This window comes from Microbacterium sp. CCNWLW41 (assembly GCF_037083505.1).
Genome location: NZ_JBAOJP010000006.1, coordinates 56,635 through 112,208, shown reverse-complemented (window position 1 = coordinate 112,208; position 55,574 = coordinate 56,635). Strand labels below are relative to the sequence as shown.

General features: G+C 70.1%; 52 protein-coding genes, 1 tRNA gene and 1 other RNA gene (2 of these 54 only partly in view). 16 read left to right on the top strand and 38 right to left on the bottom strand.

What is annotated here, in order from left to right; all coding sequences use genetic code 11:
* Nucleotides 1-1,135: the 5' portion of an alpha,alpha-trehalose-phosphate synthase (UDP-forming) gene (locus tag V6R91_RS21005; protein ID WP_336396869.1), read on the bottom strand. It extends 311 nt beyond the left edge of the window; only the first 1,135 of its 1,446 coding nucleotides appear in the window; its start codon is at nucleotides 1,133-1,135; the stop codon falls past the left edge of the window.
* A 137-nt stretch (nucleotides 1,136-1,272) separates the two neighbouring features.
* Between V6R91_RS21005 and V6R91_RS21000 the strand changes: the two genes are divergently transcribed.
* Nucleotides 1,273-1,536 carry a hypothetical protein gene (locus V6R91_RS21000; RefSeq protein ID WP_336396868.1) on the top strand — a complete coding sequence of 88 codons (264 nt, stop codon included), beginning with the start codon at nucleotides 1,273-1,275 and terminating at the stop codon, nucleotides 1,534-1,536.
* A 5-nt stretch (nucleotides 1,537-1,541) separates the two neighbouring features.
* Here V6R91_RS21000 and V6R91_RS20995 read toward each other — a convergent pair whose 3' ends face one another.
* Genes V6R91_RS20995 through V6R91_RS20985 form a run of 3 tightly spaced genes read right to left on the bottom strand, consistent with a single transcriptional unit; the run spans nucleotide 1,542 to nucleotide 4,178 of the window.
* The gene (locus V6R91_RS20995) at nucleotides 1,542-2,726 is read right to left on the bottom strand and encodes an acetyl-CoA C-acetyltransferase (protein ID WP_336396867.1); all 1,185 of its coding nucleotides are present in this window, start codon (nucleotides 2,724-2,726) and stop codon (nucleotides 1,542-1,544) included.
* Nucleotides 2,723-3,376: a 3-oxoacid CoA-transferase subunit B gene (locus tag V6R91_RS20990; RefSeq protein WP_336396866.1), complete on the bottom strand. Its 654-nt coding sequence runs from the start codon at nucleotides 3,374-3,376 to the stop codon at nucleotides 2,723-2,725. Before V6R91_RS20990 ends, V6R91_RS20995 begins: the two co-directional genes overlap by 4 nt.
* Nucleotide 3,377: 1 nt before the next feature.
* Nucleotides 3,378-4,178, bottom strand: a complete 801-nt coding sequence (locus V6R91_RS20985; RefSeq protein WP_336396865.1) for a CoA transferase subunit A — start codon at nucleotides 4,176-4,178, stop codon at nucleotides 3,378-3,380.
* A gap of 112 nt (nucleotides 4,179-4,290) precedes the next feature.
* Between V6R91_RS20985 and V6R91_RS20980 the strand changes: the two genes are divergently transcribed.
* Nucleotides 4,291-5,070, top strand: a complete 780-nt coding sequence (locus V6R91_RS20980; protein WP_336396864.1) for an IclR family transcriptional regulator — start codon at nucleotides 4,291-4,293, stop codon at nucleotides 5,068-5,070.
* Nucleotides 5,071-5,075: 5 nt separating this feature from the next.
* Here V6R91_RS20980 and V6R91_RS20975 read toward each other — a convergent pair whose 3' ends face one another.
* From V6R91_RS20975 to V6R91_RS20930, 10 genes are all read right to left on the bottom strand, one after another.
* Entirely contained in the window at nucleotides 5,076-6,044 is a 969-nt protein-coding gene (locus tag V6R91_RS20975) for an alpha/beta fold hydrolase (protein ID WP_336396863.1), read from the bottom strand.
* Nucleotides 6,041-6,793 carry a 3-hydroxybutyrate dehydrogenase gene (locus V6R91_RS20970; protein WP_336396862.1) on the bottom strand — a complete coding sequence of 251 codons (753 nt, stop codon included), beginning with the start codon at nucleotides 6,791-6,793 and terminating at the stop codon, nucleotides 6,041-6,043. Before V6R91_RS20970 ends, V6R91_RS20975 begins: the two co-directional genes overlap by 4 nt.
* Nucleotides 6,793-7,476 carry a TetR/AcrR family transcriptional regulator gene (locus tag V6R91_RS20965; RefSeq protein ID WP_336396861.1) on the bottom strand — a complete coding sequence of 228 codons (684 nt, stop codon included), beginning with the start codon at nucleotides 7,474-7,476 and terminating at the stop codon, nucleotides 6,793-6,795. The genes V6R91_RS20970 and V6R91_RS20965 overlap by 1 nt, the downstream gene beginning before the upstream one ends.
* A complete protein-coding gene (locus tag V6R91_RS20960; protein WP_336396860.1) occupies nucleotides 7,473-9,086 on the bottom strand; it encodes a class I adenylate-forming enzyme family protein in 1,614 nt (537 codons plus the stop codon). The genes V6R91_RS20965 and V6R91_RS20960 overlap by 4 nt, the downstream gene beginning before the upstream one ends.
* Entirely contained in the window at nucleotides 9,083-10,168 is a 1,086-nt protein-coding gene (locus tag V6R91_RS20955) for a branched-chain amino acid ABC transporter permease (protein ID WP_336397127.1), read from the bottom strand. Before V6R91_RS20955 ends, V6R91_RS20960 begins: the two co-directional genes overlap by 4 nt.
* A 62-nt stretch (nucleotides 10,169-10,230) precedes the next feature.
* Nucleotides 10,231-11,106 (bottom strand): branched-chain amino acid ABC transporter permease, encoded by an 876-nt coding sequence (locus tag V6R91_RS20950; protein WP_336396859.1) that lies wholly within the window; start codon nucleotides 11,104-11,106, stop codon nucleotides 10,231-10,233.
* Nucleotides 11,103-11,816, bottom strand: coding sequence for an ABC transporter ATP-binding protein (locus V6R91_RS20945; protein ID WP_336396858.1), 714 nt, complete (start codon nucleotides 11,814-11,816; stop codon nucleotides 11,103-11,105). Before V6R91_RS20945 ends, V6R91_RS20950 begins: the two co-directional genes overlap by 4 nt.
* Nucleotides 11,813-12,628 carry an ABC transporter ATP-binding protein gene (locus V6R91_RS20940; protein ID WP_336396857.1) on the bottom strand — a complete coding sequence of 272 codons (816 nt, stop codon included), beginning with the start codon at nucleotides 12,626-12,628 and terminating at the stop codon, nucleotides 11,813-11,815. Before V6R91_RS20940 ends, V6R91_RS20945 begins: the two co-directional genes overlap by 4 nt.
* 19 nt (nucleotides 12,629-12,647) lie before the next feature.
* Nucleotides 12,648-13,850, bottom strand: a complete 1,203-nt coding sequence (locus tag V6R91_RS20935) for a substrate-binding domain-containing protein (RefSeq protein WP_336396856.1) — start codon at nucleotides 13,848-13,850, stop codon at nucleotides 12,648-12,650.
* Between the two features lie 162 nt (nucleotides 13,851-14,012).
* Nucleotides 14,013-14,088: transfer RNA gene (locus V6R91_RS20930), tRNA-Lys, on the bottom strand.
* A gap of 95 nt (nucleotides 14,089-14,183) precedes the next feature.
* Between V6R91_RS20930 and V6R91_RS20925 the strand changes: the two genes are divergently transcribed.
* A complete protein-coding gene (locus V6R91_RS20925) occupies nucleotides 14,184-15,011 on the top strand; it encodes an inositol monophosphatase family protein (RefSeq protein ID WP_336396855.1) in 828 nt (275 codons plus the stop codon).
* A gap of 38 nt (nucleotides 15,012-15,049) precedes the next feature.
* On the top strand, nucleotides 15,050-15,631 hold the full coding sequence (locus V6R91_RS20920) for a hypothetical protein (RefSeq protein WP_336396854.1): 582 nt from the start codon (nucleotides 15,050-15,052) through the stop codon (nucleotides 15,629-15,631).
* A gap of 129 nt (nucleotides 15,632-15,760) precedes the next feature.
* Here the strand turns inward: V6R91_RS20920 and V6R91_RS20915 are convergent, their stop codons facing one another.
* From V6R91_RS20915 to V6R91_RS20905, 3 genes are all read right to left on the bottom strand, one after another.
* A complete protein-coding gene (locus V6R91_RS20915; RefSeq protein WP_336396853.1) occupies nucleotides 15,761-21,610 on the bottom strand; it encodes a cell wall-binding repeat-containing protein in 5,850 nt (1,949 codons plus the stop codon).
* A 100-nt stretch (nucleotides 21,611-21,710) separates the two neighbouring features.
* Nucleotides 21,711-23,339: an MMPL family transporter gene (locus tag V6R91_RS20910; RefSeq protein ID WP_336396852.1), complete on the bottom strand. Its 1,629-nt coding sequence runs from the start codon at nucleotides 23,337-23,339 to the stop codon at nucleotides 21,711-21,713.
* Nucleotides 23,258-23,980 (bottom strand): MMPL family transporter, encoded by a 723-nt coding sequence (locus V6R91_RS20905; protein WP_336396851.1) that lies wholly within the window; start codon nucleotides 23,978-23,980, stop codon nucleotides 23,258-23,260. Before V6R91_RS20905 ends, V6R91_RS20910 begins: the two co-directional genes overlap by 82 nt.
* A 106-nt stretch (nucleotides 23,981-24,086) precedes the next feature.
* Here V6R91_RS20905 and V6R91_RS20900 point away from each other — a divergent pair, with 106 nt between their 5' ends.
* From V6R91_RS20900 to V6R91_RS20890, 3 genes are all read left to right on the top strand, one after another.
* Nucleotides 24,087-24,626 carry a YaeQ family protein gene (locus V6R91_RS20900; protein WP_336396850.1) on the top strand — a complete coding sequence of 180 codons (540 nt, stop codon included), beginning with the start codon at nucleotides 24,087-24,089 and terminating at the stop codon, nucleotides 24,624-24,626.
* Between the two features lie 8 nt (nucleotides 24,627-24,634).
* Entirely contained in the window at nucleotides 24,635-24,853 is a 219-nt protein-coding gene (locus V6R91_RS20895) for a putative acetyltransferase (RefSeq protein ID WP_336396849.1), read from the top strand.
* 79 nt (nucleotides 24,854-24,932) lie between these two features.
* Nucleotides 24,933-25,778: a helix-turn-helix transcriptional regulator gene (locus V6R91_RS20890; RefSeq protein ID WP_336396848.1), complete on the top strand. Its 846-nt coding sequence runs from the start codon at nucleotides 24,933-24,935 to the stop codon at nucleotides 25,776-25,778.
* A gap of 39 nt (nucleotides 25,779-25,817) precedes the next feature.
* Here the strand turns inward: V6R91_RS20890 and V6R91_RS20885 are convergent, their stop codons facing one another.
* Together V6R91_RS20885 and V6R91_RS20880 are read right to left on the bottom strand one after the other, a co-directional pair.
* Nucleotides 25,818-26,243 (bottom strand): DoxX family protein, encoded by a 426-nt coding sequence (locus tag V6R91_RS20885; RefSeq protein WP_442928160.1) that lies wholly within the window; start codon nucleotides 26,241-26,243, stop codon nucleotides 25,818-25,820.
* 48 nt (nucleotides 26,244-26,291) lie between these two features.
* A complete protein-coding gene (locus V6R91_RS20880) occupies nucleotides 26,292-27,467 on the bottom strand; it encodes a polysaccharide pyruvyl transferase family protein (protein ID WP_336396847.1) in 1,176 nt (391 codons plus the stop codon).
* A 154-nt stretch (nucleotides 27,468-27,621) separates the two neighbouring features.
* Here V6R91_RS20880 and V6R91_RS20875 point away from each other — a divergent pair, with 154 nt between their 5' ends.
* A complete protein-coding gene (locus V6R91_RS20875; RefSeq protein ID WP_336396846.1) occupies nucleotides 27,622-29,778 on the top strand; it encodes a glycosyltransferase in 2,157 nt (718 codons plus the stop codon).
* Complete coding sequence (locus V6R91_RS20870) at nucleotides 29,775-31,142, top strand: glycosyltransferase (RefSeq protein WP_336396845.1); 1,368 nt, start codon at nucleotides 29,775-29,777, stop codon at nucleotides 31,140-31,142. Before V6R91_RS20875 ends, V6R91_RS20870 begins: the two co-directional genes overlap by 4 nt.
* Here V6R91_RS20870 and V6R91_RS20865 read toward each other — a convergent pair.
* The 7 genes from V6R91_RS20865 to V6R91_RS20835 all read right to left on the bottom strand — a co-directional run bounded on the left by V6R91_RS20865 (nucleotide 31,046) and on the right by V6R91_RS20835 (nucleotide 37,201).
* The gene (locus V6R91_RS20865; RefSeq protein ID WP_336396844.1) at nucleotides 31,046-31,756 is read right to left on the bottom strand and encodes a hypothetical protein; all 711 of its coding nucleotides are present in this window, start codon (nucleotides 31,754-31,756) and stop codon (nucleotides 31,046-31,048) included. The two genes, V6R91_RS20870 and V6R91_RS20865, sit on opposite strands and share 97 nt — an antisense overlap.
* Before the next feature lie 70 nt (nucleotides 31,757-31,826).
* The gene (locus V6R91_RS20860; RefSeq protein WP_336396843.1) at nucleotides 31,827-32,720 is read right to left on the bottom strand and encodes an aldo/keto reductase; all 894 of its coding nucleotides are present in this window, start codon (nucleotides 32,718-32,720) and stop codon (nucleotides 31,827-31,829) included.
* 121 nt (nucleotides 32,721-32,841) lie between these two features.
* Entirely contained in the window at nucleotides 32,842-33,321 is a 480-nt protein-coding gene (locus V6R91_RS20855) for an SRPBCC family protein (protein ID WP_336396842.1), read from the bottom strand.
* Nucleotides 33,322-33,326: 5 nt separating this feature from the next.
* A complete protein-coding gene (locus V6R91_RS20850) occupies nucleotides 33,327-34,061 on the bottom strand; it encodes a hemerythrin domain-containing protein (protein ID WP_336396841.1) in 735 nt (244 codons plus the stop codon).
* Between the two features lie 550 nt (nucleotides 34,062-34,611).
* Complete coding sequence (locus tag V6R91_RS20845; RefSeq protein ID WP_336396840.1) at nucleotides 34,612-35,196, bottom strand: hypothetical protein; 585 nt, start codon at nucleotides 35,194-35,196, stop codon at nucleotides 34,612-34,614.
* A gap of 2 nt (nucleotides 35,197-35,198) precedes the next feature.
* Nucleotides 35,199-35,771 carry a helix-turn-helix domain-containing protein gene (locus V6R91_RS20840; RefSeq protein WP_336396839.1) on the bottom strand — a complete coding sequence of 191 codons (573 nt, stop codon included), beginning with the start codon at nucleotides 35,769-35,771 and terminating at the stop codon, nucleotides 35,199-35,201.
* Between the two features lie 947 nt (nucleotides 35,772-36,718).
* Nucleotides 36,719-37,201 (bottom strand): hypothetical protein, encoded by a 483-nt coding sequence (locus V6R91_RS20835; protein ID WP_336396838.1) that lies wholly within the window; start codon nucleotides 37,199-37,201, stop codon nucleotides 36,719-36,721.
* 1,253 nt (nucleotides 37,202-38,454) lie between these two features.
* Here V6R91_RS20835 and V6R91_RS20830 point away from each other — a divergent pair.
* Together V6R91_RS20830 and V6R91_RS20825 are read left to right on the top strand one after the other, a co-directional pair.
* Nucleotides 38,455-38,856: a hypothetical protein gene (locus tag V6R91_RS20830; RefSeq protein ID WP_336396837.1), complete on the top strand. Its 402-nt coding sequence runs from the start codon at nucleotides 38,455-38,457 to the stop codon at nucleotides 38,854-38,856.
* A 14-nt stretch (nucleotides 38,857-38,870) separates the two neighbouring features.
* Nucleotides 38,871-39,461 carry a tyrosine-type recombinase/integrase gene (locus V6R91_RS20825; RefSeq protein ID WP_336396836.1) on the top strand — a complete coding sequence of 197 codons (591 nt, stop codon included), beginning with the start codon at nucleotides 38,871-38,873 and terminating at the stop codon, nucleotides 39,459-39,461.
* A 130-nt stretch (nucleotides 39,462-39,591) separates the two neighbouring features.
* On the opposite strand, the gene ssrA is transcribed toward V6R91_RS20825, so the two are convergent.
* The 7 genes from ssrA to V6R91_RS20790 all read right to left on the bottom strand — a co-directional run bounded on the left by ssrA (nucleotide 39,592) and on the right by V6R91_RS20790 (nucleotide 45,293).
* Nucleotides 39,592-39,962, bottom strand: a transfer-messenger RNA (tmRNA) gene (gene ssrA, locus V6R91_RS20820).
* 204 nt (nucleotides 39,963-40,166) lie between these two features.
* A complete protein-coding gene (locus V6R91_RS20815) occupies nucleotides 40,167-41,654 on the bottom strand; it encodes a phytoene desaturase family protein (protein WP_336396835.1) in 1,488 nt (495 codons plus the stop codon).
* Nucleotides 41,651-42,325, bottom strand: a complete 675-nt coding sequence (locus V6R91_RS36390) for an SRPBCC family protein (RefSeq protein ID WP_442928159.1) — start codon at nucleotides 42,323-42,325, stop codon at nucleotides 41,651-41,653. The genes V6R91_RS20815 and V6R91_RS36390 overlap by 4 nt, the downstream gene beginning before the upstream one ends.
* 141 nt (nucleotides 42,326-42,466) lie before the next feature.
* On the bottom strand, nucleotides 42,467-43,237 hold the full coding sequence (locus V6R91_RS20805) for an anti-sigma factor (protein WP_336396834.1): 771 nt from the start codon (nucleotides 43,235-43,237) through the stop codon (nucleotides 42,467-42,469).
* The gene (locus tag V6R91_RS20800; RefSeq protein WP_336396833.1) at nucleotides 43,224-43,775 is read right to left on the bottom strand and encodes an RNA polymerase sigma factor; all 552 of its coding nucleotides are present in this window, start codon (nucleotides 43,773-43,775) and stop codon (nucleotides 43,224-43,226) included. Before V6R91_RS20800 ends, V6R91_RS20805 begins: the two co-directional genes overlap by 14 nt.
* 43 nt (nucleotides 43,776-43,818) lie before the next feature.
* The gene (locus V6R91_RS20795; RefSeq protein ID WP_336396832.1) at nucleotides 43,819-44,457 is read right to left on the bottom strand and encodes a class F sortase; all 639 of its coding nucleotides are present in this window, start codon (nucleotides 44,455-44,457) and stop codon (nucleotides 43,819-43,821) included.
* 11 nt (nucleotides 44,458-44,468) lie between these two features.
* Nucleotides 44,469-45,293 carry a DUF4397 domain-containing protein gene (locus V6R91_RS20790; protein WP_336396831.1) on the bottom strand — a complete coding sequence of 275 codons (825 nt, stop codon included), beginning with the start codon at nucleotides 45,291-45,293 and terminating at the stop codon, nucleotides 44,469-44,471.
* 130 nt (nucleotides 45,294-45,423) lie between these two features.
* Between V6R91_RS20790 and V6R91_RS20785 the strand changes: the two genes are divergently transcribed.
* Nucleotides 45,424-46,101: an SIMPL domain-containing protein gene (locus V6R91_RS20785; RefSeq protein ID WP_336396830.1), complete on the top strand. Its 678-nt coding sequence runs from the start codon at nucleotides 45,424-45,426 to the stop codon at nucleotides 46,099-46,101.
* Between the two features lie 9 nt (nucleotides 46,102-46,110).
* Here V6R91_RS20785 and smpB read toward each other — a convergent pair whose 3' ends face one another.
* The 3 genes from smpB to ftsE all read right to left on the bottom strand — a co-directional run bounded on the left by smpB (nucleotide 46,111) and on the right by ftsE (nucleotide 48,771).
* Complete coding sequence (smpB, locus tag V6R91_RS20780; protein ID WP_336396829.1) at nucleotides 46,111-46,587, bottom strand: SsrA-binding protein SmpB; 477 nt, start codon at nucleotides 46,585-46,587, stop codon at nucleotides 46,111-46,113.
* Nucleotides 46,588-46,717: 130 nt separating this feature from the next.
* Nucleotides 46,718-47,635: a permease-like cell division protein FtsX gene (gene ftsX, locus V6R91_RS20775; protein WP_336396828.1), complete on the bottom strand. Its 918-nt coding sequence runs from the start codon at nucleotides 47,633-47,635 to the stop codon at nucleotides 46,718-46,720.
* Nucleotides 47,632-48,771 carry a cell division ATP-binding protein FtsE gene (gene ftsE / locus V6R91_RS20770; protein WP_336396827.1) on the bottom strand — a complete coding sequence of 380 codons (1,140 nt, stop codon included), beginning with the start codon at nucleotides 48,769-48,771 and terminating at the stop codon, nucleotides 47,632-47,634. Before ftsE ends, ftsX begins: the two co-directional genes overlap by 4 nt.
* 153 nt (nucleotides 48,772-48,924) lie before the next feature.
* Between ftsE and V6R91_RS20765 the strand changes: the two genes are divergently transcribed.
* Nucleotides 48,925-50,271: an HNH endonuclease signature motif containing protein gene (locus V6R91_RS20765; protein ID WP_336396826.1), complete on the top strand. Its 1,347-nt coding sequence runs from the start codon at nucleotides 48,925-48,927 to the stop codon at nucleotides 50,269-50,271.
* Nucleotides 50,272-50,333: 62 nt separating this feature from the next.
* Here the strand turns inward: V6R91_RS20765 and prfB are convergent, their stop codons facing one another.
* Nucleotides 50,334-51,446, bottom strand: coding sequence for a peptide chain release factor 2 (gene prfB, locus V6R91_RS20760; RefSeq protein WP_336396825.1), 1,113 nt, complete (start codon nucleotides 51,444-51,446; stop codon nucleotides 50,334-50,336).
* A 25-nt stretch (nucleotides 51,447-51,471) separates the two neighbouring features.
* Here prfB and V6R91_RS20755 point away from each other — a divergent pair, with 25 nt between their 5' ends.
* Nucleotides 51,472-52,791, top strand: coding sequence for an MFS transporter (locus tag V6R91_RS20755; protein WP_336396824.1), 1,320 nt, complete (start codon nucleotides 51,472-51,474; stop codon nucleotides 52,789-52,791).
* Nucleotides 52,788-53,120 (top strand): hypothetical protein, encoded by a 333-nt coding sequence (locus V6R91_RS20750; RefSeq protein WP_336396823.1) that lies wholly within the window; start codon nucleotides 52,788-52,790, stop codon nucleotides 53,118-53,120. The genes V6R91_RS20755 and V6R91_RS20750 overlap by 4 nt, the downstream gene beginning before the upstream one ends.
* An 80-nt stretch (nucleotides 53,121-53,200) precedes the next feature.
* Here V6R91_RS20750 and V6R91_RS20745 read toward each other — a convergent pair whose 3' ends face one another.
* The gene (locus V6R91_RS20745; RefSeq protein WP_336396822.1) at nucleotides 53,201-55,147 is read right to left on the bottom strand and encodes a hemagglutinin; all 1,947 of its coding nucleotides are present in this window, start codon (nucleotides 55,145-55,147) and stop codon (nucleotides 53,201-53,203) included.
* Nucleotides 55,148-55,317: 170 nt separating this feature from the next.
* Between V6R91_RS20745 and V6R91_RS20740 the strand changes: the two genes are divergently transcribed.
* On the top strand, nucleotides 55,318-55,574 hold the 5' portion of the coding sequence (locus tag V6R91_RS20740) for a response regulator transcription factor (protein WP_336396821.1). It continues 349 nt past the right edge of the window; the window shows 257 of its 606 coding nt (coding positions 1-257); the start codon lies at nucleotides 55,318-55,320; the stop codon falls past the right edge of the window.

Here is a 55,574-nt window from a genome sequence, read left to right as displayed (position 1 = left end):
CCCGCAGCGCCGTGACGAGCATGACGTCGGCGGCCAGGAACAGCGCGACCATCTCTTCGCGCGGGTAGGCCTGGTGCAGGTAGCGGATCGCGGTGTGCCCCATCGTGTCGTGGTCGCCGTTGATGCGGCCCACGGTGAGCTCGATCTCGTCCCGCAGCTGCATGTACGCCTCGACGCGCTCGCGGCTGGGGCTCGCGACCTGCACCAGCGTGACGTCCTCGACCGAGATGCGGCCGTCCTCGAGCAGCTCGCCGAACGCCTTCATGCGGTGGCGGATGCCCTTGGTGTAGTCCAGGCGGTCGACCCCGAGCAGGATCTTCTTCGGGTTCCCGAGGCTCTCCCGGATCTCCCGCGCACGCGCCCGCACGTCCTCGCGACGCGCGAGCTCGATGTAGGACGAGGCGTCGATCGAGATGGGGAAGGCCTTGGCCAGCGCCCGCCGGGTCGTGCCATCGGGGTTCGGGACGCTGATGCCGGTGGCCTTGGTGTCGTAGCGCAGCTGACGGCGGACGGCCCGGGCGAAGTTGCCCGCGTCGGCCACCCGCTGGAAGCCGATGACGTCGGCGCCGAGGAGGCCCTCGAGCACCTGCCGCCGCCACGGGAGCTGCGAGTAGAGGCCGTATGCCGGGAAGGGAATGTGGTGGAAGTACCCGATCGTGAGGTCGGGGCGCATGTCGCGGAGCATCTGGGGCACGAGCTGCAGCTGATAGTCCTGCACCCATACGGTCGCACCCTCGGCCGCGACCGCCGCCGTGGCCTCGGCGAAGCGGCGGTTGACCCGCACGTAGGCGTCCCACCACACGCGCCGGTAGCGCGGCTCCGCGATGACGTCGTGGTAGAGCGGCCAGAAGGTGTCGTTCGACATGCCCTCGTAGTACTTCTCGACCTCGTCGGAGCTGAGGGCGACGGGGACGAGATAGGTGCCCTCGAACTCGAACGGCTCGACGTCGATGTCGGGCTGGCCCGGCCAGCCCACCCACGCGCCGTCCGACCGCCGCATCACCGGCTCGAGTGCCGTCACCAGCCCGCCGGGTGAGCGACGCCACCCCTGCTCGCCCGCGGCGTCGACGACCCGGTCGACGGGGAGGCGGTTGGCGACGACGACGAGGTCGGCGCTGTGTGCGGGCTCTGTCACGCGGGCTCCTGACGGTTTCGTGGACTCGGCACGCCCAGGCTAACAGCGCCGTTCCGCCCGGCCTGCGCCCCTTGACGCACCGAGCGCGCACATGTCAAGGGGCGCAGGGTGCGCGCACCCCGCGCTAACGTGGCCCCATGCGCAAGTACCTCTTCGGCACCGGGCTCCTCACCGCCGTCACGGGCGGTTTGACGCTGCTGAGGGGACTCCGCGAGAAGGAGCCCTTCACGTGGCGCCAGGTGCTCGCCTGGATCAGCTGGGGCATCTCGCTCGCCCTCGCGATCGGCGCCATCGTCGACCTGCGCCGTGCCGCACACGGCGAGGCGGTCGCCAAGGACTCCCCCATCCATGGGAACGAGCGCAAGATCCGCAAGGACCGCCTCAAGCGCCTCGCGGACTGACCCGCTCAGCGTGTGAGGATCAGCGCGTCGCCCTGACCGCCCCCGCCGCACAGCGCGACCGCGGCCGTCCCGCCGCCGCGGCGGACGAGCTCGTGCACCGCGTGGACGACCAGCCGGTTGCCGGAGGCCCCGATGGGATGCCCGATCGCGATGCCGCCGCCGTGCGGGTTGACGACGTCGTCCGACAGTCCGAGCTCCGCCTGCGATCGCGCCACGACGGCCCCGAACGCCTCGTTGATCTCCACGATGTCGAGGTCGGATGCCGCGATCCCCTGCTTCTCGAGCGCCTTCTCGATCGCGCGTGCGGGCTGCGAGTGCAGCGAGTTGTCGGGACCGGCGACCTGCCCGGAGGCGCCGACGACCGCGAGGACGGGCCAGCCGTTCTCGTCGGCGTGCGAGCGCCGGGTGAGCACCACCGCCGAGGCGCCGTCGGAGATCTGCGACGAGTTGCCGGCCGTGATCGAGCCGCCCTCGGCGAAGGCGGCACGCAGGCGCGAGAGGGTCTCGATCGTCGTCTCGGGTCGCACGCCCTCGTCCTTCGTCACGACCACCGGGTCGCCCTTGCGCTGCGGGATCTCCACCGGCACGATCTCGGCGTCGAACACTCCGTCGGCCTGGGCGGCCGCGGCGCGCTGGTGCGAGCGCGCGGCGACGGCATCCTGCGCTTCCCGCGTGACCTCGAGCCGGCCGTTGTGCCGCTCCGTCGACGCGCCCATGCTCTCGCGGTCGTATGCGTCGGTCAGCCCGTCGTGCGCCATGTGGTCGAGCACTTCGATCGAACCGTACGCCCACCCGTCGCGCGAGCCCATCAGGAGGTGCGGCGCACGGGTCATGGACTCCATGCCGGCGGCGACCACGACCGTCGCGTCCCCCACGGCGATCATTCGGGCGCCGTCGATGACGGCGGTGAGCCCGGAGAGGCACACCTTGTTGACCGAGCCCGAGTGCACGTCCCACCCGATGCCGGCCCCCACGGCCGCCTGCCGCGCAGGGTTCTGGCCGCTGCCGGCGGCGAGCACCTGCCCGACGAGCACCGCGTCGACGGCGTCGGCGGGGATGCCGCTCTTGTCGAGGGCGCCCTTGATCGCTGCGCTGCCGAGCTGCACCGCGGTCAGCGGCGCGAGCTGGCCCTTCAGCCGCCCCTGCGGCGTGCGCGCGGCGGCGACGATGACGATGTCTTCACGGGTCATGAGATCACTTCCAGCTGTTCGGAGACGGTGAGTCGGGGCTCTGTCGCGGCGATGACCTCCTCGACGGTGACACCCGGCGCGGTCTCGACGAGCACGAGGCCGGCATCGGTCACATCGATGACGGCGAGGTCGGTGATGATGCGGTCCACGACGCCGCGGCCGGTGAGGGGCAGCGTGCACTCGTCCACGATCTTGGCCGAGCCGTCCTTGGCGACGTGCTCCATGAGCACGATGACCTTCGCGGCTCCGTGCACGAGGTCCATCGCGCCGCCCGGGCCCTTGACCATCTTGCCGGGGATCATCCAGTTCGCGAGGTCACCCGTCGCCGAGACCTGCATGGCGCCGAGGATGGCGGCGTCGATCTTGCCGCCGCGGATCATGCCGAAGCTCGTCGCGGAGTCGAAGAACGCGGCGCCCGGAAGGGTCGTGACGGTCTCCTTGCCGGCGTTGATGAGGTCGGGATCGACGTCCTCCTCCGTCGGGTACGGGCCGACGCCGAGGATGCCGTTCTCGGACTGCAGCACGACCGTCACGCCGTCGGGCACGAAGTTCGGCACGAGCGTCGGCAGGCCGATGCCGAGGTTGACGTAGGCCCCGTCGGCGAGCTCCGCAGCCGCGCGCGCGGCCATCTCATTGCGGCTGAGCGCCATGTCAGGCTCCTTCCGGCATCTCGCGCGCGGCGGCCCGGGCGACCGAGACCGTTCGTCGTTCGATGCGCTTCTCGATGTCGGCTCCGACCTCCACGATGCGGTGCACGTAGATGCCGGGCAGGTGGATGGCGTCGGGATCCAGCTCGCCCGGTTCGACGAGCTCTTCGACCTGAGCGATGCACACGCGCCCGGCCATCGCGGCGAGCGGGTTGAAGTTGCGCGCCGCCTTGTTGAAGACGAGGTTGCCGTGGCGGTCGCCCTTGAGCGCGTGGACGAGCGCGAAGTCGGTGACGATCGCCTCTTCCAGCACATAGTCGCGCGCGGCGCCCGAGACGTCGAAGCTGCGCACGTCCTTGACCGGGGATGCGACGGCGATCGAGCCGTCGACGGCGTAGCGGCGCGGCAGCCCGCCCTCGGCGACCTGCGTGCCCACGCCGGTCTGCGTGTAGAACGCCGCGATCCCTGAGCCTCCCGCCCGGAGCTTCTCGGCGAGGGTGCCCTGGGGCGTGAGCTCGAGCTCGAGCTCACCGGAGAGGAACTGCCGCTCGAACTCCTTGTTCTCGCCGACGTACGACGAGGTCATCTTGCGGATGCGCTTGGCGTTCAGCAGGATGCCGAGCCCCCAGTCGTCGACGCCGCAGTTGTTGCTGACGATGCTGAGGTCGCTCGTCCCCTGCGCCAGCAGCGCCTCGATGAGGGCGATCGGGTTGCCGGAGAGCCCGAAGCCTCCGACCGCGAGAGAGGCGCCGTCGGGGATGTCGGCGACGGCCTCGGCCGCCGAGCCCCAGGTCTTGTCGATCATGCTGCTCCTTCGCATCGCTCGTGCCCTCGATCCTGCCGCGCCCGACCCCGGCGCGCGAGGCGTCGCTTGCCATGTGGCCGATACGGCGCGTAGCGTCCATATCGTGGACAGCATGCCCAAGCGCTCCGTCCCGGGGGCGCAGTCGATCGCCCGCGCGGCGCAACTCCTGCGCCTGGTGACCGCAGGGGGCGCCGAGGGCATGGCGGTCGCCGAGCTCGCACGACGCGCGGAGCTGACCCGGCCCACCGCGCATCGCCTGCTGACCGCGCTGCGGCACGAAGGGCTCGTCGACCAGGACGAGCGCACCGGACGCTGGATGCCGGGACCGGAGCTGTTCCTGATGGGCACCGTGGCGGCATCCCGCTACGACATCACCGCCATCGCGCGCGACATCGTACGATCCCTTGCCGTTCGCACCGAGGAGAGCGCGTTCCTCTCGGTGCGACGCGGCGATGAGACCGTGTGCCTCCTCCGGGAGGAGGGCAGCTTCCCGATCCGCTCGTTCGTGCTGTCGGAGGGCGTGCGCTTCCCGCTCGGGGTGGCCTCCGCCGGGCTGGCGATCCTGTCCTTCCTGCCGCCCCACGATGTGGACGCCTACTTCGAGCGACACCCCGAGCTGCCGGAGCAGTGGGGCGCGGCGCACGGCGAGCGACGGCTTCGGACCAGGCTGCGCGAGACGCAGGAGCGCGGCTACGCGGTCAACCCCGGCCTCATCGTCGAGGGCTCGTACGGCATCGGCGCGGCTGTCTTCACGCGCGAGGGCCACCCGCAGTGGGCGTTGAGCCTGACGGGCGTGCAGTTCCGCTTCGGGGCCGACCGGCTTCCGGAGCTGGGCCGCACGCTCTTGGCTCACGCCCATCAGCTGACGACCCGCATCGCCGCCTCCCGCTGACGGCGTCACACCAGCGCGGCGAGCTCCTCCCGCACGGCGGCGGCCACGACGTCGGCCCCGGCCGGCGACATCACGATCGTGTAGTGGTTGAACCCCGCCACCCGCTCGTGCGCGACGCCCGGGTACGACGCGAGCAGGCGCTCCAGGTGCTCGGGGGCGTAGAGGCCCGGCGGCTCGTTCTGCAGGCCGAGCGGCACCGTGATCAAGCGCGTCGGATGCCGCAGCCCGGCCAGCGCCGCGGGCAGCGCGGCGCCGGTGTTCATGTCGACGGTGTCATCCGCGGTGGTCGCGTAGCTCGTCGCCGGCCGGTACGCGCCGGCTCCGTCCTCGACGAGGTCGTAGGCCAGGTAGCGCTCGAGCTCGGGCGTCCAGTCCTCGCCGAACGCCGGATGCCGCCGCCAGAACTCCAGGTACTCCCCCGGCCCGGCGAACCTCATCGACAGCCGCGCCGCCGTCGGGCCGAGGATGCCGGCGACCAGCTGGTCGGCGCTGAGGCCCTGCGGCACGTCCAGCGGCAGTCCGCCGTCGACGAGCACGACGCGCGAGACGCGCTCGGGGTGCCGGTGGGCGAAGACCACCGAGACGAACCCGCCCATCGAGTGTCCGACGACCACTGTCCGCGAGATCCCGAGGGCGTCGAGCAGCGACGCGAGGTCCGCCGCGTGCGCGGCCATCCCGGCAGAGCCCGCGAGCCCGTTGCTGCGACCGCGGCCGCGGAGGTCGGGGGCGACGACGCGCACGCCCGGCAGCCGCTCCACGACGAACGGCCAGGCCAGGTGCGACGCGGTGACGCCGTGCACGAGAAGCACCGTCTGCACCCCGGCCGCGTCGTGCGCCGGCGTGTCGATCGGCTCCCACACGCCGGCGTGCAGCAGTCCGCCGTCCACGGGGACGTCGACCTCACGGTATTCGTGTGCGGCCACGGGCGCCGCCGCCGGGACGGCGCCGCCGCCGGGGATCCTGTCGTGGTTCATCGAGCCGTCCATCCGCCGTCCATCGTGTACGAGGCGCCGGTGACCATCCCCGCCCGGTCGGACGCGAGCCATCCGGCCAGTGAGGCGACCTCGTCCGCCTCGACGAGGCGCTTGATGGCGCTCTCGGTGAGCATGATCTTCTCGACCACCTCTTCGGCCGGGATCCCGTGCACCTTCGCCTGATCCGCGATCTGCTTCTCCACCAGCGGGGTGCGCACGTATGCCGGGTTGATGCAGTTGCTCGTCACACCGTGCGGGGCGCCCTCGAGGGCGGTGACCTTCGACAGTCCCTCCAGGCCGTGCTTGGCTGCGACATAGGCCGACTTGAACGGGCTCGCGCGCAGGCCGTGGGCGCTGGAGATGTTGATGACCCGTCCCCACCCGCGCTCGTACATCCCGGGAAGCGCGGCGCGGATCAGCAGGAACGGCGACTCGAGCATGAGCCGCAGCAGCAGGCGGAACGTGTCGGGATCGAACTCGGTGATCGGCGACACCCGCTGGATCCCGGCGTTGTTGACGAGGATGTCGACGTCCAGCGCGAGATCCTCGAGCGCCGCGGTGTCGGAGAGGTCCGCCACCCAGGATTCGCCGCCCACCGCGGTGGCGGCATCCGTCGCGGCCTGGGCATCGCGATCGGCGACGATGACATGAGCGCCTCGCGAAGCGAGCTCGTGCGCGCACGCCAGACCGATGCCGCTCGCACCGCCGGTCACCAGCGCCCGCCTGCCGGCGAGATCCTTGTCTGCCATCAGCCTTCCTTCCTCTCGTCGGCGCCGCGAGGAGCCAGCGCGTTGTCGATGATGCGGGTCATGCCGGCGAAGACCGCGGGGTCGAGCTCGGCAGGCGGCCTGCCCTCGGCGTCGCGCTCCCACAGCAGGAACCGCATGCCGATCAGCTCGCCCATGCCCATCAGGGCCCAGGCCGTGGTCTCGGGGTCGAGCTGCCGGTCGACGTCGCCGGCCTCCTGGGCCGCACGGAGTCCGGCTTCGTAGCCCTCGACGATGCGCGTGTAGTGGGTGCGCAGCACCGCGGGCGACACGAACTCCGCCTCGCGCACCACCCGGTACAGCGCGGGGTGCTCCGCGGTGAACCGGAAGAAGCCGGCGAAGCCCGCGCGCTCCGCCTCCAGCCGCGACGCCGCGCCCGTCATGGCCTCGGACATCGAATGGCGCACGCGACGGTTCAGGTCGAGCACGAGAGCCTCGAAGATCGACTGCTTGCTGTCGAAGTAGAGGTAGAAGGTGCCCAGGCCGATGCCCGCCCGCTCGGTGATCTTGACGATGGATGCCTCGTGGTAGCCCTGGTCCGCGAACACCAGCTCCGCCGCCTCGAGGAGGCGACGGCGGGTCGCCTCTCCGCGCTTGGTGAGGGGGCGCCCGGTCGCGGACGAGACCAGCTCCCCCCCGTCGACCATCTCGTCGGACATGCTCATGCGGACTCCCCCGTCCCTCGCGCCCTGAACGCCGCGGGCCCTGCCGCCTGTCGATCCCCCGGGCCCGGCGCCGATCCGAGAGCCCACTCGCGCAGCCGGGAGCGGGCGAGCTTGTCGATCGTCGAACGCGGCAGTGCGTCCACCAGCACGACACGCACCGGCACCTTGAACGCGGCGAGGTTGCGCCGCGCGTGCGTGAGGAGCTCGTCCTCCGCCAGCGCCGCACCGGCGGCCGGCACGACGAACGCGATCCCGCGTTCGCCCCACACCGGGTCCGGAACGCCGACGACGGCGGCCGCCGCGACGAGCGGATGCAGGCACAGCGCGTACTCCACCTCGGCCGGCGCGACGTTCTCGCCGCCCGAGATGAAGATGTCCTTCAGCCGGTCGACGATCCGGAACACGCCGTCCCCGTCGCGCGAGACGAGGTCGCCCGTGCGCAGCCACTCGCCGTCCCGCGCGCGCGAGGTGGCGGCGGCGTCGCCGAGGTAGCCCGCGAACACGCTGGGTCCGCGCACCCACAGCTCGCCGGTGGCCTCGCCCTCCAGGGTCAGGCCGGTGGCGGGATCGACGATCCTCACCGACACGTACGGGTACGGCCGCCCGACGGCGCCCGGCGCGGCCGCGGCCTCTGCGGCCGGGAGGTGCAGGACGTTCGGACCCGCCTCGGTCAGCCCGTACCCCTGCGTGAGCGGGACGCCGCGGGACGCCCAGGCCTCCTGCAGCGGCACCGGCATGGTGGCACCCCCCACGAGGGCCAGCCGGAGCGACGAGGCATCCGTCGACTCCCACTCCCGATCGGCGGCCAGCAGCGCGTACTGCGTGGGCACGCCCATCATGGCGGTGATGCGGCGGTCGGCGATGAGCTGCAGCACCCGGGCGGGCTGGAACGAGCGCTCCAGCACGACGGTCGCCCCGACCCACCAGGCCAGCAGCGGCTGGCAGTTCCACGCGGCGACGTGGAACTGCGGCAGCATCGCCAGCACGACGTCGTCCTGCGCGAGCGGGAGCGCCTGCGAGAGGGCAAGGTTGTTCCAGAAGCAGTTGGCGTGCGTCAGGACCACGCCCTTGGGAGCGGCCTCGCTGCCCGACGTGAAGATGACGAGCAGCGGGTCGTCGTCGCGTACCGGCCGGTGCGTGCGCAGGTGCCGTGCGCGAGGGACGGATGCCTCGATCCCGGTGGTGCCCAGGGCCGCGGTGGGACCGGTCCGGTCCGCGAGCCGCAGCGCCTCGCCGGCGAGCGCGGCGTGCTCGTCCTCGATCAGCACGAGCGCCGGCGCGGATCGGGTGAGGACGTCGGCGAGCTCGCGCGGAGTGAGCCGCCACGACAGCGGCACGAAGGCGATCCCCGCGATCGCGCACGCGAAGAAGGCGACGACGTGGTCGGTCGAGTTCCCCGACACCGTCGCGATGCGGTCGCCCGGGCCGTAGCCCGATCGCCGGAGGTTCTCGGCGAGCTCGACGGCCCGGGCGGCGAGCGTCGCGTAGTCGGTCGTCACGCCCCTGTCGTCCACCGCGATGCGCTCCGGTGAGCGCCCGGCCCGATCGGTGATCCAGCGGCCGATGGTGTGCGGCTCGTCCTCGACGTGCGCATCGAGCCCCCAGGTCATGAGCGCACCTCGGCGGGCGCCTCGGCCGCCTCCGTCGCCTGCTCGGCGTCGTCGAGGCTCCGCAGCGAGGTGCGCACCCGCTCGCCGCGGCGGCGCTTGGCGGCGGCGTCGATCGTGCCGGCGATACCGCCCGGCAGGAACATCACCACGACGATGAAGAGCACGCCGAGGAGGAACAGCGGCTCCGACAGCGGCACGCGCAGCCAGTCAGGGAGGTCCGCGATCGCTTCGGATCCGGCCAGCACGGTGAGCCGCTGATCGAGGAGCGTGTACAGCACACCCCCGACGATGGCACCCCACCGGAACCCGACGCCACCCAGCACGACCATGACCAGCACGGTGATGGTGAGATCGGCCGAGACGGCGCGCGGCACGGTGCCCGACTGCAGCAGCATGTACGCCACGCCGGCCAGCGCCGCCAGCGCCGCGGCGATGACGAACACGATGAGCCGCACGCGGTAGGGCGAGAGCCCCAGCACGCGCACCCGCTGCTCGTTCTCGCGGGTCGCGCGTGCGAGGTGGCCCAGACGCGAGGTGTCGACCCACAGTGTCACGAGATAGACCACGACGAGCACGACGAGCGTGAACCAGTACAGGTTGCGGGTATTGATCACGCCGATGAGGAAGTCCGGCACCTGCTCGGTGTTCAGGCTCAGGCCCTCCTCGCCCCCCGTCACCTGGGAGTTGCGGCGCACGAGCACCGAGCCCGCCTGCGCGAAGGCCAGGGTCACCATGGCGAACGGGATGCCCGACACCCGCATCGACACCGCACCGGTCACGAGCGCGATGACCATGCCGCCGATGAGCGCGACGAAGATGCCCGGCCACAGCGGCACGCCGAAGTGCTCGAGGGCGATGCCGAGTCCGTAGGCGCCGGCGCCGAAGTAGAGCGCGTGACCGAACGACAGCATCCCGCCCGATCCCAGCAGCAGGTTGTAGGACAGTGCGAGCGCCGCGAACACCATGCACAGCGACAGCAGCGCGAGCGTGCCCGGCATGTAGGTCGGCGTGGGCAGGATGCCGGGAAGCGAGAGGTTGAGCAGCGGAAGCATCGCCATGAAGGCGACCAGCACCGCGCCCATGATCGCGGGGGCGAAGCGACGGAGGGCGGAGCCCTGCCCCGGTCCCTGAGGCTGTCGACGGGTCATGCCTTCCTCCCCAGGAGTCCGCTCGGGCGCACCAGCAGCACGAGCGCCAGCAGGATCACGACGATGAAGTCGCCGGTCCCGCCGAGATAGAAGTTCGCGAACTGCTGCAGGACGGCGACGAGGACGGATGCCACGGCCGCACCGGTCAGCGATCCGAGGCCGCCCACCACGGTGACGATGAACGCGAAGATGAGGAGCGTCTGGCCCAGGTGGGCCGACACGAACGTCGAGTAGTGCATGGCCAGCACGCCGCCGATGCCGGCGGCCGCACCGCCGATCGCGAAGACGAGGGTGAACGAGCGCCGCACGTCGATGCCCAGCGCGGTGACCATCGAGCGGTTCTCGACGCCGGCCCGGATGATCATGCCGTAGCGCGTCTTCTGCAGGAAGAGCACCAGGGCGGCGAGCACGAGTACGGCCGCGATCATGAGCACCCAGTACGTGTTGGGGATGCGGGCGCCGAGCACCTCCGTCGTCTGCTTCAGCCACGCCGGACCCGAGATGTGGATCGGGTCGGTGCCCCAGATCCCCTCGAACAGCGCCACGGCGGCGAAGGAGAGGCCCACGGTGACCAGCACCTGCTCGATGTGCCGCTCGTACAGCGGGCGGATGAGCACGAGCTCCGTCAGCGTCGCGAACACCGCGCCCACCGCCGCGCCGACGAGCACCGACAGCAGGAACGATCCCCACGAGTCGGTGCCCAGAGCCTGGGCGACCATGAAGCCCATGAAGGCGCTCAGCGTGAGGAAGGCGCCGTGGGCGAAGTTCAGCACGTGCATCAGGCCGTAGATCAGGCTGAGCCCGCTCGCGACGAGGAAGTAGAGGGCGCCGAGGCCGACGCCGGTGATCAGGGTCAGGACGAGGGTGCTCATACGGCGTGCTCCACGTGGACGCCCAGGAGGCGGCGGGTCAGGTCGTCGTCGTCGAGGATCGCGCGTGCCTTGCCGACGTGGGCGACCCGGCCGCCGGCGATCACGACGGCGTCGTCGGCGAGGCGGCGCACGACCTCGAGGTTCTGCTCGACGAGGAGGATCGGCACGGTCTTCGAGGCTTCCTCGAGTGCGTCGGCGACCTCCGTGACGATCTTCGGGGCGAGGCCCTTGGTCGGCTCGTCGACGAGGAGCAGCCTGTTGTCGTTGAGCAGCGCCCGCGCGACCGACACCATCTGCTGCTGCCCGCCCGAGAGCGTGCCCGCCTGCTGGTCGCGACGTGCGACCAGATCCGGGAAGAGTTCGGCGACGAACTGGTGCCGGGGGCTGCGCTGCCGCTCCGCCAGCGCCAGGTTCTCGGCGACCGTGAGCCTGGAGAAGACCTCGCGGTCCTCCGGCACGTAGCCCACACCGCGCCGGACGATGCGGTGCGTGGACAGTCCGTCGATGCGCTCCCCGGCGAGGCGTACCTCGCCGCGCCGCGAGATGAGACCCAGGATGCCGCGCAGCGTCGACGTCTTGCCCACGCCGTTGCGCCCGAGGACGGCGGTGATTCCGGTGGCCGGCACGTCGAAGGACACATCCTCGACGACCTGCTGGCCGGCGATGGTGCAGCGCATGTTCCGCACCGTGAGGATCGGCTCGGCGGTCATGCGGCCTCCGTTCCGGTGGAGCCGGAGCCGAGGTACGCGCTCTGCACCAGCGGGTTGTCCATGATCCGCTGCGGGGTGTCGTACGCGATGATCGTGCCGAAGTACATCACCGCCACCTTCTCGACCAGTCCCATGAGCACATCGATGTGGTGCTCGACCATGAGCAGCGTGCAGCCCTTCTCGCGCTGCATGACGCGGATGTTCTCCACGAGGCCGGGCACGTCTCCGGACGCGACGCCGGCCATCGGCTCGTCGAGCAGCACGATGCTCGACTCGGTGGCCAGCAGCACCGCGATCTCGAGCTTGCGCTTGTCGCCGTGGGAGATGTCGCCCGCCATGGCTTCGCGCATGTGGCCGAGCCCGACGATGTCGAGCTTGTCCACAGCCAGCGCGGTGGCGGCATCCGTTCGCCGAGGGAATCGCACCAGCGATCCCGATCCGCCGAGCGACACCTGGGCGGCCAGGCGCACGTTCTCGAGCACGGACAGCTTCGGGAAGAGGCTCGAGGTCTGGAAGGTGCGCCCCAGTCCCGCCCGCGCCCGTGCGGGCACCGACGCCGACGTGATGTCGCGGTCGTCGAGCACGACACGGCCGGCGGTGGGCTTCATGAGCCCGGAGATCACGTTGAAGAGCGTGGTCTTGCCGGCGCCGTTCGGGCCGATGACTCCGACGAGGGAGCCGGCCTCGACGTCGAGGTCGACGCCTTCGAGGATCGTCGCGCCGCCGATCTGCAGGCCGAGGCCTTCGACCCTCAGCGGAGAACCGCGGCGAACGGCACCCGCGTCGGGCGTGGACGGGATGGGAGTGCTCATCGTGCGGTGCCGCCCCGGCTCACTCGGCCTCGGCCGGCGCGACCTCGTCGGCGGCGACGGTGTCGATGAGCTCGGGCACGAAGGTGCCGCCGTCGGCGACGAGCTTCACCTGGTACATCTCCTGGATGAGCGCGTGGTCGCCCTCACGGACGGTCATGGCGCCCTTGGGTCCCTCGAACTCGAAGCCCTCCAGCGCCGAGACCATCGCGTCGACGTCGCCCTTGCCCTCCTGGATCGCGTGGACGATCATGATCGCCGCGTTGAACCCGTCGGGGCTGAAGAGGTCGGGCGTTCCGCCGGCTTCCTCGATCGCCTCCACCATCGCGGTGTTCACGTCGTTGTCCGGGCCACCGGGGAAGTAGTGGTTGAGGAAGTTGATCTTCTCGGATGCCTCGCCGTAGGCCCCGAACGTCGCGGCATCGCCGAGTCCGGTGACCACCGGGATCTCGTCGAGCACGCCCTGCTGGCTCATCGCCTGCCACATCGCGCCCGAGGTGGCGCCGGCCCACGCCACGAAGACGAGGTCGGGAGCAGCCGCGAGCACCTGCTGCGCGAACGGCGTGAACTCGGTGACGTCCTCGGCGACGAGCACGGGGCTCACCGTCGCGCCCTTGCCGCCCAGGATGGCGTCCACGGCCGCGACGTTGCCCTGACCGAACGCGTTGTCCTGCGCGAACACAGCGACCGTCTTGCCCTCGATGTCGTCGAGGAACGTGCCCGCGGTCGCGACGTCCTGCGCGCTCTGCCGGCCGGAACGGAACGTGTAGTCGTTGATGCCGGTGATCGCATCAGCCGCGGCCGGGCCCGAGATGTAGAGCACCTTGTTCTGCTGCGCCTGCTCGGCGACGGCGAGGGCGACGCCCGAGGATGCGGTGCCGGCGATGATGTTGACGCCCTCGCCGATCAGCTCCTTGACGGCGGTGACGGCCTTGTCGGGGTCTCCGGCGTCATCGCGGTTCTCGATGGTGATGGTCGTGCCGTCGATCTCGCCGGTGCCGTCGGTCGCATAGTCGAGACCTGCCTCGAACGCATCGAGGTATTGCTTGCCGTAGCCGGCGAGCGGCCCCGACTCGCTCGTGACGATGCCGACCGTGACCTCGGCGGGACCACCGCCGTCGGTCGCCTCGCCCGACGGCGTCTCCGCGGTCGGCGCGCAGGCCGCCAGGGCGATCGCTGCCGTGACGACCACGGAGCCCAGGAGCAACTTCTTCGTAACCCGCATGTGCGTGCCTTTCCCCATTGGAAGGATTCGGGAACCAGGCCTCCGCCTCATACATGAGACCCGATTCAGGTTCCTGCAATCTATGCGGACGACGCCGTGCGGGTCAAGTCGGAAGAGAGCGGAGACAGCAGAAGGGCGGTCCTCGCGGACCGCCCTTCTTGATGGTGCACCCCCTGGGACTCGAACCCAGAACCCACTGATTAAGAGTCAGTTGCTCTGCCGATTGAGCTAGAGGTGCTCGATTCGCAACGTGGCGAACCGAGGGTCAACGCTACCATCACGATCGCGCAACGTGAAATCGAACGCGGAAGGCCCCCGGGTATCCTGGACCGCGTGACCTCCCCCCTCGTGCCGCCGTCGTTCGACACGCCTTTCGAGGGGGATCTCTCGCCGGACCTCGACCTTGCGCTGCGCCTCGCCGACGCGGCGGACGCGGCATCCATGTCCCGTTTCGATGCCGCGGATCTCGACATCCGGCTGAAGGCGGATGCCAGCCATGTGACCGAGGCGGATCTGGCCACCGAGCGGGCCATCCGCGCACTCCTCGAGACCGAACGGCCCGGCGACGGCGTCTTCGGCGAGGAGTATGGCATCAGCGGCGACTCGAACCGCCAGTGGATCGTCGATCCGATCGACGGCACGGCGAACTACCTCAAGGGCATCCCGATGTGGACCACGCTGATCGCCCTCGTCGTCGACGGCGTACCGCGCGTCGGCGTCGCGAGCCAGCCGGCGATCGGCCGCCGGTGGTGGGCGGCCACGGGCCTGGGCGCGTGGACGAACACGCCGGCGGGCGAGCGGCGGCGCCTCGCGGTGTCGAGGGTCGACGCCGTCGCCGAGTCGAGCGTCAGCTTCCAGAGCATCGGACAGTGGCGTGAGGCCGGAAGGCTCGATGCGCTCGAGCGTCTGACGTCGTCGGTCTGGCGGGACCGCGGCTACGGCGACGCCTGGCCCTACATGCTCCTGGCCGAGGGACGCCTCGAGTTCGTCGCCGAGTTCGGCGTCAAGGAGTACGACATCGCGGCGCTCGTGCCGATCGTGACCGAAGCGGGCGGGAGGTTCACGTCCTACGACGGCAACGACTCCCTCTCCGAGCGCTCCTCCTTGGCGACCAACCGCGTGCTCCACTCCGCGTTCCTCGATCTGCTCCACTCCGCCTGACGTCCTTCCGCCCTCCCATCCCCCAACGGAGACCCTTCATGCCTGCGCCCCGGATCCTCGGCACCGCCGCCGCGCTCGTCCTCACCGCGATGGTGCTCACCGCCTGCACGGGCTCGCCCGAGGAGCCTGCACCGCAGGAGACGGGCAACGCCGCGACACCGACCAGCGCCGCGCCCGAGCCCACCACCACCGGCGAGCCCGAGCCGGCGTCGAGCGAGGCTCCGACCTGCGAGACGCTCATCGGCGAATCCGTCGTGGCCGATTTCCAGAGCATCGGCTGGAGCTCGCAGCAGTCGCCGCTCTACATCGGCAGCACCGAGATCGAAGGCGGCATCCAGTGCATGTGGGCCGACTTCAGCGGACCCGCCGGAGACCACGGGCAGATGTTCGGCTGGGCGCTCCTCGCCGACGACGCGGCCGCCGACGCGCAGACCGAGCTCGTCTCGCAGGGGTGGATCCGAGAAGAGGACGCCTCGGGGGTCTACGTCACCGAGAGCCCGAACACGGTCATCGCCCCCGACGAGAACGGGTACGGCATCACGTACCTCTTCGCCGAGGGCCAGGTCACCGTCGCCGACACCAAGCAGGGCCTTCTGCTCATCGAGTGGCCGCGGGACTGAGCCGGCGGGCGCTGCGGCGCGCCTGAATCGTCGCGCCGTGAGCACCATGGACACCACGGAGGGCCGGTTCTCGGGAACCGGCCCTCCTCGTCCGACACGAATGGGAGGGTGTCGGACGCGGCCCTGTCGTCAGGGTGCCGCGGTGACGGGCTCGGAGGTATAGGCCGACACGCTCTGCGCGGTCTCGGCTCCGTCGACGTAGCCGATGGTCACGCGGATCGTCCTGCCGACATCGGCGGCGGCCGGCGCGTAGGCGCTCGCCGTGCCGCCGGCGTCGGCCGGGATGTCGGTCCACACCGCCGTGGGCGAGGCCGGATCGTCGGTCGTCCACGCCCACTGGTAGGTGAGCGCGCCTTCCTCGAAGAGTCCGTCCGGGTCGCTCGGGATGCCCGGGACGATCGGCGTACCCACCACGAACGGTGCGGTCGACTGCATCGAGAGCGTGCCGTTCTGCTGCACGTCCTGCACCTGCGACGTGGAGACCGCCGACCGTGCTGCGCGGAACAGCCCGTCCACCGGATCGGTGTAGCCGACCGTCACGCGGAGGAACTGCCCCACAGCGGCCTGGTCGGGCACGTAGGTCGCGCTCGGCGAGGTGACGAGCACCTCCCACTCGCCCACCGTGTCGGCCGTGTCGCCTTCGCCGGCCCACCAGGTGTAGAGCAGGTTGGTGACTGCCGACTCGTCGAAGTCGACGGTGAAGGCCTCATCCGCCCACAGGGTCGCGGTGACGGGCTCGCCCTCCACCGGGTCCATCGGCGCCATCTGCACGAAGGCCGACGGCTCGCAGGACACCCACTCGCCCTCGATGAGCTCGGCGCAGCCGTCCGCGAACTGCATGCGCTCGAACCCGGTGATGGTGTCGGTGCCGTCGCTCTCCTCGGCCTCCTGGACCGCGGTGTGAGTGACCGACCAGTAGCCGGAGCCCTCGAACCCGATCTCCGAGATCGCGTACGCGGCCCGCACATCGGCGTACTGCACGGTGTCGGCGTCGCCGACCTCGTCGCGGTTGATGTCGATCGCGCGGATGATCTCGATGTTGCCCGGGTTCAGCCGGCCCTCCACCGCGTGGGTCACCAGCTCGGACGCGCTGTTGACGACGAGTACCGTGCCGTCGTTGAGCGTCGCCTGCAGCTGCACCCGCAGGACCGCGTCGCCGTCGAGGTAGTCGTTGCCACCCCGTCCTTCGACGGTGTCACTGCCGGGTCCGGCGATCATGACCTTGTGCACGCCGTCCGCGTCGATCTCGGGAGCGTCCCGCAGGATCGGGAGCGCGAAGTCGCCGAGGGCGATCTCGTCTCCGGTCACCGGGTTCGTTGCGGTGGGCCGCAGCATGGCCTCGAGACCGTCCACCAGGTCGAGCGATGCTTCGGTCGCCTTGTTGAGAGGCGCCTCGCTCAGCGTGGTGAAGTCGTCCGGTTCCACGAGCGGGCCGCGGAGCGTGTCGTTCCCGACGCCGCCCGACAGGGCCTCGAGGAGGTCGAAGCGCGAGGCCAGCTGGTTCTGCGTCTCGAACACCCGGTTGAATGCCCAGTCGGAGACCACTCCATCCGGCGTGCCCCAGTAGGTCAGCCAGTCGAAGCCCAGGTTTCCGAGGTGACGATCGGTGCCGACGGAGGTTCCGACGATGATGTCGTCACCGCCCTCGCCCTCGATGTCGTCGTTGCCGAAGCGACCGATCACGACGTCGTTGCCACCCAGGGTGTCGTTCTGCGCCTGGTCGGCGTTGTCGCCCTGCAGCAGGTCGGCGTGGCTGGATCCTTCGACCCAGTCGTTGTGCTCGCCACCGAAGACCGTCGTGCGGCCGGAGGTGCCGAGGGTGACGTCGTCGCCCAGCCCTGCGAAGAGCGTGGTCGCGTTACCACCGCCGTTGATCATGAAGTCGTCACCCAGACCACCGATCGACAGGTCGTCGCCGGGGCCGTTGTGCATGACGTCATTGCCCTGCTTGCCCTTGAGGTTGTCATCGCCGAACGAGTCGGTGATGATGTCGTCGCCCGTACCGCCGACGAGCGCGTCGTTGCCCGACCCGCCCTCGATGCGGTCGTTGCCGGCGTAACCCCAGATGGCGTCGTCACCCTCGTCTCCCCGCATCCGGTCGTTGGCGTCGGATCCGTGGAGTTCGACGTGCTCGTCACCGCTCCAGCGGTACGTGCCGTCCGGCTCCTGGATCAGACCCGCGGGCAGCGCGCCCCCACCTGCGAAGTCATCGACGTCGAGGATGGGGTCGTGCAGCGCGAAGATGTCTGCCGGAAGGTTGGAGGCATCCGTGTTCCGCTGAATGATGTCGGAGAACGTGTTGCCTTCGAGTGCGGCGAACAGCTGCTCGCCCTGGTTGCGGAACAGGTAGTAGAACCGGTCACCGAACTGGAGCTTCTCGAGCTGCGTCTCGAACACGAAGTTGAACGTCGATCCGAGCATTCCGCCGAACGGGTTCAGCCGCTCCGCGAGACCGCCGACCCAGAAGTCGACGTTGTTCAGACCCGTCTCGACTCCAGCCCAGGCGCCCGTGCTGTTCATGAAGTCCAGGCGGTCCTCAGGCGCCTGCAGCGGTTCGGGGGCGAAGTCCGCCAGGGCGAGCTCCACGTCCGAGCTGACCGCGCCGGGACCACCCAGGATGATGATCTGCTGCACGCCGAGACGCTCGATCTCGGCGATGAGATCCGGTGTGAGCCCGGTCGGCGGGACGAGCAGCAGCGGCGAGCCGTTGATGCCTGCCGCCGGCGTGCTCGTCAGCGCGTCCGGGAAGTTCGCGCCGGTCGCCAGGTACAGCGTGTCCGCACCGTCCGGGAAGAAGTGATCGGTGATCGCCGTCGCGGTCGCGTAGCGGTCGCCGCCGCCGAGCCGGATCACGTCGCCGTCGGTGTACGCACCGAGCTGCGAGGCGACCGAAGCCGACACCGCACCCGTCTGACCGAGGATCACGATCTCTGACGGAGCGAGCTCCTCCAGCACCGTCGCCGTCACCTCCGGAATCTCATCGGGCCGCACCAGCAGCACCGCGGAGCCGGACGAGGCCGCCACCGCCGCACCTGCCAGCGCATCCGGGAAGTTCATGCCGTTGGCGATGAACACCCGTCCGCCCGGCTCGAGCTCACGCGCGATCTCGGCTGCGGTCTCGAAGCGGTCGAGACCTGCGATCCGCGTCACCGGAGCATCCGCGTCGGAGATGGCGTCCAGCGAGGCCACCGTGTTCGGGCCGACCACGCCGGGGCCCCCGAGCACCACGATCCGCTGCGGCTGAAGGTTCGTCAGCGCGAGCACCGTCGCCAGCGGGATCTCGCCCGTGTCGTTCGGTCCTGTCAGCAGGATGGGTCCCCCCGTGGCCGCAGCCAGCGCACCGCCGGCGAGCGCGTCGGGGAAGTTGCTCCCCTGCGCGATGTACGCCACCGGCACTCCCGGCTGGAAGTGACGCTCCGCGATGACCCGGGCCGTCTGATAGCGGTCCGGACCGGCGAGCCGGATCACGAACTCCTCACCCAGCGGTGCGCCGTTGACCAGCAGGGCCGCGGCGTTGCGCTTCTCCTCGAGCGTGGTTGCCGCGGTGATCGTCTCGTGGGTGCCGTACGCGGCCACGAAGTTCACCAGCGACACGCGCTCACCGGCGCGTCCGAAGTTGTTGCCGTTCTTCGTGTTGAGCCCGAAGTCGTTCCAGCTCGTGTACGGACGGAGGTCGTCGTCGCCCGTCGCCTGGAAGAACGTCTGCCGCGCGGCCTGGAGCGACGGAACACCGGCGTCGCGGCCACGGAGGAGGTTCAGCGATGCGAGGTCCAACGGCAGGCCGAGGAGGTTGTTGCGCAGGACGTCGACGATGTGCTCGTCGATCTGGCTGCCGATCCGCGACGTCATGCCGTTGATCAGCGTTCCCGCCGCCTCTTCGGGGCTGAGCGCGCCGTTGTGGTCGAACTCGTCCGGGTTCAGGAACCCGGTGAGCAGCGGGACATCGCCCGCCCCACCCGGCTCGATCGCGCCCGATCCGCCCTCCAGCAGCGGCTCCCGGCCGATCTCCTCGGTCATCATCGAGTGACCGAAGCGGTAGACCACGTGCGCGAATTCTGCGGTGATGGCCGCGTTGATGTTGGCGTCGTAGCTGTTCTCGTTGAAGACGACAGCGTCGATCGTCGGTGCGATCTTGCGGCCGAACTCCTCGAAGACGAGGTGCTGGTACTGCATCTCGGTGGCGAACTTCGCCGCCTGGAAGAGTCGCTCTTCGAACGTCCAGTCGTCCGCCTGGCCTACGACGGGCTCTGCCGCGGGGTCTGCCGCCGGGACGTAGCCGGGCAGCTGGTCCTCCGGCCGGTCCGAGGCGTACGAGTGGTTCTCGCCACGGAACGCGGCTGCGAACTCGGCGATGCCGCCGCGCTCCTCGGAATCCTGAGCCTCGAGCTCGGGACGCGCCCCGTCCAGCACTTCGAGGATCTGGCCGACCATGCGGTTGTGCTCCGCGTGGAACACCGCGTGCACAGCGGTCAGGCCGATGTTCTCGTTCACACGACCGTCACCGGCCATGAAGTGCGCGTCGAGCGTGGCGTTGTCGTAGCCGGTGAGGACGGGCTCGCCGTTCTCGTCGAGGATCGGCTCGCCGTTCTCGTCGAAGCGAGGCAGCAGCTCCCCGTTGACGCCGACGACCGGGGTCGCCCCGTGGGCGATGTCGTCGAGGAACGCGTGCCCCGTGCCGACCTTCGACCAGCCGACGGGGATGGCCGCGCCGCCCGGCTGTCCCTCCAGCCAGTCGGTCTCGCCGGCCTCGTTCACGATGAGGTACATCGGGAACCCGTTGCCGCCGCGGACGAAGTTGCCGTACGGGTCGACGGCGACCTGTGGCACGTCGAGCAGGTCGGCGTCGCTCAGAGCCAGGCCGAGCACGTCATTGCTCTGCGCCTTGACGTCCGCCCAGGTCGACATGCCGCCGTCGGGACCCTCGATCAGGTGGCCGGTGGGCTGAGGGATGCCGTCGATCAGCACGTACTCACGCAGGAATACCTGGTGCGCGGGGTGCGAGGCGTAGGTCTGGTTCTGATCGATGAACGGGCTCGTGAGGTTCGCGTGCTGGTTGGTGGGGTTGCCCGCCTCGTCCTCGAGGCGGTTCGCCCGCGACAGCGTGATGAAGTTCGCCGCGGGGTCGCACTCGATGGTCTCGTCCTGCGCGCGCACCCCTTCGGGCAGGCAGTACAGCGGGTCGTCCGCCGCCAGCGGAACGATCATCGTCCCGTTGCCGCCCTTGGCGACCAGATCGAGGCCGTGGTCGAAGAACTGGCCGAAGAAGCCCATGAACGTGTTGAACGGCGCCGACAGCTCCTCGTCGGGGGCCGTGTTCGGCGTCGTGACGCGGTCGGTGCCCGCCACAGGGATCGCCGTGCCGGCCTCCACCTGCAGTTCGATCGCGGGGTTGTTCACCGTCTGGTCGACGATCAGGTTGCTGATCTCACGCGGGTGCGAGTCGTAGACATTGCCATCCGTCTGCGCGTAGCACGTGGCGCCCGCCTCGCAACCCGCCATCTGCTCGGGAGTGTTCGCCTCGAAGCCGAGGTCGAGCGCCTCCGGCTCCGCCTGCCGCCACAGCTCCGGCAGCAGCCTCGGGAACGCGTTGTCGGAGGTGCCGTACTGCCCCTGACCGGCGACCAGGTTGTTGTAGCTGCCGTCGACGGTGCGCACGCCCGCGGGGCGCATGATGTCCGGCACGCAGTTCTGAGCCGCCGTCCCCTGGCCGGGGCAGTACAGCTCGTAGTTGGACGGGTTGAGTTCGTCCGCGGCGTGGGCCTCGGAGATCTGGATCTGGCGGAGGATGAACTCGAGATCGTTCTGGGTCAGGACGAACGAGGGGTCCTCGTCCGTGATCGCTCTCGCTGTCGGAGGCGGCGGCGCCAGCAGCAGCGTGACCACCAGCGCCATGATCGCTGTGATCGCCGCCGCGATCTGCAGTGCGCCTGCGGAGAGTCCCGGTTCGATCCGCGCGCGAGAAGATGATCGTGTGTCCACGGCAATGCCTCCTACGGGTGTTTCCACCCATATCCCCAGTGATGCACCCGGCTTCCCCGAGCCGGCCGCGCAGACGTCGGCAAAACGTCTGCTGCTCTGTCTACTCCCTGGTCGACCCCGACATCAAGTGTTTCTCGGGTTGATCTGCAGGATTCGACCAGCCTGATGCGTTCTTAGGGTTTTCTGAAGGCATTCGCAAGGTGGCCCCCTCGGCTGTCACTTCAGCCCACGCGCGCCCGATTCGACCGGGCCACCACACCCGGCTCCTCAGCTCGTACGCGAGTGCCGGCACGAGCAGCGTGCGCACCACGAACGTGTCCAGCAGCACTCCCAAGGCCACGATGAAAGCGATCTGGACGAGGAACAGCAGCGGCAGCACGCCGAGCGCGGCGAAGGTGGCCGCCAGCACGATGCCCGCCGAGGTGATCACGCCCCCGGTCAGCACGAGAGCCCGAAGCACACCCTCACGCGGCCCGTGGCGCATCGTCTCCTCCCGCGCGCGGGTCATCAGGAAGATGTTGTAATCCACGCCGAGGGCGATGAGGAACACGAACGCGAAGAGCGGCACCGTCGGGTCCGCCCCCGAGAACCCGAGCACCGCGTTGAAGACGACGGCGGACACGCCGAGAGCCGCGGCGAAGGAGAGCGCGACGCTGCCGATGACGATGAGGGGCGCGACGACCGAGCGCAGCAGCAGCATGAGGATGAGGGCGATCGCGAGGAGGACCGCGGGGATGATGAGGGTGCGGTCGGTGATCGCCGCCGCGTTCGCATCGACGTCGATCGCGGTCTGACCGCCCACGAGCACGTCGGTGCCGACCTCGTCCAGTGCGACCCGCAGCCGCTTCACGGTCTGCTCGGCTTCGGGGGTGTCCGCGGCGGAGGTGAGCGTCGCCTCGAGCAGTACGCGGTCTTCGAGCACGAGCGGCGCGGGCGCGACCCCCGAACCCGCGGCGAAGGGCCGGACGCCGTCCGCCGTGATGGGAGCCGGGCCGCCGAGCGTCGCGATCCGCACGTGATCGACGCCGTCCACCTCCTGGATCGCCACGACGGCCTCGAGCAGACGGTCGACGTCGACGATCACCACGGCGGGCGTTCCCGCCCCCGCGGGATAGTGCGCGGCCAGGGCCGCGAGGCCCTCCCTCGCCTGCGACTGCCCCGTCACGTACTCACTCGATGGCGAGCCCTCCGCCTTCAGCTGCGTCACGCCGAGCGCCATCACGGCCAAGACGAGCGAGGTCACGACCCACACTGTGCGGTGTCGCCGCCGCACGAGGCGTGCCAGGCGCGACCACACGCCGGTGCCGGAGAGGATGGCGTCGGACGGGCGAGCCGTCAGCTTGCGCGGCCAGAACGCGACCCTGCCCGCCGAGCACAGGAGCGCGGGCAGCAGCGTGAACGACGCCAGCAGCGCGAAGGCGATGCCGATGGATGCGATCGGGCCGAGCGTCCGGTTCGAGTCAAGCCGGCTCCCGAGGAGCACCATCAGGGCGGCGATGACGGTGAGTCCCGAGGCGAGGATCGGCTGCCACGACCGCTCCAGCGCGTCCCACGTGGCACTCCACCGCGACCGGTGCCGGGTCAGCGCCTCGGCGTAGCGCGAGATGTACAGCAGGGCGTAGTTCGTGGTGGCGCCGATGACGAGGATCAGCAGGATCCCCTGCGTCTGGCCGGCGAGGAGGATCGCCCCGATCGGGCGAGGCCGGCCACCACGAGCACCGCTCCGCACAGGGCCGACATGCTCGTCGCGAGCACGATGAGCGGGAGGAGCGGTGACCGGTAGACCACGATGAGGATGACCAGCACCGCACCCAGGGCGACGAGCAGGAGCAGTCCATCGATGCCGGCGAACGCCGAGATGATGTCGGCGGCGAACCCGGCGCCGCCGGTGATGTAGACCGCTGTCGCACCGGGAACCGCCTCATCCAGTCCCACCCGCAGGCTGTGGACGGCCTGATCGAGCTCGCTGTCCGCGTCCACCGGGATCACCAGCTCCGCTGCGAGCCGGTCCTTCGAGACGATGACCGGCGTCGCCCGGAAGAGCGCGACGCCCGCGATGGGCTCGATGCGCTGGATCGCGCGCTCCATGAGGGGCGCTGCGTGGTCGTCGAGGGGCGCGTCGAACGTGAAGACCGCCACGGCGTAGGAAAAGCCCTCCGCGCGGAATCTCGACTGCTGCTCCTGCACCGACGTGGATTCGGCGCTCGCCGGCAGGAACTGCACCCGGTCATTCGTGCCGAGATCGTTCAGCTGACTGAAGGCGCGGCCTCCCACCAGGAAGATCGCCAGCCACGCCAGCATGATCACCGCGATCACTGCGAGACGCCGCCCTCGCGACGCGCCCCGCACTCCCGTCAGCTCCCCAGCCATGGAGTCAACCTAGGCCATCTTCAGCGAATCTCCTCGAAACCTTGGCAGAACATCAGCAACCACCCGCGTCTGGCCGTCACGACGTCACCACGTAGGCTCGAACGCTATGGCGGTCGGCGCGACGATGTACACCTTTGCTATCCAATTGGCCGACGTCGACCGGGGCGTCTACGAGGATCTGTCGGTGCGTGTGGCGCGGCATCCGTCCGAGACCGACGCCTTCCTGATGACGCGCGTGCTGGCGTACTGCCTGGAGTACGAGGAGGGCATCGCGTTCAGCGAGGGCATCTCGGCGACCGACGAGCCGGCGGTGCTCGCCCGCGACCTCACCGGGGCGCTCACCGCATGGGTGGAGGTGGGTGCGCCGGATGCCGCGCGGCTCCACTCCGGCAGCATGCAGGCCGCGCGCGTCGCGGTGTACACGCATCGCGATCCGGCGAAGGTCGCGGCGCCGTGGGCCGGCAAGCGGATCCATCGCGCGGAGGAGATCCGCCTCCACAGCTTCGATCCGGGGTTCGTCGACGCCGCGGCCGCCGAGCTCGAGCGGCGCAACACGATGACCGTCTCGATCACCGAGCGGCGCATCTACCTCGACCTCAACGGCAAGAGCCTGGAGACGGACATCCGCACCCAGGGCATCGTCTGAGAACCCTCATGATCGAGCTTCCCGAACCCGGCCACCGCGTCGTCGTGCGCTACCTGCTCCCGACGGGCCAGGCGACCGACGCCCTCGGGCCGCTTCTGAGCGCCGATTCCGAGACCGTCGTCGTCGACGGCAAGCGCGGGGTCGAGCGCATCCCCCGCGGTGCGATCATCGCCGCGAAGAGAGTGCCGCCGCCGCCCGCTCCCCGGCCGCGGGGAGCGGGCGCGTGAGCTGACGCCGCCGCGGCTCGGCGCAGGGAGGGACCGCGGATCCCTGGCTGCGGGGCGACGGATGCCGGAGACTCGGGTGATGGACAGGGTTCAGCTCGCCGACTTCCTGCGCCGCCGCCGGGCGGCGCTGCAGCCCGAGGACGTGGGCCTGCGACGCGGCGCCCGCAGGCGCACCGCCGGCCTGCGTCGCGAAGAGGTCGCGGCGCTCTGCGACATGTCCACCGACTACTACAGCCGTCTCGAGCAGGCCCGAGGGCCCCAGCCCTCCGAGCAGATGCTCGCCGCCATCGCCCGCGGCCTGCGGCTGACGCTGGATGAACGAGACCACCTCTTCCGCCTCGCCGGCCACACCGCGCCCGCTCGTGCGCTGCGCAGCGAGCACGTCTCCCCCGGCCTCATGCGGATCCTCGACCGGCTCGCCGACACTCCCGCGCAGGTGATGACCGAACTGGGCGAGACGCTCGCGCAGACGCCCGCGGCACGAGCGCTGTTCGGCGACGAGACGCGCTTCGAGGGCAGCATGCGCAGCGTCGGCTACCGGTGGTTCGTGGACCCGTCTGCCCGCGACGTGTACCCCGCGGAAGATCACCACGGCCTGTCCCGTGCATTCGCAGCCGACATCCGCACGGCGTACGCGAAGTTCGGCGCTCGGTCGCGCGCGGGTGTGATGGTCGACGATCTGCTGGCGACCAGTGCGGAGTTCGCCGCGCTCTGGCAGGAGCACGAGGTGCGCGGCACCCATCCCCGTGAGAAGCGGCTGCAGCATCCCGAGGTCGGCGTGATGGAGATGCAGTGCCAGTTCCTCATCGATCCCGAGCAGGGCCAGACGCTCCTCGTACTCACCGCCGCGCCCGGCACCGAGAGCTACGAACGACTGCAGCTGCTGTCGGTGATCGGCTCGCAGCAGATCACCGCGGGACGCTGAGGACCCGGAGAGCCCTCGCCACGTCTGCCGGCCAGGCGGTCAGCGCCCCGCCCGCCACGGACCGGCGCTCCACAGGGCCCACGCGATGAGCACGGGCTGCAGGAACAGCCGGACGAACCTCGCGCGATCGGAGCGCATCAGAGGCACCGGCGTCCCGGTGCGCCAGTGGTGGACGTTGCCGGGGAAGACCGCGACGAAGAACCCCGCGACCGCCGCACCGACGCTGCGTCGTTCCCGAGGGAGCGACACCAGAGCCGCGCCCAGCAGCACCTCCACAGCGCCCGAGGCCACCACGATCGCGTCCTTGTCCAGGCCGCTGACTCGCGCCGCCCAGTCCGGCACCGCCACCTGGAAGCCGCGGCGGGCCCAGAACAGGTGCGACAGCCCCATGAAGACCAGGAATCCGCCGAGCACGACCCGCAGGATGATCCGGACGATCTGCAGGGGCGGTGCGGGCGCGGTCATCGCGCCAGTCTGGCATCCCCGGCACGGCGCTGCGTCGCCGGCAGCGCATCACCCGGCGAGCACCCCAGCGACGTCGTCCCACCACCGGGCGGCCGCCGAGCGGAGCCCCTCGAGGCGCTCGCGCGCGGCCGCGGACGTGGCATCCCGCCCGGCATCCGCACGGTCAACCGCTGAGGCCGGAAGCGCGTCGAGGTCTTGCACCTCGCTCTGGTCCCAGTGGGCGAGGGCCCCCGACAGCTTGATGCGCGTGTAGTCGTCGGCCGCGAGCGCCACCACCGGCACTCCGGCGGGTGCAGCGAACACGGCCGGGTGGTAGCGGCTCGTGATGAGCAGGCGGGCCGAGCGCGCGAGCGCCGCCGCCGGCACCGAGTCGCCCGTCGGCAGCACCCTGCTGGTTTCGGTCATGCGCGCCCGCACACGCTCGTGCAGCGCGGCGTCGCCGGCCGGCTCCTCCCCCGGCCCCCAGGGGCCGAAGTGCGCGTGGAAGACCACCGGCCCCACCGTGCGCGCGGCGTGGTCGACCAGCTCCGCCATCCGCTGCTCGAGGTCGGGGGCGGAGCGGCCGGCGAACCAGCCCGACAGGCTGACGACCACCGCCCCGGAGGTCCCGCCGGTCGCCGCCGGACTCCGCCAGCCGAGGAACGACGCGTCATCGACCCCCTCCACGACCGGCAGGCCCCACGACCGCACGAGCGCACCCGACACCGATTCGCGCACGCTCGTCAGTGCCGCCGCGCGCACGAGGCTCGCGACCCGCTCCTCGTCGCCGTGCTCGAGGTCGGGCCCGAACGTCTGTCCCGTCACCACCACCGGCAGACCGCGGGCGCGCGCCATCGCGACCAGCGCGCTGCGTTCGTAGATGTGCACCGGCCACCGCGAGGCGAGGTTGCCCCCGCCCGCGTTCAGGACGCCCGAGACGCGATCCAGAGCAGCGAGCACCCTCTCGGCGGGGTCACCTGCTGCCAGACGACCCCGGCCGGCCGCGGCATCCGTCAACTCCTCCAGCCGCGCCTGCGAGGCGGCACGATCCATGCCCGCGAACCCGAGGCGGGGCACCATGGCCACGCCGTAGCGGCGTTCGGACTCGGCGGGTGCCGAGGACACCCCCACGATGTCGACCCCGCGCGCGGCGAGCTCGTCGCGCGCCGCCTCGAACATCGCCTCATCGCCGATGTGCATCATCCCCGACACCACGCCGATGTCGCCGATGGTGAGCACGGTCATAGCTCTCCGTTCAGGAAGGACGCGCCGGTCGCGGTGCCGCGGCGTCGGTGACGAGCACCGATCCGGGCTCGTTGTCAAGCATGCCTTGCCGCCCGGCCGGCGGCATACGCTGTGGACAGCGCAGACCCGCCCTGCGCGGGGAGGCAGGTGACACGTGGGCGTCCAGACCGCGATGGATGAGGTTCTCCACGCGCCGACGATCGTCGAGGCGCTCCGGGCCGCCGACGACGTGGCGTTCGAGGCCGGACGCGATCCCAGCGTGCGCACCCTGCGTGTGCTGCTGACCGCGCTCGCCCGCAGCGACGACATCGCCGCGATCGCCTCGGTGCACGCGCTGGCGGAGATGCACGACGAAGAAGCGCTCCGCCGGCTCGTCGGCCTGCTGTCGGACCCCCGGGCCTTCATCCGCGAGCACGCCGCCTGGGCGCTCGGCCAGAGCCTGCCCCGGCCCGAGGCGGTGGGCCGCCTGCTCGGCCTGGTCGCCGAGGGCGGCTTCTCGGGGATGCTCGCGCAGCACACCATCGAGAAGTGGTCGGGCGCCGCGGGCGAGGCCCTCGCGATCGCGATCGAGTCCGCGCTGCTGGGCATGACGGATGCCTCGTCCCGGGCGACCCTGGTCGAGACCCTCGGCCTCATCCGCCAGCCCATCGCCACCCGGCTCCTCCGCGAGGTCGCCCTCGATCCCCGCGAGTCGGACGAGGCCCGCGAGGCGGCGATCGCCGCGCTGGGTCAGCGGCGTGACACCGCGGGACTCGACGACGACCTCGGCACGGTGGTGGCCGCCGGGGGCCGCTTGGCGGCGGCGGCACGGCTCGCCCTCATCGACCTCGACCCGGCACCTGCCGCTCACCGCGGTGCGCGCGGGCTCACCGTCGCGCAGCTGTTCCTCCACGCCGACATCGACCCTTCGCTGTCGGCGGTCGGCGCCGGTGACAACGGCGGCATCGCCACCCTGCTCGTGCGGCTGGGCGACGCGCTGACGGTCGATGAGGCGAGTCCCGTCCGGCGGGCGCTCACGCTGTCGCGCGGACCGCTCGAGCACAGCGCCGAGGACCTGCTCCGGGTGGCCGGGACATCGAGGGGCCACGTCTACGGCCGCATCCCTCTCGCTGCCCGTCCCGTGGCTTCTGCCGCGGCCTGGCCGTATCGGGTGACGGCGCGCCGCGGCATCCGCCGTGTCCTGCGTGCGGCAGGCGGCGTGGACGTCGTGCACCTGCGCATGGCCGACGTCGGCAGCCTCGCAGCGGCGGACGTGGCCCGGGAGCTCGGCATCCCCACCGTGTTCACGGTCGCGCCCGACCCGCACAGCGTCATCCGGTCGCTGGAGGATGCCGGCACACTCACCCGCGAGGGCTTCGGTGAGACGGATCTTCGCGAGCACTTCTGGTTCCGGGCGCGCCTGGTGCAGACCCTCGCCGCCTCCGCGTCGCACACCGTCTTCTTCCCGCGGCCCGATCTGGTGCAGGAGATGCGCGAACTGGTCGGCATCGACATGAACGCCCGCAGCGAGCGGCACACGGTGGTTGCAGAGGGGGTCGACCTCGAGGTGATCGACCAGGCCGTGGCCGAAGCCCGAGTCGCCGGCATCGAAGGCGCCGCCGCAGCGGGCGCGGCGTTCGGCGACCTCGCCGCGCTTCTGGGCGACCTGGCGGAGGACCGGCGCGGCCTTCCACTGCTGGTCACCGTGGGGCGCCTCCACCGCGTGAAGGGCGTGGCGACGCTCGTCGGCGCGTGGGCGGAGTCGTCACTCAGCGAGCGCGCGAACCTGCTCGTCATCGGCGGCGACCTCGACGAGCCCTCGCGCGACGAGCAGGAGCAGCTCGACCTCGTCGCCGACGTGGTCCCTCCGCACGAGCGTGCGCGGCGGGGACTGATCCTCGCCGGCCATCGCGCGAACGACGTCGCCGCGCGCTGGATCGCCGCCGCGAGATTCGGGATGCCGGGTCTCGCGGCCGCGGGCGGCGCCTACGTGTGCGCGAGCATCAAGGAGGAGTTCGGCCTCGCGGTGCTCGAGGCGATGGCGACCGGACTGGTCGTGGTCGCCCCCGACGGCGGCGGGCCTGCCACATACGTCGACCACGGCGACACCGGCTTCCTCACGGCGACGTGGGACCAGGACCGCTTGACGGATGCCGTCGCGGCGGCGCTGGATCGCGCGGCGGACGACGATGAGCATCGCGCCCGGCGATCGCGGGACGTCGTCGCCGAGGGATTCACGATCCAGGCGATGGCCGCCACGCTGGCCCCCATCTACGCCTCGGTCGTCGCTCAGGAGGCAGAGCTCGCACGGGCGGCGAGGATGCCCGCATGACCCTCCTCGTCGTCAGCCCCGACTACGCCTCGCACCTGCTGCCCCTCGCGGCACTGGCCACGGCCTGGCGCGACGCCGGTGAGCACGTCGTCGTCGCCACCGGACCGGCCACGGCGCCGATCGTCGCCGACTTCGGCTTCGACCGCGTCGACCTTCCGCTCGGCCGCGGGGCCAACGCCGGCGTCATGCGCACGAGGGAGCAGGACGCCGCCGAGGCGGCATCCCTCGAGGGCTTCTTCGAGGCGACCCGGCACGGCATGGTGCCGACGCTGGCCTACCAGGCCCGCGAGCGTCTGACCGACCTGATGTGGCAGCCCGAAGAGCGGGCGAGGGCCACGCTCGAGGTCGTCGATCGGGTGCGTCCCGACGCGATCCTCGTCGACCACCTCGCGTTCAGCGCGCGCCTGGCCCTCCACACCGCCGGCATCGACTACGGCGACGTCGTGCTGGGCCACCCGTCCGCGCTTCCGGGCCCAGGCGAGGTGTACGGCTTCCCGTCGGCCTGGCCGCGGGCGTTCCAGCCGGAGCCGGCCGAGCTGGCAGAGCTGCGCCGCCTGTGCGTCGAGGTGTCCGATCGCTTCGCGGGTCAGTGGAACACGGCGGCTCGCGCGCTCGACCCCGGAGCGGATGCCGTGACCGATGCGTTCGCCCTCCACGGCGACGTCGTGCTGTACAACTACCCCGCGCTCCTCGCCGCGGGAGACGGGCGTGCGCTGCCGCCGCACGTCTTCCTCGGCTCGACCCGGCGCGACGAGCGACACGATCACGACGTCGACGAGTTCCTCCGCGCCGGCACGCCGTTCGTCTACGTGAGCTTCGGGAGCTTCCTGTCGGTGCGCGGCGACGTCCTGGCACGGGTCGCCGCCGCGATCGCGCGGACGGGCCTTCGCGCGGCGATCGCGACGGGCTCCACCCCGGCGGGCCAGCTCGGGCAGCTGCCCGATGGCTGGCTGGTGCGTGAGTACCTGCCGCAGGTGCGCCTGCTGGGCGCTGCCGCGCTCGCCGTCACCCATGGCGGCAACAACTCCATCACCGAGGCGGTCGGGCAGGGCGTGCCGCTCCTGGTGCTGCCGTTCTCGACCGACCAGTTCGCCGGGGCGGCCGCCGTGGAGAGCTCCGGTGCGGGCCTGTCGCTGGCGCCGAACACCGCGACGGTGAACGAGCTGGCCGAGGCCGTCGCCGCACTCGCAGATCCAGACTGGCAGGGGCGTGAGGCGCTGCGTACAGAAGCGGCGGCCCAGCACGAGCGGCCGGGTCCGACGCTCGCCTACGCGGCGCTCTCCTCGATGTCCGCTTCGCCGGCCACGTCCGCCAGCCCGACCAGCTGGGCCATGGCGACCGGGTCGCCGGCGGCCGACCGGTAGCGCTCCATGCGGGCGGCGTTCGCGTCGTACTGGATGCCGGCCCGCGTCTCGCCGACGTGGTGCAGCGCGTACACGCGTCCCGGGTGGCGCTCCGGCGGGGCTCCGAGGAGGGTCTCGTGCGCGAGGTACCACGCGGCGTCCTCGAAGCCCCAGCCCCGGAATCGCTCGTCCTGCCCGCCGTGCCGCGCCCAGGTGCGCGGTGTGGCGACGTACACGCCCGAGCACGCGCCGACCACGTGGTCGTGATCGCAGTCCTCGAGCGCCCTGCCTTCGGCGTACTGCGCCGAGCCCGCGCGACCCAGCCACCGGTACTCGGTGTAGGGCAGATGCACCCTGTCGCTGGTGCGCGCGGCGCGGATCGCCGCACGCAGCGCATCGGGTTCGGGGATCGTGTCGGCGTCGCCGATCACGACGACCTCGTCCTCGGCGGCGTCGGCCATCGCGCGGTTGCGGCAGGCGGCGAGCACGAACGGGTCCTCACCCGTGTCGACGGTCCGAACGACCGCCTCCGGGAAATGCGCTTCATACCAGGCCGTCACACGGTGGAAGGCATCGAGGCGGGACGGCGCGGGACGCCACGGAATGACGATCCGCACGGCGAGGTCGGAGGGCATGACGGGAGCCTAAGGCACCCCGCCGCCGAGCCCGAATCCTGGCCGGTCGGAGGCATCCTCTCGCCGCATCTCAGTCGTCGAAGATGCCGACCGACGCCGACAACCGGGTGACCTCGTCCGCGCTGAGCTCGAGCTCCGCGGCCTGGGCCGAGTCGGTGATGGAAGCGGCGCGCCGCGCCCCGGGGATGGGGATGACGTGGTCGCCGAGGGCGAGTTCCCAGGCCAGCACGACCTGTTGCGGGCTGACGCCGTGCGCCTGGGCGACGTCGCCGAAGACGGAGAACCGCTCGCCGACCCGCCTCGCCCCTCCGCCGGTGCCGCCCAGCGGGCTCCACGGGAGGAAGGCGACAGCGTGGTCCGCGCAGAACCGCAGCTCGTCGATGCTGCCGGGATGCTTCGGCGAGAACTCGTTCTGCACGCTGGCGAGGTTCCCCTCCCCGAGCACATCGAGTGCGATCTGGATCTCCTCCACGCTCGCGTTCGAGATACCCACTGCGCGCACGAGGCCGTCCTCCTGCAGCTTCGCCAGCGACGCGATGACGTCCCCGTAGACGCGCGAGCGATCCGGGCGGTGGTACTGGTACAGCTCGATCCGGTCGACACCGAGGATCTCGAGGGACGTCTCGACGGCGGACCGCAGGTACGCCTCCGACCCGTCGCGCCCCCAGACCTCGCCCTCACTGCGGGTGATGCCGCCCTTCGTCGCGACGAAGATGCCGGTCGAGTCGCCGTCCCACGTACGCAGCGCCTCGGCGACGATCCGCTCGTTGTGTCCCATCTCGTCCCACGCCGGCGCATAGACGTCGGCGGTGTCGACGAGCGTGACGCCCGCGTCGAGGGCGGCGTGCACCGTGGCCACCGCGTCCTCGAACGGCGGATACTGCTTGTCGTTGTTCATCGACAGCGGCATCGCCCCGAGGCCGATCGCCGAAACCTGCCGTCCCGCCAGAGTCCGCTGCTTCATCGCCTGTCCTTTCGGTCGTGCCCACCAGCCTGCCATCCCCGTGCGCTGCCGCGTGGGACTGGACAGCAGGGGTGCCCGACGCGTAAAGCCTCCCGCCTCCCCACAATGGGACCGCGGACGCTCAGCGCGCAGCGGGGGCGACGCCGTCTGCCCGAACGTCGCGGTCCTCGGCCGCCAGCACCCGCGCGAGCCCCCGGAAGTCCCGCATCAGGATCCTCGCCAGCACGAAGGTGGGCAGCAAGGCCACCAGCCGCAGCCAGCCGGCGACGTCGCCCTCGTAGTCGGCGAGCACCCGCGTCCCTCCACTCTGCGCGACGCAGACGTACTCCACCCGCGAGTTCCACGGCGAGGTGGAGTGCCAGACCACCCTGCGCGGTGGATCGATCGCCTCCAGCTCATCAGCGAACCGCACGGTGAAGGGGCCGAGGATGCGGTCGATCGCCCACCATCGACTGCCCACGTCCGGCGGCCCGTCGCCGATGCGCTGGCGGAACTCCACCGCCGGCGCGAACTCGGGCCACCGCGCAGGGTCGGCGACGTACGCGAACACCCGCTCGGGCGGGAAGGGAAGGTGGACGTCGAGGAAGACGCGTCGCCACATGGCGCTCACACCATCGCGGGCACCGGCCGGTCGGGGTACAGCTCCCTCATCGCCCGGTCGTACTTGCGCTTCATCAGCAGGAGATACAGCAGTCGGATCGGCGCCGGGATGTTCTTGTGCATCCACTCGTCCCTCTCCGCCTCCGGGACGCTCGCGATCAGCAGCCCCACCTGAAGCGCCATGATGTCCTTGCCGAGCTCCTTGCGATGCGCGGCGAGGTTCTCGCGGGTGTGCTCCTCCATCCAGTCCCACTCCTGCTGCGAGAGCACGGCGCCCGCGACCGGGAGGATGTCGTCCTCCTCCTGCGCGAGATGCGCGTGCAGCGTGTCGCGGAGCACCTCGATGTCGGCCGCGAGGGCCGCACCCAGGCGCGGGTCGGCGGTGGCGACCCACGGCTCCAGCTGCGGCTCGATGCGCGCGAGCTGGGCCGCCACGTCGGCGTGCTGGGCGCGCATCTGATCGACGTGCAGAGTGCATCCGGGGTCGCGGGACGTCAGCCTGTCCCACAGGGCGATGTCCTCGGTCTCGTGATGCATGTGCAGCGCGAAGAAGTCCAGGTTCGCGTACCGACCGACGATCGCCGCGCGCTCCACATCGCCGGCCTGCACCTCACGCACCAGCATCGGCAGCTGCGTGTACAGCCAGCGGAAGATCCGGTGCACGAGAATCAGGCCCGACGTGTCGCACCCCGCGTGCTGGCCTTCCGGCATCGCTCCGGACGACGGCAGCTTCGTAGCCATGGCGAACCCCCAGTCCCCACCGACCGCGCGCACCGGCCCCACGCCGGGGCGCACAGCCGCACGATACACCCGTCGCAGGGCCGCGCACAGCACCTCGCTCGGAGCGCGGAAAGGCCCAGGTCCCCGCGACGTATCGCGAGGGCCTGGGCCTTCAATTCCGATGACAGCGGTTGGTGGAGATGGGGGGAATCGAATTCTGCCTACGCCTCCACGCCGTTTCGCGGAATCTGGCCCAGAACCGCGGAATTACGCGAGTTCTCAGGCCTTCTTGAACCGTCCCGAACCGTCTGGATCGGTGCCGATTCTCCTCGATTGTGGGCAAATTGTGGGCAAATCGGATGCCGCGCCTCCCCCGCGCGCTCAGATTGAGGTCGCTCCGACAGTCGGCCGAGTCAGTGGTCGGGGTCGGCGTCGTGCCCAGAGCGAACGGTTGCTAAGCGGAGCGCGGAGCGCGGAGTCTGCAAAGAGCGAGCGGCGGGAACGGAGCCGGGCCCGAGCACTATCCTCTCGCCGTCGGAGCACTCATCGAGGTGTCATCTCGATCGCGTCGCTAGAGTTCGATCGGCCCGGGCGATGGAACCTCGTCCGGCAGCCCGCTCTCGAGGATGGCGACGACCATCTTCACGCCACGGTCCGAAAGGGCATCTCCCGGGTAGAAGTCTTCGTAGAGCTCTTCGGCTTCATCGAGTGTCGTGACGTCGCACAGTCGCAGGAGCTGGCGGATGTCGTTCGTATCGCGACCGGGCCGGTTGGCGCGCAGCTTCATCGCCAGCATCGCTTCCTTCGCCGCAACCTGGATCACGATGCCGTCGTGGTCGTAGATGGTCTCCCACTCGACCGCCCTGCGGCCGAACGTGGGAAGCGCATCAGCCGTTTCGACGTCGAAGTTCAGCCAGCCTGGATCCCACCCGCGGGACTGAGCCACCTTCGCGGCAGCCGCTGTGACTTCGTCGTCGCTTCCCGGATCGATGTGGAGCGAGTCGAGATCCTGCGTCGTGCCACGGTCGAAGTAGCGGAGCGCCAGAGCAGCTCCACCGACGATCCGGATACCTGCGACCTGGTGAGAGGCGCGCAGCTCCGTGATGAGCGCCCTGAGCCCGTCGAGGATGTCCTCTCTGCCGAGAGTCGTCGCCATGCTTAGACGCTCGCGAAAGTGTCACGCCAGACGAGCACGCCGCGCTCGGCGAACTCGTCGGGCACTTCCGACGTGGGCGGAGTCGGGTCGGCCGGGTCGACCTCGAGCGTCGCGGGCGTACGGAGAAATCGGCTGGGATCGGACACCCACTCAGGTGCGGGCAGCCCTTCCTCGCGCAGCCGCCAGGCGACGAGACCGGCGAGCGCGGCATCCCACACGTGATGCTGCGTCGATTCCGGCTCGGCGAGGCCGAGAATTCCTCGCACCAGTCCTCGCTCGGCCAGCAGATTGTCGTTGAGCTGCAGCAACGCTCGAAGAGCGCGCTCTCTGTCGCCCTCAGCGAGCCGACGCCGGATCTCGTCAGCCGCACTCGCCGCGTCGTCGCGCTGAGTAGGCGCGGAGTAAAGCCGATGTCCCGCTCCTGCGAGCAGTCGCTCTACCGTGGCGAACTCCGTATCGCGGCCGCCCTCAGATTTGGAAACACGGCTCTGATCGATGCGAGTGCGCTCTGCTAGTTGCGTCTGCGTGAGTCGCCGACTCTTGCGAGCGGCGCGGATGAGCGTTGAAGCAGTCATGGCACCCTCCGATCAGCGGTATGACTTCAGAGTCATATTCTAGCCCCTAGTCCGCTGCGCCGCTGCATGGCTGTCGCCTCAGGAGGACGAACCAACACCCCGGCCGACAACCCCGTCGGCTGGCGACGTGTGACTCTCTAGCTTTCGCGGGCGACAGCGCGCTTGCTCAGCGCTTGGCGACTGAGGCCCGTGCGCATCGCCAGTGAAGACCAGGGCACGCCTTGATCGCGCAGGTCTGCGATGAGCGAGTCGCGCTCGCGCAGTAGCTTTGCCTCCTCTCGATGGAGCTGGACGAGAGATTCCGACAGATCGCGGAGGCGGCGGAGGTCCGCTTGCTGAGCGCGCTTCTTCTCCCATGGCGTCGCCGATAGACGCTTCACCCGCGGCGTCAGACGTACGGTTTCCGCGACGTAAGTCTCCCCGTCCGGCAGAGGCCTGGGTCGCCGAAACGAACTGCCACCCGGGACGCCGACTACCGGCGAGGGCGCCGGTGAGTCGCGTTCCACTAGTCCGGCAGGTGCGTGAGTTGTGGGGCTCGGGTCGCTCTCCGCGGCAACGGCGGCAGCGCGTTCCGCCGCGGCTTTCCGCTGTTTGTAGCGCCCGCGAGTCATGCAACCAGGTTGACACGCGATCGCACTCGGTTCAAGGGATCGCAGGCTGCCCACAGAAAGTGCCTGCGTGCATCGCTCCTTGTCGCTTGAGTTGCGGTCTGCCGCACGGCACACTCGAACCTCCGTCTTTGGCGCTCGCTGCAGCCTCGGCAACGGGCGCTCTACTCCAGCTAACTGGACGCTGTTTGCGAGGCGGGAGACTCAACTGGTGGGGGGCGGGCAGTCGCGGGGTCTACCAGCGACTGGAACCACGACAGCACAACCGACCAAGTCGACCCCGACGCCTTTGCCCGCGCATGTCATGTTTTCGCGCCGGCGTCTCGCCGACGGGTCACCTCACGGATCGAGACAGGGAACTCCGTCGGTGTGGGTGATGGCGTACTCCGTGATGATGTAGCTCTTCCCATCCCATTCGATCAGGAATTGACCGAGATGTCTTCCTTGAGCGTCTGTGGCTGGGACCATTACGGACTCATGCGGTGCTGCGTTCTCTTCGATGATGGGCAACCCTACGAGCGCCGCCTCGAGTGTCCGAATCACATCCTCCGGAGTAGAACGCTCTTCCACGCGTCCCGGCGCATGCTGAAGGGTCCGATGGCCGCTTAGCATTTCTTCCAGCACCGCTCGCCTGGTTGGCTGCCCACCCCCAGGGACCCAGGTTAGAAAGGCGGACGTGCCGCACTCGAGGTCGGTAGTGACGTCGGAGGCGGGCAGACTGGACGAGCGCGAGACCTCGGCGTTACCGCCGCTTGCGCAGCCGGTCAGCAAGAGTCCTGCGACCGCGGTTACCGTAGCCGCACGTTGCAGTTCGATTCGCATTGGAAGCTCCTAGTACCTGTAGCTCAAACTGGAGTTATCCCAGCTATGAAGCGTTCTCCAGTGAGAGCGATGATCGCCCGATACAAACGCGCACATCGTCGCCTGATCGAGCGCGTTGGCACAGGTGGCGAGGTCGACTGCCTTCGGCGTAGCGTACGAGTCACGATGCTGATCGGTGCGTTGTGGATGCGCAATCCCGACCGCGTGCCCAAGTTCGTGCAGCATCACGCCCCCGGCATCCCACATCTTGCTGCACGTGTAAGTGCTTGTTGAGGTGCACCCTTCCCACAAGGCGCGGCGGGAGTCTTCCTGCGTGAACCAGTCGGACCGTATGTCAATGTCGATGTATACCGACCCAGGAAAAGCAACGGTCGGAGTGCCATGCATCGTCAAGCAAGTGCTCGACATGTTTACGCGCCCAAGAACCCCAGTGCCGTACGCATCTAGTTCTGAGATGCGGAATGCAATCGCCGCGGTATTGCTAGGGCTAATTACCCCGATCCAGTTCAGAAAGTGGGGTGTTGGACTTGCGATGTCCAGAGCGGAGCTCATCCGTGTGGTCGCATCGATGGCTCGGCCATAGAAGCTATTTATGACTCCGTCGCCCCAGCCGTCGGCAGGCGGACTGATGAACCCGACTCTCACATGGTCTACAGCGAGCTTACTTTCCTGCGAGCACTGAAACCATCCGTATGGACTCTCGTGGGCAACCGCCGACTCTACCCAGTTGATGGAGCTCATCCCCGAGACAATTAGAACCAACCCAAGGGTGAACACACGGCGTGAGCGCCCTTGTTTCATGCGTCGAATGTATGGTGCCTCACTAGGCCTTTTCAAGGCCCGGCGAGACCTCAACGGACTCCCGGGCTGCTATGCCTCGAGTCTGCAACTCGTCGGAAACGCTTCCGAGGGCCAGCGAACGCACGAAGCGCCACGTGCGTTGCTCCGCTGAAGCTTGTCGGTTAGGTCGCCGCGAACTGTGCGCACGATCGGCGACTTGTGCGGTTCACTGCGAAGCGTAACCGCCGAGGGGCTCGCCAACCGTATTGGAATGGCCAATGCTGGGGTGGGCTCAGCGTACGAGCCAGACCTAGCATGAACGGCGAGTCAGCGCCCCTGAGAGGCCTTGCTCAGACCCCGGGCCGGTTCATGGCCAGTTGACGCCGGCAACCGCCCCCTCGTCTTCTGGCCGGCCGTGGTGCCAACCGCCACTGCGCGTCCTCGCATTGGACTAGCCTTGCGCCGAGGAGCAGATGGGAAGCATCGCGGCGTATCAATCAGCGGCAGGGCGGCGCTATCGCGTCCGCTGGCGCGACGACACCACACACCGCCAGGTAGAGAAGCGCGGGTTCAAGACGAAGCCCTGGCGCGTGTACGTACTCCCCCGCTGGTCCGACACCCGCATCGGCGACATCCGAGCGTCTCAGGTCGAGCAGTGGATCCGTGAACTCTCCGAGGGCACGGCGCTCACGAGCCGCACCAAGAGCAGCGGCGTGGCAGGGAATCCGCGATCGGCAACGGTCGTCTACCGCGCCCTCGGGGTCCTCGCCGGCATCCTCGACACTGCCGTCCGCGACGGACGTACCCCCGCAACGTCGCGCGCGGCGCGCAGAACCTGCCGACGAAACGATCCGAGAAGCCGCGACGGTATCTGACGCACGACGAGGTCGTGCGGCTCGCCGAAGCGGCGACGACGCAGACCTATCGAACACTCATCCTGGTGCTCGCGTACTGCGGCCTGCGTTGGAGCGAAGCGATCGGCATGCACGTGCGCGACATCAACTTCGAGCGCGACCGCATGCATGTCAATCGCGCGGCCGTCGAGGTCGAAGGGCGCATCGTGGTCGGAGCGCCGAAAAACTGGGAGCGGCGGATCGTCCCGTTCCCCGAGTTTCTGGAGGCGCCGCTTCGCGAGCTCTGCGACGGCAAGGGGCCGGACGACCTCGTGTTCACCGACCCCGACGGCAATCACCTGCGACGTGCGAAGACCAGCCTCGGCACGACGTCATGGTTCAGCGCCGCGCTCGAGCGCTCGGGGGTCGAGCGACTCACCCCGCACGATCTCCGCCACACGGCCGCTAGCCTCGCGATCTCGTCCGGCGCCGACGTCAAGGCGGTACAACGGATGCTCGGTCACAAGTCCGCGGCAATGACACTCGACACATACGCCGATCTCTTCGAGGACGACTTGGCCGACGTCGCCGCACGTCTCAACCAGGGCGCTCTCGCCGCCGATGTGACCCGACTCATTCCGGTATGAATGTGGGCGAGTCCGAGATGTGTGGGCAAATTGTGGGCAGATCGCGAGACGTCGCCGAACTCGCCTCAACGAAAAGGGCCCGAGACTCGCGGAATTCCGCGGGTCTCGGACCCTCTTCTGTGACAGCGGTTGGTGGAGATGGGGGGAATCGAACCCCCGTCCATCGCTGAGTAACTGCGGTTTCTCCGGGCGCAGTCTGTGAAGACGTTCTACTCGGCTCCGACCTTTGTCACAGACACCTAAGTCGACGAGCCCATCCTGATAAGAGTCCCGCGTGGCGCTCAGGCGACGTCACGCAGCAAGATCCCTAGATGACGCCAATACCCGTGACGGGATCAGTCACGGATTGACGGCGTCGGGCTCGCTGCTCAGGCAGCGAGGGCGAACGCGGACTGCTTCTTTTCGGCAGTTATTGGTTTGCAAGGAGCGTTTACGAGATAACCCTGCATCCTCGGCCCGCTTCACGCAGATTCGCAGGCGATGTCGAAACCGATCATCCCCGTGTCCTCGAATCGAGGTGGTTCCTTCTCGCGAAGGGCCGCTGTCACACTGTGGAGTTGCCAACACCCGGGTGCCGAAGCATCCGAGCACATCAGTCTACAACGGATGCCACGCCCCCCGCCATTCCCGGCCACTCTCCACAGCCGCGTACGGTGCGGCCGCTCCCGCCGGTGCCGGGCACGACCTTCACTCGCGCTGTCCGCCTCAGCTGCCGCGGGTGCGGGGCGACAGGTCGGGCAAGGCACGCGTGCCGAAGTCGTGGCGGAGCGCGCTGAGGGCGGCGAACCACCCGGGCAGCCCGTGCACGCCGGGTCCGGGTGCGGTCGACGCCGAGGCGAGGTAGACCCCGGGCATGGGCGTGCGCCACGGGTCGGGGCTGAACACCGGGCGGCCGAGGATCTGCGGGAAGGTCGGTGCACCCGCGGCGATGTCGCCCCCGGGGTAGTTCGGGTTGTGCCGCTCGACCTCACGGGCGCTGCGCGAGCTCGCGGCGACGATCGTGTCGCGGAAGCCCGGAGCGAAGCGCTCGATCTGCCGGATGACCGCTTCCTTCCGGTCGACGGGGCTGCCCGCGGGAACATGCGTGTACGTCCACAGCGTGTGCATCCCGGCCGGGGCGCGGGTGGCGTCGAACAGCGTCGGCTGCGACACGAGCACGTACGGCCGCACCGGCATCCGCCCGCGGTTGACCTCATTCTCGGCCCCCGCCACCTCGGCGCGCGTTCCGCCGACGTGCACCGTGCCGGCGTGGCGCAGCTCGAGATGCGACCACGGCACGGGCTCGCTCAGGGCGAAGTCCACCTTCGCCACGCCGTCGCCGTACCGGAAGCGCCGCAGCGCCCTGCGGTACTTCTCGGGCATGGCATCCCCCGCCATCCGCATGAGCGCCTTGGGTGTGACGTCCAGCACGGTCACGCGGGCGGCGGGCAGCGCCGCCAAGGAGGTGACCTCGTGGTCGAGCACCACCTCACCACCGTGCGCACGCAGGTCGTCGACCATCGCGTCGATGATCGCCTGGCTGCCGCCGACGGGGATGGGCCAGCCGCGGGCGTGTGCGTACGCCGTGAGCGCCAGGCCGGCGCCCGCCGCGGCGACGCTCGGCTGCGGCAGGATCGTGTGCGCGGCGACACCGGTGAGCAAGGCGGGAGCGACGTCCTGCCGGAAGCGGGCGTTCCACGTGGGTGTCCCCTGCTCGAGGGCGCGGAGGCCGAACGCCACGGCGGTCGCGGGATCCTGCGGCACCTGCAGCAGTGCCGACCCGGTGAAATCGGCGACCTCGGTCGCGCGCGCGACCAGCCCGCGCATGAGCTGCTCGTAGGCGCGGCCGTCGCTGCCGAGGTTGTCGCGCGTGCGGGCGAGGTCACGGTACGCGATGCCGGCGCGCCCGCCGTCCAGCGGATGGCCGAACGAGATCTCGGGAGTGACGAACTCCACGCGGTCGCGCAGGCCGAACTCGCGGAAGAACCGCGACTCGAACGCCATCGGGTGCACCGCGGAGCACACGTCGTGCAGGAAGCCCGGAATCGTGAGCTCGCGGGTCGCGGCGCCGCCTCCCGCCTGATCGGCGCGCTCGAACACGCGCACACGCAGTCCTGCGCGAGCGAGAGTCACGGCGGCCGCGAGGCCGTTGGGCCCCGCGCCGACGATCACGGCATCGAGTTCCTCGCCTCCCGGCCGGGCGCGCGTGCTCACGGCGATGACGCCTCCGCATCCGGAGTCTTCGCGGCTGCCGGCTTCCTGGCGGTCGGCTTCGCAGCATTCGGCTTCGCGGCGGTCGCCGTCGCGCTGGACGACTTCGCAGCGGTCGGTTTCGCGGCGGTCGGCTTCGCGGCCGCCGGTTTCGCGGCCGAGGCCGTCGAGGAGGCGTCGTGCGACTCCTCCCCCGACGCTGCCATCTCCTTCTCGGCCGTCGACGCCGAGGTGCGTCGCGTCGCCCGGCCTTCCGCGAGATACGCCAGCCGATGCAGCGTCTCCTCGTTGCGCCAGTGCAGCGGGATGTCGAGCAGCGGCGCCGGCACCAGCCGCCCGGGACCGGCGACCGCCTCTTCCTGGATGCGCACGACGCACTCCTCGCCGCGGGGCTTGACGTCGATCGTCACGCGCGCCTCACCGATCGGCCAGCCGCGAGCCCGCATCACCATCTTCTGCGACGGCACGTACTCCTCGACGACCGTCTTGTCGTCGATGAGCACCGGCCAGATGCCGAACGAGTGATGCACCTCGGACCCCGCCTGCGGCCACCGCTCGTCGACCTCTCGCATGCGGGACGCGCCGACGACCCATGCGGGGTACAGCCAGCCGTCGCCCAGCACCTCGAACACGTCCTCCGGCGTGCACTTGAGCACCCTCACGTTGCGGGACATCGCCATGCTCCTGTCGTCGTGGGTCTGCCGTGTGCACGACGATAGGCCGCAGTGGCGGTCGTGCGGAGCGGCTTGCGCCGCGGCCGAGCATGTGGCAGTCGCGGCGGCCACGCCGCCCTGCGGTCGTGCGCGCCCCGACCGTCACGCGAACCCGAGCTCACCTCGCACGATCGAGTCCCCGGAGTGGTCGGGATCGCCGTCCTCCGGCTCCAGTGAGATGTCGACGAGCACGTACTCGCGCAGGTCGATGTCGTCGGGAACCTCGAACACGCCGGTGCTGCCCTTCAGCACACCCAGGCTGACGAGCGCGGAGGCGTCGGCTTTGATCAGCCAGACCTCGCGGAACCCGTCGCCCTGCTCGCCGTCGTCGAGGTCCACCTCGACCTGCCGTTCGCCGTCGGGCTTCTCCACCACCACCGCGGAGCCGGAGGCACCCGGATGGGCGGGGAACGCGTCGAGTGTCGCGGAGGCGAGCTCGACCGGCTCGGGCTGACGCACGAAGTTCCAGGTGCCGACCACGGCGACGATGAGAGCGAGGCTGGCCGCGAGCGCGAACAGGAGACGGATGCCGCGTCTGCGGGTGGCCGGCTTCTCGGCGTCCGGCGCGCCGGGCGCGTCCTCGACAGGAGCGGATGCCGCGCCCGCGGCCCCCGGCATCCCGTCATCCGTGTCCGGTGCAGAGCCCTCCGCGGCGCCGAGCTTCACCTCGGCGGCGATGCGGTCCCAGACCCGCTCGGGCGGCGCCTGCAGGTCTCCCAGCGCGACGGTGGACCGGCCCACCACGACGGTGTACTCGAGTTCGGCCAGTTCGAGCGCGCACTCGTCGCACACGTCGAGGTGCGCGCGCTCCTCCGCCGTGGCGGTCTCGCCGAGGGCGATCAGCGAGAGTCGGTCGGGATCAAGATGCGACATGGCCGACCTCCAATCGACTGCGCAGGCGGGTGAGACTTCGCCGGATATGGCTCTTCACGGTACCGAGCGGCATGCCCAGCCTCTCGGATATCTGCTCGTGTGTGAGGTCGTCGTAGAAGGCGAGCCGCACCACGCGGCGCGCATCCGGCTCCAGCCGGTCGATCTCGTCCGCGAGGAGCAGACGGTCGCCGAGGTCGATCTCAGCGCCGACGACGTCCTCGGGCGTGGTGAAGCGCTGCAGCTCCTGCTGCAGCGCCCGCACGCGGGCGCGCGCCTCCAGCGTGTCGGCGATGCGGCGCCGCGTGATCGCGATCAGCCACGTCGACAGCTTCGCCTTGGCGGGGTCGTACGACCGGCGCGACGTCCACGCCGAGACGAACGCCTTCTGCGTGACGTCCTCGGCGTCGCCGCGGTCGCCGACGAAGCGCAGCGCCATCGTGAACACGACCGGCGACCACCGCCGGTAGATCTCTTCGAGCGCTCGCTCGTCGCCGTTGCGGAAGCGATCGCTCAGCTCCCGCTCGTGCGCCTCTTCCACGCTGTGTCCTCTCATCCTCATCGCGGTCGGCGACGTCGCCGGCTCAGGGGATCGGGGTCGCGATGGCGACCACGTTATCGGCGTACCGCCCGCTCGTGGGGTCGAACGCGCCCCCGCACGTGATGAGCACGAGCGCTCTCGTGCCGGAGCGGGCGAACAGATCGTCCACCGGAAGGTCGGCCTTCGGGTAGTAGGTGACCGACTCGACGGAATAGCGGTGCACGGAGCCCGCGGCATCCGTCACCTCCACGACCTCCCCGGCTGCCAGGTCTCGCAGGCGGCTGAACGGCCCGATCGGGTACGAAGGAGCATCCACATGCGCCGAGATCACGACGTTGCCGTCGGCGCTGGCGGGGTCCGACCCGAACCGGTACCACCCGGCGATGGCCGGATCGACGGGGAGCTCCATGAAGCCCCCGGTCTCGACGCCGACCGGGACGACCGGCACATCGACGTCGGCGGAGGCGACGACCACCCGCGCCGGCGGCTGGGGATCCCGCACGGGCGCCTGGGTGGCCGCCGCGATCGGCACGTCGACGGCGGGAGTGGGGATCGGCGTGGGAGTCGCCGTCACCGTCGGTGCCGCCGGTGGCGGGGCGGACTCGGCATCGGCCGAGCCGCACCCCGCCAGCGCGAGGACGACCGCCAGAGCCGTCAGCGCTCCCGCGGTCGCCCTCGCCACGTCGGCCGTCCTCAGCGGTTCGCGCGGGCGCGGACGGCGACGACGGATGCCGCAGCCGCGGCCGCGATCGCCAGCCCGGCGAAGACGAACAGGGACTGCATCATCGCGTCGCGCTCGGCGAGCTGGCCGCCGCTGCCCGAGGGGACCCCGTCAGGAGCCGAGTGCAGACCCGAGATCGTCTGGACAGCGACGGCCAGGTTGTCGTCCTCGAGGCTTCCCCACGCGTACACGATCGTGAGGGCGCCCTCCTCGACCGCGACGTCGGTCGGCCCGAGGACGGGATCGGTGGTGCCGGCGGCGGCGACGGATGCCGAGATGGTGCCGGCCGGCAGGTTCAGCGTGGCCTCATTCGGGTTCGTCAGATCCTCGATCACCGGAGAGCCGCCCGCGAGCACATCCACAGCGGGCGCCGCGGCGACGTGGCGAACGGTCAGGCGACCTTCGCCCGCCGCGGTGGCGGCGGTGTCGTTGGTGAACGGCGTCACGGTCGGGTCGCCGCCCTCGTTCAAGTGGGCCACGGCGGTGTAGTTCTTGCCGCCTTCGAGCGTCAGGGTGACGGGTCCGAGCACCGGCGAGCTGTCGTCGGTGGCGTCCGTCGCCGTCAGCGCGACCTCGTACGATCCGGCGGGCAGGTCGAGCGGGCCCGCGAGGTCGCCCGGCTGGAAGTCGTCGATCGTGAGCTCCCCGTTGACGTACACGTCCACGGGCGTGTCCGGGATGCCGTGAAGCACCGAGAGCTGGGCCCCGTCGGCGGTGGCGGCGGTGGCGGGTGCGACCATCAGACCGAGGGCTGCGACGGCCCCGGCGGCGATGCCCGCGAGAATCTTGTTTCGCACGGTGGTCCTCCTTCGTCGGGGCGACCGGTTCGCCGCCCATTGACAGGTGATTCCCGCCGGCACGCCGGTTTGGATGCAGATGAATGAAGATTTCTCGGCCGATGGCGCGGCGGTGCGTAGAGTCGGCGTCATGAGCGACGTCGTCATCACCGTCCGCGGGGAGCACGAGACCCGCATCGCCCCCGAACGCGCGATCGCGCACCTGACCATCCGCGCCGAGGGACCCGAGAGGGGGGCCGTCGTGGAGCGGATGTCGGCGCTCACCGAGCCGGTACGCGACGACCTGGCGGCGCGCAAGGCCGCCGGCACCGTCGCCGAGTGGACGAGCCAGCGCGTCTCGGTGTGGTCCGAGCGTCCGTGGAACAACGAGGGCCGCCGGCTCGCTCCGGTGCACTATGCCACCGTCGACTTCTCGGTGACGTTCACCGACTTCGCCGTCCTCTCCTGGTGGGCCGGCGAGGTCGCCGAGCGCGAGGGAGTGCAGCTCGGCTGGATCGAGTGGAAGCTGACCCCTGAGACCCGGACCTCCGTGGAGCGCTCCGTGGCGACGGAGGCGGTCGGGGTCGCCGTGGCGCGAGCCGCGGCCTACGCCGGCGCTCTCGGGCTGTCCGACGTCGCCGCGCTCGAACTCGCCGACGTCGGCCTGCTCGACCGCCAGGAACGCCCCGAGATGACGCCGGCGCCGCGCATGATGGTCGCGAAGGCGTCGTTCGCCGCGGATGCCGCGGGCGGCGGCCCCGCCGTGCAGCTGCAGCCTGAGGACATCGTCATCTCGGCCGCTGTGGAGGCGCGGTTCGCCGCACGGTGAGGCCCGGGACTAGTCCCCCAGGCGGTTCCGGGTGCGCATCGCGCGCTCGGCCTCTCGCTTGTCCTCGCGCTCGCGGATCGTCTGGCGCTTCTCGAACTCGCGCTTGCCCTTCGCCACCGCGATCTCGACCTTGGCGCGGCCGTCCGAGAAGTACAGCTTGAGGGGCACCAGCGTGTAGCCGCCGGCGGAGACGGCGTGCGACAGCTTGATGATCTCGTCCTTGTGGAGCAGCAGCTTTCGCGTGCGCTTGGCGGAGTGGTTCGTCCAGTGGCCCTGCGAGTACTCCGGGATGTGCACCGCGTCGAGGAACGCTTCGCCGCCGTCGATGTAGGCGTAGCCGTCGGTGAGGTTCGCGCGGCCCTCGCGCAGCGACTTCACCTCGGTGCCGGTCAGCACGAGGCCCGCCTCGTAGGTCTTCTCGATGGCGTACTCGTGGCGGGCACGGCGATTGGTCGCCACGACCTTCTCCCCGCGTTCTTTGGGCATGGCGACTCCTTATCGGTTGCTGGGCGTATGCGCCGGTTGCTGAGCGTGTCGAAGTGTGCCCCGCGGGCGGTCCCTGAGGACCGACGGCCGCACGGCAGCCTTTCAGTCTACCCCGGAGCGAGCCGCGCGATCACGCGCGGAGCCACCGCCGGATCGCGAATCCCGCCGACAGGGCCGCGAGCCCGATGCCGACCAGGATGAGAACGGGCACCACGAGCCAGGCATCCGCCAGATCGACCCAAGTCGTGACGAAGTCGACCCGGTTGCGCAGATAGTTGTCCACGCCGAAGTGCACCCCCGCGATGACGGCCGCACTGGCCAGGACGGATCCCAGCAGCGCTGCGAACACGCCCTCGAGGATGAAGGGCGTCTGGATGAACCGGTTGGACGCCCCGACCAGGCGCATGATGCCGAGCTCCCGTCTTCGCGCATACGCCGAGAGCCGGATCGTCGTGGCGATGAGGAGGACGGCCGCGATGAGCATCAGAGCCGCGATGCCGACAGCGATGTAGGTCGCCACCGTCAGTGCGGAGAAGAGCGGCTCGAGGTACTGCAGCTGGTCCTGCACCTGCTCGACCCCCGCAGTGCCCGTGAACGCCTCGATGATGACGGCCGACTGCGCCGGATCGACGAGCGTGATGCGGAAGGTCTCGTTCACCTGCTCGGGGGTGACGACGCTGGCGTCCTCCTCCCCCACCAGGTCGAGCAGCTCCTCGTAGGCCTGCTGATGGTCGAGGAACACCATGTCGCGGATGAGGGGCGACAGCGCGCTGCCCTCGAGCTTGCCGCGGACCTCCTCGATCTGCTCGGGCGTCGCCTCCCCGTCCGCGCACGTCGCCTCGTTCGTGGAGATCTCGGTGCACATGTAGATCGCGACCTGCGCGCGGTCCACCCAGAAGTCGCGCATCGTCACGATCTGCATCTGCATGAGGATGGCGGCGCCGACGAACGTCAGCGACACGAACGTGACGAGGATCACCGAGATGACCATCGAGACGTTCCGCCGGAGGCCGGTGAACGCCTCCGACATGATGAGTCCGAACCTCATGAGGTGGGCCCCACTTCGTCGTCGGGATCGGTTTCGCCGAGTCCGAGCCGGTCGGCGAGCCCCAGCTCCGCCACCTCGATCTGGTCGATGACGGGCATCGTCTGCGTCTGCGACGGCACGGCCGCGGCGGGAGGAGCGGATGCCTCCCCGGCCGCGGCGTCCTCGCCCACGGGCTCCTCGACCGCATGCTCGAGCGCCTGGGCCTTCCGCAGCTCGTCCGCCGCGAGCGCCGCCGCGGTCGCGGCCGTGGCGGCCGCGACGGCCGCGCTGGCGACACCGGGAGACACGGCATCCGTCTCTCCCGCCTGCTCGTCGTCACCGCGCACGAGAGTCGGGTCGAGGCCCGCCGCGGCGGCGAGCGAGGCCTCGCGCTGGACCTCGAGCACCGCGGTGAGGGCGGCCACGGCGGCCGCGCCGCGCTCGGGCTCCGGCGTGAGGCTGGGCAGATTCGAGCGGTCGCCGTAGCCGCCGTGCCGCTCGTCGCGCACGATCTCGCCGTGGCGGAGCTCGATCACGCGACGCTGCATCTGGTCGACGAAGCCGGCCTCGTGGGTGGCCATGACCACCGTCGTGCCGCCGGCGTTGATGCGGGCGAGCAGCTGCATGATGTCGATGGAGGTCGCGGGGTCGAGGTTGCCGGTGGGCTCGTCCGCGAGCAGGATCTGCGGACGGTTGACCAGGGCGCGGGCGATCGCGACGCGCTGCTGCTCACCACCCGAGAGCTCGTGAGGGAACCGCTTCTCCTTGCCGGCGAGTCCGACGAGGGCGAGCACCTCGGGCACGGCCTGCTGGATGAAGCCGCGTGAGGAGCCGATCACCTGCAGGGTGAAGGCGACGTTCTGGAAGACCGTCTTGGTGGGCAGCAGCCGGAAGTCCTGGAACACGGCGCCGACATGGCGGCGGAAGTACGGCACCTTGCGGTTCGACAGCGTGCGCAGGTCGCGGCCGAGCACGACGACCCGCCCTTCGCTCGGCGTCTCTTCGCGGAGGATCAGCCGCAGGCACGACGACTTCCCCGATCCCGAGGCGCCGACGAGGAAGACGAATTCCCCGCGCTGCACTTCGAAGTCGACATCGCTCAGGGCAGGCTTCGCAGTGCCGCGAAAGCGCTTCGTGACGTTCTCGAACCGGATCATGGCCTAACGAGCCTATGCGGATGACCCCCGGTGCGGTTCAGCGACACCCGAGGCTGAGGCATCCGCCGTCCGCGGATTCCCCCTTCTGTGATGGGGCCACGCGCCGCTCGCCCGCCCCGACGGAATGTCGTAGGTATGTTCTAGTGTCACAGCATGACCACCTCCGAACCGGACGGCGCGGCCGACGCCGACCCGCACGCGGGCGTCGAGCATGTGGACGACGTGCCGGTCGATGAAGACGCGTGGGCCGGCGCCGCCGCGGCAGTGCCCGACGAGCTCGACCTCGTGACCGAGGTGGACGACATGATGGCGGTCTTCGCCTCGGAGCGCTTCGTCCGCGTCGACGCCCTGCGGCGTCGCGCACTCGCCGACGAGCGCTACGGCGACGCGATCGCCGCCGTCGTCGAGAGGTCGGTGCGGCTGGAGCTCGCGGCGGCGCTGCGCGTCACCGAGGCCGCTGCGGCGCACCTGCTGGGCATGGCCCAGGCCCTCGTGCACCGGTACCCGGCGGTGCTCGAAGCCCTCCACCGCGCCAGGATCAGCGAGCGGCATGCCGAGATCCTGGTCGACGCGCTCGACGGCGTCGAGCCCGATGTGCGCGCCAGACTCACCGAGCGCGCGGCACAGCTGGCCGAGGAGCTTCCCGTCGGCGCGTTCCGCAGACAGCTCAGCAGAATGATCGAGAGCGAGCGCTCGGCGACGCTCGCGGAACGTCACGAGGCCGCTCTTCGACAGCGCCGCGTGGTGGTCGAGCCCGCCGACGATGGGATGGCGTGGCTGCACGCCTTCATCCCTGCAGTGGAGGCACGCGCGATCCAGGGCCGGATCACGGCCATGGCCAGAGTGCTGGGCGCGGCGGCCGATGAGGAGCGCACGCTCGATCAGCGGCGTGCCGACGTGCTCGGCGACCTGCTCGTCGACGGCGACACCGCGGCGCTCGTGCCCCAGGCGCGCGGCATCCGGGCCGCCGTCACCGTCACCGTGCCGGCTCTCGCACTGCTGGATGCGGCATCCGGCCCGGGGGACTCCCCCGACGCGCCGGCGGTGGTCGAGGGCGTCGGGCCGATCACGCTGTCGCGCGCGCGAGAGCTGTGCGGGGGCGCCGACGGCTGGATGCGGGTTCTCACCCACCCCGAGACCGGCGCGGTGCTCTCCGTCGGTCGCGACCAATACCGTCCGCCGCCGGGGCTGAGGCGGCTGGTCCGGTGGCGAGCCGACAGATGCATGGCTCCCGGATGCGGGATCCCGGCCTCCAGATGCGAGATCGATCACACCGTGGCGTGGGAGCACGGCGGCGAGACCTCGCTCGACAACCTGGCTCCCCTCTGCAAGGGCCACCATACGATCAAGCATCACGGCGGCTGGCGGGTCGAACAGGTCGCAGAAGGCGGAGGCGCGCTGCAGTGGACCTCCCCTGCCGGGCGACGCTACCTCGTCACGCCCGAGCGGCGTGTGCCCGTCTTCCGCGCATCGGCCGCCGAGCCTGCCGCACCGTTCTGACGCGGATGCCGCGACGGGCGCGGGTCGGACCGTCCGGTGCGGTCACCCGTGCCCGGCGGAGGTCAGTCGTCGTCGTCCTTGCGCTTGCGCCAGCGGATGCCCGCCGAGATGAACCCGTCGAGATCACCGTCGAAGACGATCGCGGGGTTGCCGACCTCGTAGCCGGTGCGGAGGTCCTTCACGAGCTGCTGCCCGTAGAGGAAGTACGACCGCATCTGGTCGCCCCAGCTCGCGGTGATGGTGCCGGCGAGCTCCTTCTTCTTCGCCGCCTCCTCCTCGCGCTTGAGCAGGAGCAGGCGGGTCTGCAGCACGCGCATGGCGGCAGCGCGGTTCTGGATCTGCGACTTCTCGTTCTGCATCGACACCACGATGCCCGTGGGGAGGTGCGTGAGCCGGACGGCGGAGTCCGTCGTGTTGACCGACTGGCCGCCGGGACCGGACGAGCGGAAGACGTCGACGCGGATCTCGCCCTCGGGGATGTCGACCTCGACGGCCTCCTCCATCACCGGGATGACCTCGACCGCGGCGAACGACGTCTGGCGCTTGTCGGCCGAGCCGAACGGGCTGATGCGCGCGAGGCGGTGCGTGCCGGCCTCGACCGACAGCGTCCCATAGGCATAGGGCGCGTCGACCTCGAACGTCGCCGACTTGATGCCCGCGCCCTCGGCGTACGACGTGTCCATCACCTTGACGGGGTACTTGTGGCGCTCCGCCCAGCGCAGGTACATGCGCATGAGCATCTCGGCGAAGTCCGTGGCGTCGTCGCCGCCCGCGCCGGAGCGGATCGTGACGACCGCGGAGCGCTCGTCGTACTCGCCGTCCAGGAGCGTCTGCACCTCGAGCTGGCTGACGATGTCCTCGAGCTCGGCGATCTCGTGACGCGCCTCCTCGGCGGAGTCCTCGTCGTCCATCTCGTTGGCGAGTTCCACGAGCACGTCGAGGTCGTCGAGGCGTCGCTCCACGTCGGTGACGCGCTTGAGCTCCGCCTGGCGGTGGCTGAGGGCGCTGGTGACCTTCTGGGCCTTCTCGACGTCGTCCCACAGGTCGGGCGCGCCGGCCTCCTCGCTGAGGCGGGCGATGTCGGCGGTGAGTGCCTCGACGTCGACCACGGCCTTGATGTCGGCGAACGTGGAGCGCAGGGCCTGGATGTCGGCGGAGGGATCGAAGTCGAGCATGACACTCCAGACTAACGTGGAAGCGATGACCGATCACGCAGGCGCCCCCACTGCCCGCGACGTGCTGTGGCGGTTCGGCCCGATGATCTACGGCCCCACGGTGCTGTTCGCGCTCGGCGAGGGCGCCGTCATCCCGCTCATCCCCGTGATCGCCGCTCAGCTGGGCGCGGATGTCGCCACCGCCGCCCTTGTCGCCTCGGCGCTCGTCGTCGGGCAACTGTGCGGCAATCTCCCCGCCGGCTGGGCCGTCGCCCGCATCGGCGAGCGTCTCACGATGGCTATCGCCGGGTTCCTCTCCCTCGCCGGTGTCGCCGGCATGGCGCTCGCTCCCTCGCTGGGCCTGTTCGCGACCGCGGTGTTCGTCATCGGGTTCTGCGCCGCCGCGTTCGGACTCGCACGACATTCCTTCATGACCACCCGCGTGCCGCTCGCCTTCCGGGCGCGCGCCCTGTCGCTGCTGGGCGGCACCTTCCGGCTCGGCATGTTCATCGGCCCGTTCGTCGCCGCCGCACTGCTGGCGCTGCTCGGCGACGAGCGCGCCGCGATCTGGTTCTTCGGCGGATGCCTCGTCGGCACGATCCTCCTGGTGCTGCTGGGTCCCGACCCCGAGAAGAAGCTCCTCGTCCCCGGAGCGCCCGGCGCGGGCGACGGGCGCATGGACACCGAGGACACCGGCGAACCCGTCACGGGCTCGATCCCGATCCGGCGCACCGGTGGCTCGGGCAGCACGGCAGGGCCGGGCACGGGCGTGCTGCGCACCATGTGGCGCCACCGCCGTGTGCTCTCCACGCTCGGGCTGGCCGCGGCATCCCTCTCATCCGTCCGCTCCGCACGCCAGGTCGTCCTGCCGCTGTGGGGCGTGTCGATCGGCCTGGACGCGCAGACGATCGCCCTCGTCGTCGGCATCTCGGGAGCGATCGACTTCGCGCTGTTCTACGCCAGCGGTCAGGTGATGGACCGCTTCGGGCGCCTGTGGGCCGCCCTCCCGGCGATGCTGCTCATGGGCGCGGGCTTCGTCGCGCTCGCCTTCACGCACGACCTCCCGGACGCCGCGATGTGGTTCGCGATGTTCGCCGCGGTGCTGGGCGTCGGCAACGGTCTGTCCAGCGGGATCCTGCTCACGCTCGGCGCCGACGTCGCACCGAAGACCGAGCCGGCGGCCTTCCTCGGCTCGTGGCGCACGCTCACCGACGCGGGTGGCGCCGTCGCCCCGCTGCTCGTCTCGGGCATCGCCGCCGCGGCATCGCTCAGTGTCGCGACGGGCGTCATGGGCGGGATCGGCCTTCTCGGCGCCTTGGCATTCCTGCGCTGGGTTCCCCGCCACGTCCCGCGGGCGACCGCATGACCGACGTCGTCGCGTTCTGCCGCAGCCGCAACCAAGGCCGGCGCTGCACGCGCCCGCTCGACCATCCCGGCCTGCACCGGCACCGCACGATCATGTGGACGGATGCCGCCGCCGACCCGCCGCGGTGCCCGGGCTCCGGCCAGCCCAGGGAGCCCGCAGCGACGCTGCCCGACGGCTTCCCGAACGGCCGCGCGCTGTGCCCGGTCTGTCTGCGGCTCATCGATCTCGACGAGACCGGTCGGCTGATCGAGCACGACACGTCCGATCCCGCGGAGACGGATGACGAGGTCCGCCACCGGCGCGAGTGGCTCAACGCCCACGGGTGGTAGCCGGCAGGACGCAACGGAAGACCAGCCCCGCGCGAGTTGTGCGGGGCCGGTCGTTGCGACTCTCCTATGTCACCTTCGGATCACGGTCCGCTGCTGACAGTGCCGCCGTTGCTGACCGTCAGCGCCGACGTCTCGTGGCACGTCCAGTCGATGTCGCGCTGGGCGTCGTTGGTGCTGTCGTAGTTGACTCGCCATGAGAAGTTGCCTGTCGCGAGATAGGCAGTGGTGTTCGCGGTGGTCGCCGTCGGCTGCGCTGCCGTTACTGCCACATTCGACAGCGTGTAGACGGGAGTCCCGCTGCAGGTGCCGTTCGTGTACAGCTCGAAGTCGACGTTGCCCGCCAAGGCGCCCGTGTTGGCCGGCACCGTGATGGTCACGGAGTCGTTCGGAACCCATCGCTGGGCGCTCGTGAGCGACGATGGAACGCTCGTGACGTTCACATCCTCGTTCGTATCGGTGCAGCCGGTGTTGTGGGTTGTCGCGTTGGTATTCGGGAGGTTCCCGCTGTATTCCGCCACCCAGTGATACGACCCGGCTGACGTCGGGGGGAACGAAGCGGTCGCCGAAGCGGTCCCTGCTTGCTGCCCCGTCACGATCGCCGTCGCAGACGAGGTGTGAACGAGGGTGCCGCACGGGCTGCCTGTGATGGCCGGCGCCTTGTACAGCTTGAACGTCACGGTTCCACCGGCGGCAGGTCCGCTCGCCCCAGTGAGGTTGATCACCGGGTCGGCCGGCTGCGTCGCGAGCCCCGTGAGGTTGGCGGTGTCGGTGACAGCGTTGCCCAGCAGCACGTCATCACCGGCGGTGGTGGCGAGAGTCGGTGTCACCGGGGCCACGTTGAAGCACTCCGACATGCTGGAGTCCTCGTCGCCTCCGATCCCATTCGCAAGATCACCGCTGTACACAGCTCGCCAGCAATAGCGGCCGGCAGAGGTGACATAAGCGGTTGGCGACACGACCGTCACTGGATACTCATTATCGACGTCCTCTACGTCGACTATCCCGACATCCGTTCCTCCGGTGGTGCAAAGGGCCGAGCCAGTGACCTTACAGAGGAAGAACTGTACAGTTCCCGCTGGGTCAGGCTCACCCCCCGTGACGTCGACGACGGCGGAGTCTTTGACGGCCAGGATCCCCGTCCCGATGTCGGCATTGCTGGGAACGTTCGTCTCTCCGTCCGAGAGCTTCGGTGTGGTGACGACGCTGCCTTCGCAGTTGCTCAGCTCGGGAGACGGCGCTAGCACTGTGTCCTTGTAATCGGCAGTGTCGGAGTTGCCGGTCACCGTGCTGGGGATCACATTCGAGATGACCAGACACGCCGGAACGCCATCAGACAGGATGGCGGTCAGATCGATGGCCGCCTCGCCCTTGAAGTTATTGTCGCCATAGGCTGCGGCCGACTCAGTTGCGTCGAGCAGTCCGGGCGCACCGAGCACGAGGTTGCCGTTGACTTCGCTCCACGTGCGCAGGTAGAGGTCGGTGCTGTTGCCCTGCTGGTCCCACAGGATCATGAAGTCGCCCGCCTCGCGGTTCGCCCACGGGTTGCAGTTGGCGATCAGCGCTTCGGCGTTCTCTGGCGTAACGGGGAACGTGCAGGTGGTCGGCGCCTTCTGGTGCATGAACTCGAATGCGATGAATCCGCTGCCGTTATTCGAGTCGCGTTCCCATGCGAAGTAGAGCCAGTCATGCTGGGTGACGGGATCCTTTGCAGTGTCAATCCATGCTCTCCTCAGGTCGACCTGCGCATTCGGGTTGGTGAGACCGAGCGTCGGCACGGCGTCGTCGTGGATGACACCGATCTTGGTCGTGCTGGAGTTGAGCGGTCCCAGCTCCTTGACGTTGCCGAAGAAGTCCGGCAACTCCGTGGTGCCGGCGTCCGGTATGAGGGGCGTCGCCGGCGGAATCGCGCCGATCGTGTACGGTCCGTCGGCGGCTGATGCGGCGGAAGCGCCACCTAGTACGAAGGCTGCAACCAGACAGCCTGTGACTCCGGCGGCGATCGAACGTCGCCGCATTATCTGGGACATTGGTCCTCCCCTTTCCCCAGGTCGCCACGCCACTGGTAACGGCATGGCCCAGCGCTTACGCTAGGAACCGCGTGGGGACGCAACCATCGGGTGAACCCGCACCCGGGTTTGGGGAAACTCCTTAGGGTGGTCTGCTCCCGAGCGAGAGGCGCGCGATTCGGGGAGGAATCGTGAGCAAGGAAGAGGTTTTCGCGTTGGTGGTCGCTGGGGATCACGTGCGCGGCGACTATGTGGCGCTCCTGAGCAGGCTGGGCTTGGGTTCGGCGGCGTTCGAGCGGGCAGCTGACGCCGCGCGGTGGCTGAACGGGCAGGCGCCCGCCGTGGCGATCCTCGAGGTCGAGGACGGGGGGTGCAGCTTCCTTCGCGAGCTTCGTGATCGCTACGGACCCGACATGCCGGCCGTGCTCGTCTCGGCCGACCGCATCAC

Excerpts from the sequence above, each read along its gene's own strand:
- V6R91_RS20755 (WP_336396824.1), top strand. The coding sequence starts at position 51,472 with ATGACCGATCACGCAGGCGCCCCCACTGCCCGCGACGTGCTGTGGCGG.
- V6R91_RS20920 (WP_336396854.1), top strand. The coding sequence starts at position 15,050 with ATGCCTGCGCCCCGGATCCTCGGCACCGCCGCCGCGCTCGTCCTCACC.
- V6R91_RS20935 (WP_336396856.1), bottom strand. The coding sequence starts at position 13,850 with ATGCGGGTTACGAAGAAGTTGCTCCTGGGCTCCGTGGTCGTCACGGCA.
- V6R91_RS20835 (WP_336396838.1), bottom strand. The coding sequence starts at position 37,201 with ATGCGAATCGAACTGCAACGTGCGGCTACGGTAACCGCGGTCGCAGGA.
- V6R91_RS20840 (WP_336396839.1), bottom strand. The coding sequence starts at position 35,771 with ATGACTGCTTCAACGCTCATCCGCGCCGCTCGCAAGAGTCGGCGACTC.
- V6R91_RS20890 (WP_336396848.1), top strand. The coding sequence starts at position 24,933 with ATGGACAGGGTTCAGCTCGCCGACTTCCTGCGCCGCCGCCGGGCGGCG.
- prfB (WP_336396825.1), bottom strand. The coding sequence starts at position 51,446 with ATGCTCGACTTCGATCCCTCCGCCGACATCCAGGCCCTGCGCTCCACG.
- V6R91_RS20865 (WP_336396844.1), bottom strand. The coding sequence starts at position 31,756 with ATGCCCTCCGACCTCGCCGTGCGGATCGTCATTCCGTGGCGTCCCGCG.
- ftsX (WP_336396828.1), bottom strand. The coding sequence starts at position 47,635 with ATGAGGTTCGGACTCATCATGTCGGAGGCGTTCACCGGCCTCCGGCGG.
- V6R91_RS20885 (WP_442928160.1), bottom strand. The coding sequence starts at position 26,243 with ATGACCGCGCCCGCACCGCCCCTGCAGATCGTCCGGATCATCCTGCGG.
- V6R91_RS20860 (WP_336396843.1), bottom strand. The coding sequence starts at position 32,720 with ATGAAGCAGCGGACTCTGGCGGGACGGCAGGTTTCGGCGATCGGCCTC.
- V6R91_RS20750 (WP_336396823.1), top strand. The coding sequence starts at position 52,788 with ATGACCGACGTCGTCGCGTTCTGCCGCAGCCGCAACCAAGGCCGGCGC.
- V6R91_RS20880 (WP_336396847.1), bottom strand. The coding sequence starts at position 27,467 with ATGACCGTGCTCACCATCGGCGACATCGGCGTGGTGTCGGGGATGATG.
- V6R91_RS20960 (WP_336396860.1), bottom strand. The coding sequence starts at position 9,086 with ATGACCTGGGGGCTCGATGCGCACGTCGAGGACGAGCCGCACACCATC.
- V6R91_RS20850 (WP_336396841.1), bottom strand. The coding sequence starts at position 34,061 with ATGGCTACGAAGCTGCCGTCGTCCGGAGCGATGCCGGAAGGCCAGCAC.
- V6R91_RS20965 (WP_336396861.1), bottom strand. The coding sequence starts at position 7,476 with ATGAGCATGTCCGACGAGATGGTCGACGGGGGGGAGCTGGTCTCGTCC.
- V6R91_RS36390 (WP_442928159.1), bottom strand. The coding sequence starts at position 42,325 with ATGTCCCGCAACGTGAGGGTGCTCAAGTGCACGCCGGAGGACGTGTTC.
- V6R91_RS20765 (WP_336396826.1), top strand. The coding sequence starts at position 48,925 with ATGACCACCTCCGAACCGGACGGCGCGGCCGACGCCGACCCGCACGCG.
- V6R91_RS20945 (WP_336396858.1), bottom strand. The coding sequence starts at position 11,816 with ATGACCGCCGAGCCGATCCTCACGGTGCGGAACATGCGCTGCACCATC.
- V6R91_RS20895 (WP_336396849.1), top strand. The coding sequence starts at position 24,635 with ATGATCGAGCTTCCCGAACCCGGCCACCGCGTCGTCGTGCGCTACCTG.
- V6R91_RS20985 (WP_336396865.1), bottom strand. The coding sequence starts at position 4,178 with ATGATCGACAAGACCTGGGGCTCGGCGGCCGAGGCCGTCGCCGACATC.
- V6R91_RS20900 (WP_336396850.1), top strand. The coding sequence starts at position 24,087 with ATGGCGGTCGGCGCGACGATGTACACCTTTGCTATCCAATTGGCCGAC.
- V6R91_RS20745 (WP_336396822.1), bottom strand. The coding sequence starts at position 55,147 with ATGTCCCAGATAATGCGGCGACGTTCGATCGCCGCCGGAGTCACAGGC.
- ftsE (WP_336396827.1), bottom strand. The coding sequence starts at position 48,771 with ATGATCCGGTTCGAGAACGTCACGAAGCGCTTTCGCGGCACTGCGAAG.
- V6R91_RS20955 (WP_336397127.1), bottom strand. The coding sequence starts at position 10,168 with ATGGGCGCGGTGCTGGTCGCCTTCATGGCGATGCTTCCGCTGCTCAAC.
- V6R91_RS20980 (WP_336396864.1), top strand. The coding sequence starts at position 4,291 with ATGCCCAAGCGCTCCGTCCCGGGGGCGCAGTCGATCGCCCGCGCGGCG.
- smpB (WP_336396829.1), bottom strand. The coding sequence starts at position 46,587 with ATGCCCAAAGAACGCGGGGAGAAGGTCGTGGCGACCAATCGCCGTGCC.
- V6R91_RS20990 (WP_336396866.1), bottom strand. The coding sequence starts at position 3,376 with ATGGCGCTCAGCCGCAATGAGATGGCCGCGCGCGCGGCTGCGGAGCTC.
- V6R91_RS20970 (WP_336396862.1), bottom strand. The coding sequence starts at position 6,793 with ATGGCAGACAAGGATCTCGCCGGCAGGCGGGCGCTGGTGACCGGCGGT.
- V6R91_RS20785 (WP_336396830.1), top strand. The coding sequence starts at position 45,424 with ATGAGCGACGTCGTCATCACCGTCCGCGGGGAGCACGAGACCCGCATC.
- V6R91_RS20805 (WP_336396834.1), bottom strand. The coding sequence starts at position 43,237 with ATGTCGCATCTTGATCCCGACCGACTCTCGCTGATCGCCCTCGGCGAG.
- V6R91_RS20845 (WP_336396840.1), bottom strand. The coding sequence starts at position 35,196 with ATGGCGACGACTCTCGGCAGAGAGGACATCCTCGACGGGCTCAGGGCG.
- V6R91_RS20995 (WP_336396867.1), bottom strand. The coding sequence starts at position 2,726 with ATGACCCGTGAAGACATCGTCATCGTCGCCGCCGCGCGCACGCCGCAG.
- V6R91_RS20950 (WP_336396859.1), bottom strand. The coding sequence starts at position 11,106 with ATGAGCACCCTCGTCCTGACCCTGATCACCGGCGTCGGCCTCGGCGCC.
- V6R91_RS20830 (WP_336396837.1), top strand. The coding sequence starts at position 38,455 with ATGGGAAGCATCGCGGCGTATCAATCAGCGGCAGGGCGGCGCTATCGC.
- V6R91_RS21000 (WP_336396868.1), top strand. The coding sequence starts at position 1,273 with ATGCGCAAGTACCTCTTCGGCACCGGGCTCCTCACCGCCGTCACGGGC.
- V6R91_RS20870 (WP_336396845.1), top strand. The coding sequence starts at position 29,775 with ATGACCCTCCTCGTCGTCAGCCCCGACTACGCCTCGCACCTGCTGCCC.
- V6R91_RS20905 (WP_336396851.1), bottom strand. The coding sequence starts at position 23,980 with ATGGCTGGGGAGCTGACGGGAGTGCGGGGCGCGTCGCGAGGGCGGCGT.
- V6R91_RS20855 (WP_336396842.1), bottom strand. The coding sequence starts at position 33,321 with ATGTGGCGACGCGTCTTCCTCGACGTCCACCTTCCCTTCCCGCCCGAG.
- V6R91_RS20975 (WP_336396863.1), bottom strand. The coding sequence starts at position 6,044 with ATGAACCACGACAGGATCCCCGGCGGCGGCGCCGTCCCGGCGGCGGCG.
- V6R91_RS20940 (WP_336396857.1), bottom strand. The coding sequence starts at position 12,628 with ATGAGCACTCCCATCCCGTCCACGCCCGACGCGGGTGCCGTTCGCCGC.